This window comes from Arenibacter latericius DSM 15913 (assembly GCF_000424985.1).
In the GTDB taxonomy this organism is placed as follows: domain Bacteria; phylum Bacteroidota; class Bacteroidia; order Flavobacteriales; family Flavobacteriaceae; genus Arenibacter; species Arenibacter latericius.
Map to the genome: position 1 here is coordinate 115,344 of NZ_AUKX01000003.1, position 57,671 is coordinate 173,014.

A 57,671-nucleotide genomic window follows, 5' to 3' on the forward strand; every position below is an offset into this window, starting at 1 on the left:
TTACCCTATTGGTGATTCCCTTGGCAGTACAATGGTGGAGTTCTTGGTATCCAGGAGCAGAACCTGGTGGTGGTGGCTACATCGCTCAAAGGATGTTGGCCGCAAAAAATGAAAACCACGCAATAGGAGCTACCTTCTTTTTTAATATTATGCACTATGCTTTAAGACCATGGCCTTGGATTTTGGTGGCGTTGGCGTCTTTGGTGGTTTATCCAGATATTGCTAGTATTCACGAGGCATTCCCAAATGTAGCAGTAGATAAATTAGGACACGATTTAGCGTATTCTGCTATGTTGACCAAATTACCTAGTGGACTTTTAGGATTGGTATTGGCCTCTTTGATAGCAGCTTATATGAGTACCATTTCTACACAGTTGAACTGGGGATCATCATATATAGTGTATGACTTTTATAAACAACAGATTAATCCTAATGCCTCTGAAAAAAGATTGGTTGCTGTAGGTAGAATTTCTACTGTGATATTAATGGTTTGTAGTGCTGTATTGGCCTTATTGTTGCAAAATGCTTTACAATTGTTTGAGGTGTTATTAGTATTTGGTGCGGGAACAGGTCTTATTTTTATTTTAAGATGGTTCTGGTGGAGAATTAACGCATGGAGTGAAATTACTGCAATGTTTGCTTCTGGTATTATTTCTATAGTGCTAAAATTAACGGCTATTGGTCCATTTTTATTTGCTGCAGAAACTGGTGTTTTTCCAGCCTGGTCCGAATATATATTTGTGGTAGTATCTACAACTGCTATATGGTTAGCTGCTACCTTTATGACGCAACCAGAGTCTAAGCAGGTCTTACAGGATTTCTATAGAAAAATTCAGCCAGGAGGACCAGGATGGTCTAAAGTGGTAGACGAGGCAGAAGCGGAGAACGTAGAGATAGTTAACACTAAAGAGAAATGGAGTGTTCCAGCAGGGATTTCGGCTATGTTGCTAGGTTGTGTGCTAATATACTCTTGTATGTTCGCTACAGGATATTGGATCTACGGAAAGACTACCAGTGCAATGATTCTAACCGGTGTTGCACTTGTATCTGGAATATTATTGGCAAGAGCTTGGAATAAGATGAAAGATCATATTCTATAAATTTTGCACTTAAAAACGATATAAATATAAAGGCGCACCCATTGTGGTGCGCCTTTTATTTGTAAGACTATCCTTAAGGTAATTTAAACAGCGGGTTGTTTAATTATATAGCGCAATAATATATAAATCTACCAAAGCAAGGTGCTCTTATTGGGCTGTATTATATATGCTTAGAATCCGAAGTATTTGTGATGGGGTGTCATTTAAAAAGATAAGATGGTGAAAGTTTAGGCATTTTTTTTGTAGATTACATGCCCTTTCTTTTGTAAAATAGGAGAGTGGGTTTCGAATTTGTGTAGAATGTAACAGCACTTTAAAACAATAATTTTAAAGAAATAGTGTTAATTAAGTAAAGTTAGTGTGTGCTCTTAGGAGTGCAACGATAAAAAAACCCCTGAAAATGAAAAAAGTCTTAATAGTAGGAGCTTCAGGTCATGGAGGGGTGGTGTTAGACTGTATCTTAAAAAACAGGGAATATTCAGTTTTGGGGTTTTTGGATTCCTTTAAAGAGAAAGGATTAAAACACAATGGACATCAAATATTGGGATGCGAAAAGGAACTTCCTAATCTAATTAAAGCGCATAATATTTACGGGGTAGTTGTTGCAATTGGTAATAATTGGATCAGGAAAAATATGGTGAATAAGTTAATGAAACTTGTTCCAGGAATTAAATTTATATCAGTAATCCATCCGAATGCTGTTATTGGTAAAAGAGTGAAGATTGGTATGGGAGTGGTTATCATGCCTGGTGCTATAGTGAGTTCAAATTCTACAATTGGAGATTTTTGTATTCTAAACACAAATTCGTCCCTAGGGCATGAAGGTTTTATGGAAGATTATTCTAGTATCTCCTCTGGGGTCTGTGCTGGTTCTAATTTAAAGCTTGGTAAATTTTCGGCAATATCCTTAGGAGCAAATGTTATTGATAATATTACTATAGGTCACAATAGTATTGTGGGCGCCGGTTCTTTGGTGATGGATAATGTTATAAGGAATACTGTGGTATATGGGACGCCAGCTCGTTTTGTAAGGCTTAGGAACCCTGGAGATCCATATTTATACGGAGATAAACCCTCAAAAAATTCGGATAGATTAATTTTTAAAAAATAGGGGTTCTAAGAACTCTACTGTGAGCAAAAAAAGCGGTGCTGTAGCGTTTTATTTTTCCATTCTATTTTAATACTTCGGAACACTGCCATCGCAGAGTTAAAATTCAACACTTTTTTTATTCTCTAAGTGCTAACAATCGAGAAACATATTTACCAATTACATCAAATTCCAAATTAACTACTGTCCCTATTTTGTAAGAATTAAAAACGGTGTGTTCATAGGTGTATGGAATTATAGCGACGCTAAAACTATGCTTATCGGAGTTAAAAACAGTTAGGCTGGTGCCATCTATAGTTATGGAGCCTTTTTCAATGGTTACATTATTTAAACTGGCATCGTAGTTAAAGGTGAATATCCAGCTGCCATCCTGCTGTTGTATATTGCTGCAGACTCCAGTTTGGTCTACATGGCCCTGTACAATATGGCCGTCTAATCTTGCGCCTAATACCATAGCACGTTCTAAGTTTACATAATCGCCAACCTTCAGTTCTCCTAGATTGGTTTTTTGTAGTGTTTCGTCTATTGCGGTTACAGTATAAAAATCGTCTTCTATTTTTACAACTGTTAAGCATACCCCATTATGGGCAACGCTCTGATCTATCTTAAGTTCCTGGGTAATGGAAGATTTAATGGTGATATGAAGGTTGCTACCATTCTTTTCCAAATTTTTGATTTCTCCCAAAGTTTCAATTATCCCAGTAAACATGTGTCGTTTTAATTAGTTAGTTTTGTGGTGTAAATTTAATGGTTTATTTCATATTAAACGATAATACAGGATGCAGGAAAAAGGAAAAATTAAATTGGGTATTTCCATAGGTGATTTAAATGGTATTGGGTGCGAGGTGGTACTTAAAACATTTGAGGATGTCCGTATGCTCGATTTTTGTACTCCTATAATATTCGCGTCCAACAAAACTATGGCCTTCCAGAAATCGGCGCTGAATATAGATGTAAATTATAATGGGATTAAGGAACCCGGAATGGCTTTAGATGGAAAGGTGAATGTGGTTAATGTATGGCGAGAAACTCCTAAGGTACAATTTGGAACTCCTACATCAGAGAGCGGTAAATATGCTATTCAGTCCTTAAGGGCAGCAGTAGAAGCCTTAAAAAACGATGAGATAGACGTTTTGGTTACGGCTCCTATAAACAAGAATAATATACAGGCCGAGGATTTTAAATTTCCTGGTCATACCGATTTTTTAGCTCAGGAATTTGAAGGAGAGAGCCTTATGTTCATGGTTTCTGAAGGCTTAAGAATAGGCTTGCTTACAGATCATGTTGCGGTAAAGGATATAGCAGCAGCGATAACTCCCAAATTAATAAGGAGTAAGATTGCAACTATTGAAAACTCTCTAAAACAAGATTTTGGAATTAGGAAACCTAAAATTGCACTATTGGGAATTAATCCTCATAGCGGTGATAATGGGGTTATAGGGAAAGAAGATGATGAGGTTCTTAAGCCTGTAATTGCAGAATTGTCCGAAAAGGGACAGCTAGTTTTTGGACCTTATTCTGCCGATAGCTTTTTTGGATCTGATAATTTTATGCAGTTTGATGCTATTTTGGCGGCCTACCACGATCAAGGTCTAATTCCTTTTAAGACTTTGTCTTTTGGAAAGGGTGTAAATTACACCGCAGGCCTATCTAAAGTGAGAACATCTCCAGATCATGGTACTGCATATGAGATTGCAGGGAAGGGAGTTGCTGATAACAGTTCTTTTAAAGAAGCAGTTTTTGCAGCCCTAAGTATTTTTAAGAATAGACTGGAATATAAGGAGTTGACTAGCGATGTTTTGAAGAAGCAAAAGATTAAAAGGTAGAAAAAAAGTTTCTTTTTGATGGGCTATAGAGCTTGGGGCCACCGCTTTAAGGGGTTTTACAGCACTTTTATTTATTTCTTTTGATTTGTTGGGATTTTATAAAATAATAGTATCTTTGCACCCGCCTTTATTGTGGCGGGTACGTTAAAAACCAGTGTGAAATGATGAAGCATAAGGAGTTTAGTATTCCTTTTTCAGGGTTGAAACAGGGGAAACACGAGTTTGAATATACCATTGAAAATAAGTTCTTTGAGTCTTTTGAGTACAATGAGTTTAATGGGGCAGATATAGCTATAGCTGCTACATTAAATAAAATGAGTACTGTTATGGAGTTAGAGTTACATGCACAGGGAACAGTAAATGTTAATTGTGATGTCTCTAATGAGCCTTATGACCAAAAAATAAATGCTAATATGGAATTGGCAATTAAATTTGGTGATGAGTATAATGATGATAACGACGAGATTTTGATACTTCCGCACTCGGAACACCAAATTAACATTGCGCAATATATTTATGAAATGTTAGTTTTGGCCGTACCGATTAAAAAAATCCACCCAGGAGTTCTGGACGGTACTTTAGAATCGGAAGCATTAGAAAAGTTGGAGGAACTTCAGCCAAAAGAGTTAAAGATTGAAAAAGAAGAAGATATAGATCCCCGTTGGGACGCACTAAAAAAATTATTAACGGATAAATAAGTTTCATAATGGCACATCCTAAGAGAAAAATTTCCAAAACCAGAAGGGATAAGAGAAGAACGCATTACAAGGCCGTAGCTCCTACCGTTGCAAAAGACCCAACAACTGGGGAAATGCATCTATTTCATAGAGCCCACTGGCATGAAGGCAAATTATACTACCGTGGTGAGGTTTTAATTGACCAAACTGAAGAAGCTGTAGCATAAGTTGTATTCAAAGTTTACGATATAAACTCCCATTTTATATAAAGTGGGAGTTTTTTTTATCAAAGATTAAAATTCTAAGAAACAATATACAATTGGACTAAAAGTCGTATAAAATCATTAATTTTCAGAAATTTTCAGTTGTTTTTGAAGATTTATTGAGAAAAACTAATTTGGATGAGTAAAAAAACGGCGGCAATTACGGCTGTAGGGTCATATGTACCAGATTATATATTGACCAATGAAATCCTTGAAACTTTAGTAGATACTAATGACGAATGGATTACAACCAGAACCGGCATTAAAGAAAGAAGGATTTTAAAAGAGGAGGGACTAGGAACTTCCTATCTCGCTATTAAAGCGGCAGAACAGCTTCTGTCTAAACAAAACCTAGATCCAAAGGAAATTGACTTAGTTATTGTGGCTACAGCTACCCCAGATATGATGGTAGCGGCTACTGCTGCTTACGTAGCTACCGAAATTGGAGCTGTAAATGCTTTTGCATATGACTTGCATGCCGCCTGCTCTAGTTTTCTATATGGGATGTCTACTGCATCTAGTTATATAGAGTCTGGGAGATATAAAAAAGTACTGCTTATAGGAGCAGATAAAATGTCTTCTATAATAGACTATACTGATAGAACTACCTGTATTATTTTTGGTGACGGTGCCGGAGCGGTGTTGTTTGAACCTAATATGGAAGGACTTGGATTGCAAGACGAATATTTGCGTTCTGACGGGCAAGGTAGAAATTTCCTCAAAATGGATGCCGGGGGCTCTTTGCTTCCAGCATCAGAAGAAACTGTTAAAAATCGTCAACATTATATTTATCAGGACGGGAAATCAGTGTTTAAATTTGCGGTTACCAATATGGCAGATGCTGCAGCTAAGATAATGGAACGCAATGATTTATCACATACCGATGTAAATTGGTTAGTGCCTCATCAGGCCAATAAAAGAATTATAGATGCCACTTCTAATAGAATGGGCGTAGATGATTCCAAGGTTATGATGAATATTCAAAAATACGGAAACACTACATCAGCAACTTTACCTCTTTTGCTAAGCGACTACGAAAACCAATTAAAAAAAGGAGATAATTTGGTGTTTGCTGCATTTGGAGGCGGTTTTACTTGGGGTTCTATTTATTTGAAATGGGCCTATAATTCTTAATTTAGACGTAACCTAAAAAATTATAACGAACTATGGATATCAAAGAAATTCAAAGCTTAATTAAATTTGTTGCCAAATCTGGGGCAAGTGAAGTGAAATTGGAGATGGAAGATATAAAAATCACCATCCGTACCGGAAAGGGAGAAAGTTCACAAGAGCCTACTTTTGTTCAGCATATCCCTATGAATGCTCCTATGCCTCAACAAGCTATACAACAACAAGCTCAAGGAGAGCAGCCTTCTGTAGAAATTACTAAAAAGGCAGAAGCAGCAGAAGATGATAAGTATGTCACTATAAAGTCACCTATCATTGGAACCTTCTATAGAAAACCTGCGCCAGATAAGCCAGTGTTTGTAGAGGTTGGAAGTGTTATTAAGAAAGGGGATGTACTTTGTGTTATTGAGGCTATGAAGTTATTCAATGATATAGAATCAGAAGTTTCTGGAAAGATCGTAAAAGTACTTGTGGACGATAGTTCACCAGTAGAATTTGATCAGCCATTATTTTTGGTAGACCCCTCATAAGAAATTTTTAAATACTAAATGTGGATGAACTCGTTTAAATCGAGATCATACGTGTTTAAAAATTTGGAATACGAATTAAAATTTCAAGAGATGTTTAAAAAAATACTTATTGCAAATAGGGGAGAAATAGCGCTGCGTATTATTCGTACCTGTAAGGAAATGGGAATAAAGACAGTAGCGGTCTACTCCAAAGCAGATGAGGAAAGTCTTCACGTTCGTTTTGCGGATGAAGCGGTATGTATAGGGCCAGCGGCAAGTAGTGAATCGTATTTAAAAATACCAAATATCATAGCAGCTGCAGAAATAACCAATGCAGATGCCATTCATCCAGGATATGGTTTTCTTTCTGAAAATTCTAAGTTCTCAAAGATCTGTGCTGAGCACGATATTAAGTTTATTGGACCTTCTGGAGAGCACATCGATAGAATGGGTGATAAAGCTACCGCTAAAGAAACCATGAAAAAAGCGGGTGTCCCTACGATTCCAGGATCAGAAGGACTTTTAAAGGACTATGAAGATGCTAAAAAAGTAGCCAAGAAAATGGGCTACCCCGTAATGATAAAGGCTACCGCCGGTGGTGGTGGAAAGGGAATGCGAGCAGTCTTTAAAGAAGAAGACCTTCAGAAGCATTTTGAAGGAGCAGTACAAGAAGCTACTGCGGCTTTTGGTAATGGCGGTATGTATATGGAAAAGCTTATTGAGGAGCCACGACATATAGAAATCCAGGTTGTTGGAGACCAGTATGGAAAAGCATGTCACCTTTCTGAAAGAGATTGTTCTATACAACGTAGACACCAAAAGTTAACTGAAGAGACTCCTTCTCCTTTTATGACAGATAAGTTAAGGGATGCTATGGGGGAAGCAGCAGTAAAAGCGGCAGAATATATAAAATACGAAGGAGCTGGTACTATAGAATTTTTGGTAGATAAGCATAGGAATTTCTATTTCATGGAAATGAATACCAGAATCCAAGTAGAGCACCCTATTACCGAGCAGGTAATAGACTACGACCTAATTAGGGAACAGATTCTAGTTGCAGCAGGTGTGCCAATTTCTGGTAGAAATTACTATCCTAAACTACACTCTATTGAATGTAGGATTAATGCTGAAGATCCCTATAATAACTTTAGGCCTTCACCAGGAAAAATTACCACCCTACATACCCCAGGGGGTCACGGAATTAGATTAGATACCCATGTGTATAGTGGATATACTATTCCTTCTAACTATGACTCCATGATTGCAAAGTTGATCACAACTGCACAAACTAGAGAGGAAGCCATTAATAAAATGAAACGTGCGTTGGACGAATTTGTAATAGAGGGAGTTAAGACCACTATTCCTTTCCACAGACAATTAATGGACCATCCAGATTACCTAGCAGGAAATTATACTACAAAGTTTATGGAAGACTTTGAGATGGAACCAATGCCTGAAGAATAACATAGGCAGACATAATATATTATCTTTTATAGGCGAAGTATTCAGTTTCTCGGAACAGAATATTTCGCTTTTTTTATTGGAAAACCTCTTGTTCTTAATTAAGGCAGATTATAAGATGTGCCTCTTAGAAATATAGTTTTTATTCCATTCTTTTTCTTACTTTACCTTCTCTTAAAGCAGTGAGAAGATATGAATTTTAGTTATTGGGAGTATAATACATGGCTTGCTAACATAGACTTTACCGTTGTTGGTAGTGGTATTGTTGGACTTAATTGTGCTCTTCACCTTAAAAATCGATTTCCTAAGGCTAAAATTCTGGTTGTAGAAAAAGGAATATTGCCACAGGGAGCTAGTACAAAGAATGCGGGTTTTTCCTGTTTTGGTAGTATTTCCGAGGTTTTGTCTGACCTGGAGACCCATACAGAGGACGAGGTGGTAAAGCTGGTTCAAAAGCGCTGGGATGGTGTGCAGTTGTTGAGAAAGACTTTGGGCGATGCGCAATTAGATTATAGGAATTATGGTGGCCATGAGGTTTTTCTTAAAGAGCATCAAGAATTATATGAGCGCTGCTTAGAAGGGGTGGGGAAGGCAAATACCCTATTAAAATCGGTGTTTAAATCTGATTGTTTTAGGTTGCAAGCCAATACTTATCATTTTAAAAAGATTCAAGGTAATTATATCAGTTCTTCTTTTGAAGGACAAATAGACACGGGGATGATGATGGATGCGCTGCTTAGAAAAGTGCAGAAAGCCGGAATTAATATCCTTAATGGAATCCAGGTAACATCTTTTGAGGAATTTGATAATCACCTTGAAGTGCATACAAGTGAATTTGATTTTAAAACGCAGCACTTATTTGTTGCTACAAACGGTTTTGCGGCCCAATTGATTAAAGAAGATGTAAGACCAGCTAGAGCTCAAGTGATGATTACCAAGCCTATTAAAAACCTTTCTATTAAAGGGACGTTTCATCTAGAGGAGGGGTATTATTATTTTAGGAATGTTGGAGACAGAATTCTTTTGGGAGGGGGGAGAAATCTCGATTTTAAAGCGGAAGAAACAACTGCTTTTGGAGAAACTCCTATAGTACAAAATCGCTTGGAAGAAATAATGCGGACCATTATTTTACCAAATAATCCATTTCAAATACATCAAAGATGGAGTGGTATAATGGGAGTTGGGAGGCAGAAAAAACCTATTGTAAGACAATTATCAAATCGTGTGTATTGCGGTGTAAGAATGGGAGGTATGGGAATTGCTATTGGGAGTAGTATTGGTAAGGAATTGGCAGATCTTGCTTAGTAGAAAGGTAATGCAAAAGACAAGGTTAGGGTCAATAATTAATAGCTATTAGATATGAATATTACACCAAAAGAACAGCTCTATAGTAGCTGTAAGACTTATATTGAAGAACGATTGCTTAGAATACAAGGTGGAATAACTTCCTTAGAAGAGGCCTTAACCTCCGAAACCAAAAGTAGCGCCGGTGATAAACACGAAACTGGTAGAGCTATGATCCAATTAGAACGTGAGAAGTTGGGAAAGCAATTGGCAGAGGTGCAATTATTACAAGAACGTTTTAAAAAAGTTCCGTTGCAACGCAAGTCCAATCAGGTGATATTGGGAAGTGTGGTTTACACTAGTAAGCATCATTATTATATAGGGATTAGTGCAGGTAAAATTCTAGTAGACGGGGAAATCTATTATGCTATCGCTCCAGATACTCCTATGGGCAAAATATTGATGGGAAAATCTATTGGGGAAAAGATATTCTTTAATGGATCAGAATTTAAGATCAAAGAAATTGAATAGATCTAATCTAATTTTGGCTTCCCCCTGTTAGCCTTTTTTAGGGCAGACCTTTTCTTTTGTTTTAACCTTTTTTCAATGGAAGATCGGGTGGGTTTGGTTTTTCTTCTGACTTTAGGTACCCTTAAGCCGAATGCTATCGTTTCCAGAAATTTCTTTATTACTAAATCTTTATTCTTGTGCTGACTACGAGTTTCTTCGCTCCATAACAGTAAGACGTTATCTTTCGTTAGCTTATGAGATAATTTTTTTAGAATCCTACTTTTCTCGTTATCACTAAGTGCGTTGGACTCTTGAACGTTAAAGTATAATTCTACTTTAGAGGAAACTTTATTAACATGTTGGCCACCTGCACCGCTACTGCGAACTGCCTTAAATTGTAACTCCTGTATAAGCTGTTCTTTGTCCAAAATGAAGTTTATTATTGTTTTAGTCGTTGATTTATGGTCTCTATGGCAATATTTAAATATACTTTCTTTTTTGGTTTTATGGCTTTAGAGGAATGAAATCGGATTTTTTCATCTCCAGAGTGCCCTACTATTAGATAGTAGCTGCCCATAAAATAGCTTTTCTCTACAATAACTGGGATGCCCGATTTTTTAGAGGCTTTAAGCTCATGTGCATACACAATTATTTTACGCTTTGTATTGGCATAGGATTTTACAATTTCTATAGGAATGTGGTTAGCTTCACCAAATAGGCTGGCGGTGTAAATAGTTTTGGGGTTAAAATAAAGCGATTCCGTAGCTTCATCAGCTAATATTTCTTGATCTTTAAGTACAATAATTCGGTCTGCATAACCCAAAATATCCTGATGATCATGGGTTGCGGTAATGCAACTAATACCTTTCTTTTTTAGGTAGTTGAAGAGGTTTCTTCTTAAATCGTTCTTCCTAAAATTATCTATGTGAGCAAAGGGTTCGTCTAAAAGCAGTAATTCTGGCTCCTGTGCTAATACCCTCGCAAGGGCTACTCGTTGCTGTTGTCCTCCGCTTAGCTTTTCTACCATAACTTTGGCGTATTCCGTCATTTCTATCATTTCTAAAAGCTCTTGGGTTCGCTCCATTAACTCGTCTGGATAGAAAACAGATAAAAATTGACTTACATTTTCTTCTACGGTAGTATAGGCCATTAGTTGCAAGTCTTGCGCTAGGTATTTCATATAGGGCTCTCCAGGCACCAAATTAAAATTAGGTCCTAAGACTTTTTTGTCTTCCCAATATATTTCTCCTTCTGTGGGTTGTAATAATCCGTAAATAAGCTTTAGTAATGTGCTCTTTCCACAACCGCTTTGTCCAACAATAGATACATGCTCCCCTTTATCAACCTTAAAATCTAAATCGATTAAAGTTGGTTTTTTGTTATATGAAAATGAAAGGGAATTTACTTGTAACATGATGGTTAATGGCTATAACTGCTAATTATGGAATAAAAAAAGTCCATTTCAATAATGAAATGGACTTAACAAAAGTATTAATTTAATTGAAAACTAAGCTTTTATTTATTTTAAAACTGATGGGTTAGGAAGATCCTGGAAACCCATATTAAATAAGGTAAACCCAAAAATATCTGCAGTTTGCTCAATAGTTTTACTTATTGGGGTACCTGCACCATGTCCGGCGTTTATTTCTATTCTAATAAGAGTAGGGTTATTTCCAGTTTGTTTATCTTGTAGTTCCGCAGCAAATTTAAAGCTATGTGCAGGCACTACCCTATCATCATGGTCTCCTGTAGTTACAAGAGTTGCGGGGTAACTGACTCCCTTTTTAACGTTATGTACTGGTGAATAATTTTTTAGATATTGGAACATTTCCTCACTATCTTCTGCAGTTCCATAATCGTAGGCCCAACCAGCTCCCGCAGTAAAGGTATGGTAACGTAACATGTCTAATACACCCACAGCTGGAAGCGCTACCTTCATTAATTCTGGTCTTTGTGTCATAGTGGCTCCAACTAATAATCCGCCGTTAGAACCTCCTCTAATGGCTAAATAGTCGCTAGAAGTATAGTTGTTGTCAATTAAGTATTCAGCAGCAGCAATAAAATCGTCAAAAACGTTTTGCTTTTGTAATTGGGTACCTGCATCATGCCACTTTTTACCATATTCGCCACCACCCCTTAAATTAGGAACGGCATAAATTCCGCCTTGTTCCATCCATACTGCATTGATAATGCTAAAAGAAGGAGTTAGGCTGATGTTAAATCCACCATATCCATATAGGATAGTCGGATTTTTACCATTTAGTTCTAGCCCTTTTTTGTGGGTGATGATCATGGGGATCTTTGTGCCGTCTTTGGAGGTGTAAAACACCTGTTTAGACTCGTATCCTTCGGGATTAAAATCTATTTCTGGCTTCCAATACAATTCATATTCACCAGAATCTACATTGTATTTATAAGAAGAAGATGGTGTGTTATAATTGGTAAAGGAGAAATAGAATTCTTTATCCTCTTTTTTTCCGCCAAAACCACCAGCAGTACCTACACCAGGTAGTTTTACCTCACGTATTTTATTTCCCTCATAATCGTATTGGTACACTTTGGAGATGGCATCTACCATATAATTTGTAAAAATATAGCCTCCGCCTGTACCAGGGGTGAGTACGTTTTCTGTCTCTGGAATTAGATCTGTCCAATTTTCTGGTGCTGGATTAGCAGCATCTACGGTTACGATTCTTTTATTGGGGGCATCCAAATTGGTCACTAAATATAGTTTGGAACCTACATTGTCTAATATGGAAGTATCAGAATCGGTGTGATCTACTATGGGTATTAATTTGCTACCTGGCTTAGTAAGATCTTTAATAAATAGTTTGTTGCCCGATGTTGACACGGAAGCAGATACCAATAGGTATTTGTTGTCTTCTGTAACGCTACCACCTACGTAACGGTGTTTTTCGGAGGCGATTCCTCCAAAGATTATCTCGTCTTCCTTTTGAGAAGTACCTAATTTATGGTAGTATAGCTTGTGCTGATCTGTTTTTGCTGATAATTCACTGCCTTTAGGCTTATCATAACTAGAATAGAAGAAGCCTTCATTTCCTTTCCAAGAGATGCCACTAAATTTGATGTCTACTAAGGTGTCTTCAACAATTTTTCTAGTTTCTGTTTCTAATACGATTACCTTGCGCCAATCGCTACCTCCTTCAGATATGGAGTATGCAGCTATAGAGCCATCGTCAGAAAAGCTTAGGCCAGCTAAAGAAGTAGTTCCGTCTTCGGAGAAGGTGTTGGGATCTAAGAATACCTCCTCTTCACCATTTTCTTTGGTACGGTATATTACATACTGATTTTGGAGTCCGTCGTTTTTAGAAAAGTAAGTGTAATTACCTTCCTTAAAAGGAGAACCTAATTTTTCGTAATTCCATAATTTTTCCAAACGATTTTTTAAATCGGCTCTAAAAGGAATTTGATCTAGATAATCAAAAGTGGACTTATTTTGGTCTTTAACCCAAGCCTCTGTTTCTTTACTTCTATCATCTTCTAACCAGCGGTAGGGGTCCGGTACATCGGTTCCGAAATAGTGGTCTACCGTATCAACTTTTTTTGTGCTAGGATAATTCAAAACAATAGGGTCTTTTTTTTGATTTGTGCCACAAGCGAGTACAACGCTTGCCGCGATTGTGGATAATACTATTTTCTTCATTTATATTTAATCTATGTGATTGCCAAAAATACTACAAAAAATACCTTTGCGACAATAAGGTCACAAAGGTATTTTTATGTATTAATGTCCCCTTGGAGTTGGGGTTGTAAAGTTTTAGTCGCCTTTTCTTAGAAAGTGAGCTTATTGTTTGTTTATACTAAACTGTTTTCAACAAGATACTCTGCAATCTGTATAACATTAGTGGCGGCTCCTTTTCTTAGGTTGTCTGCAACAATCCACATATTTAAGGTGTTCGCCTGTGTTTCGTCTCTTCTTATTCTTCCAACAAAAACCTCATCCTTTTCATTGGCGTAAATAGGCATAGGATAGGTGTTGGTATCTGGGTTATCCTGTACTATAATCCCCTTGGTTTCGCTTAGCATTTTTCTTACTTCGGAAAGATCAAAGTCATTCTCAAACTCCACGTTTACAGATTCGGAATGTCCTCCAGAAGTAGGAATACGTACAGCAGTCGCAGTTACGGAGAAACTATTGTCGTTAAATATTTTTAAAGGTTCCTGAGCCAACTTCATTTCCTCCTTAGTGTAGCCGTTTTCTAAGAATACGTCACAATGTGGAAGTGCATTTTTTCCTATAGGATAAGGATAGGCCATTTCGCCTTGTACTCCAGCAATTTCATTTTCTAATTGTTGCACTGCCTTTACCCCAGTACCTGATACAGACTGGTAGGTAGAAACAACTACTCGTTTCATTTTATATTTCTTATGCAAAGGAGATAGTGCCAAAACCATCTGTATAGTAGAACAGTTTGGACTAGCTATTATTTTATCTTCCTTGGTAAGTTCATTTGCATTAATTTCTGGAACAATCAATTTCTTAGAAGGGTCCATTCGCCAAGCAGAGGAATTGTCGATTACCGTTATTCCTGCTGATGCAAATTTAGGTGCCCACTCTAGAGAGGTGTCCCCGCCTGCCGAAAATACAGCTATATCCGGCTTTGCTTCTAAGGCCGTTTGTAGGCCTATAAGGGTGTGCTCCTTCCCTTGGAACATTAATTTTTTACCTACAGATCTTTCTGAGGCTACCAATAACAATTCTGTTAATGGAAAGTTGCGTTCTGCTAATACTTTTAGCATTACTTCTCCAACCATTCCAGTTGCTCCAACTACAGCTACTTTCATTATTAATGTATTAAAATTGAGAAGGCAAAGGTACTCATTAATGCATTGAGAACAATGCGATTAATCTAATTTATTAAAAATATAACAAAAAGTTATAAATATCACTGAAGTATAAAAAAAACCGTCAGCCTTTTTGATATAAATGGGCTGACGGTTTAGGTTGGTCGGTAGTTGGTCTTAGTTTAGACCGGAACTTTAGTATTGAATTGATTATTTTTTCAACAAATCTCTGATTTGCATTAATAACTCCTCTTGCGTTGGTCCTTTTGGAGCTTCTTTTTTAGGAGCAGGTGGTGTTTTTGTTTTATTGTAAGCTTTTACAATCATGAAAAGCACAAAACCTACAATCACTAAATTAACGATAGAGTTTATCCATGCTCCATAACGGATAGCACTCTCCGGTTTGGTAACTGTTCCATCAGCAGCAACTATAGCTTCTGATAGTACAATCTGCATTTCTGAGAAATCCATGCCGCCTGCAAAATACCCTACAATTGGCATCATAATGTCATTTACAAAGCCATTAACTACTAAGCTGACAGCTCCAGCCAGAATTACCGCAACGGCTAAATCAATGACATTTCCTGTCATGATGAAATTTTTAAATTCTTTTAACATAGTTTAAGGGTTGGTTATTATCTACTGCAATGTAGTGAAAAAAATCATTCTTAACAAAATGCTAAAAAAATATTAATTATCTAAATAAACACGTCTTATACGTTGTGAAATTCCAGTAAGAAGCTCGTAAGATATAGAATTGCTATAAGAGGCCATTTTATCTGCGCTATGGTTTTTGCCAAAAACAATAACTTCATCACCTTCCTTACAATCTATCTCCGTAATATCTATCATTAGCATATCCATACAAACATTCCCTATAATGGGGGCAAGTTGTTCGTTAATCCATACGTGGCCTTTGTGATTTCCATAAACTCTGCCAATGCCATCGGCGTGTCCAATGGGCAGGGTTGCTGTTACCATGGGTGAATTGGAAATAAAACCTCTGTTGTAACCAACGCTTTCATTAGGGCCAATATGGTGAATCTGGGAAACAATTGTCTTTAAGGTAGCGACTGGGATTAATTTAGCATCTTCGGAAGCCTCATTACCATAACCATAAAGTCCAATTCCGCTTCTAACCATATTATATTGAGCTTCTGGATAATTAATTATTCCAGAGGTATTCAATATATGTTTTAATGGTTGATAGTCTAATTTGCTCGTTAATGTCTTGCTAATTCTTTCGAAGGTTGCTATTTGTGAAAGGGTAAACGCCTTTTCACTTAAATCTTCGGATGCAGCTAGATGTGATAATATGGAGGTTACTTTAATTTGTTGCGCTCCTTTCAATTGATCTGCTATGAAATCCACCTCATTTTCAGAAAAACCTATTCTATTAAGTCCGGTATTAAGTTTTAAATGAACAGGATAATTTGATTGTTTTAAGGCTTTAGCGGTCTGTAAAAAAGAGGTAAGCATTGTTGGGGAGTACAAGCTAGGCTCTAAGCAGCGCTCTATTAAAGTAGTATATTGTACCCTTTGGGGATGGAGTACTAGAATAGGCAGTTTTATGCCAGCATCTCTTAAAACAACGCCCTCATAGGTATAGGCAACTGCTAGGTAGTTAGCACCTAAGGCCTCTAGTTTTTTTGCAATAGCAACCGAGTCACTACCGTAGGCAAATGCTTTTACCACTCCCAAGAAAAGGGTGTCTTTATTAATTTTAGACCGTAGATAGTGGTAATTGTGCTCTAGTGCCTGTAGATCTATTTCCAGAACGGTTTCCTCAACCATGTTTATTTATATTTTTTTAGGGGATATTATTTCCTCAGAAGTAACTTTTATAGTGTTTACTTTCTCCTTCAGCATGGCTTTGTAGTAGGCAGCTCTACTTAGGGGCTCGTACTCTTCTACCTCGCCTAATAGAACTAGGTTTTCATTGTTGTTCTTTCTAAAGCTGTAGTTAGCTAAATTTCCGGTTCGGGTACAAACAGCGTGTACTTTTGTAACATATTCTGCAGTAGCCATAAGTGCAGGCATGGGGCCAAAAGGGTTACCCTTGAAATCCATATCTAGTCCTGCTACTACCACTCGAACTCCTTTATTTGCTAAGTCGTTACATACGGTTACGATTTCATCATCAAAGAATTGAGCTTCATCAATACCTACTACATCACAGCCATCAGCTAACAGGCGTATATTGGTAGCTGCAGGTACAGGAGTAGAACGTATTTCATTGGCATCATGGGAGATTACCATTTCTTCATGATATCTAGTGTCTATCATGGGTTTAAAGATCTCCACTTTTTGTTTTGCGAACTGAGCTCGCTTAAGACGTCGGATGAGTTCCTCGGTCTTTCCGGAGAACATGGAACCACAGATAACTTCTATCCATCCGAATTGTTCTTTAGGGTTAACAGTATTTTCGAGAAACATTTTGTAATTTTAGACGAAAGTTATTTGTTTTCCGTTAGTTTAATAGGAGGCATAAAATTATCAAAAAAATAATCCATGTGGCAGTAATGTTGGGAAAAGTTGAGTAAAGGTTCATTTTTTTATAGCCACACCTAATAGAACATTGTATAATTGTGAAATTGGAGCTCCCTTGGAGTCCAGCTTATAGTAAAAATCACTAAAAATGAAAAAGAGACTAAAAGAGGAATTAAGGATATTATCTACCGAAATTATAACTGCAAAAAATACGGGGGAAATTACTTCGCTATACGATGCGGCAAGGGAATTATATGAAAAGTTAGCGGTCCTAAAATATATTGAAGAGAAATTAAACGAAGTAGAGATAGACGTTTCTAAGAGTGCTATTGGTTCTAAATTTGAAACCATGGCTAATTCTGTGCTAAGTGCAAACTCATCTGTACCAGAAAGCAATCCGCATAAAGAAGACATTATTACTCCAGGGATAGATACAATTAAGGATATGGTTTCAGAAATGCCAAATCCTACTACTATAGATGAGGTTCTTTCTCAGTTTTCTTCCAACTCAGATTTAATCAATGATAAAGATCTTTTTACACCTAAGGTGGAGGCACATACAAGGCCAGTAACCAAGACAATCACGAACCACACGCATAGGAATATTAAGATAGATCTAAATGATAAGCTAGCTTTTGTTAAGCATCTATTTAATAATAGCATGGAAGATTATAATAGGGTGTTGTCTCAACTTAGCACAATAGATACTGAAGAACGGTCTATTTCTTTTATTGTTAATATGGTAAAACCAGATTATGATAATTGGATAGGTAAGGAAGAGTACGAAGCTCGATTTATGAATTTAATTTCCCGAAAGTTTTCCTAGGGTTAAGCTAAAAATATCACATAAAATTGATGTGCTTTTCTAAAGTTAGAAGGTGCTTCATATATTAATGATGTGATGTGGGGGATTTATTTGATTATTTTTGCCAGCTATCAAAACGTTTAATGGGGAAATTATATATTGTACCAACACCAATAGGTAATCTTGAAGATATTACTTTTAGGGCTATTCGAGTTCTAAAAGAGGTAGATTTAATTTTAGCCGAAGATACTAGGACCAGTGGTAAATTGCTACATCACTATGAGATAGGCACTAATATGCAGAGTCATCATATGCACAATGAGCATAAAATGGTGGATGGTATTATTAGGCGATTAGAGGCTGGAGAGAATATCGCTCTCATTTCTGATGCCGGTACCCCCGCTATTTCAGATCCCGGGTTTTTACTGACCCGTGCCTGTGTCCAAAATAATATAGAAGTAGAATGTCTTCCGGGAGCTACAGCATTTGTTCCAGCATTGGTAAACAGTGGGCTACCCAATGATAAATTTGTATTTGAAGGATTTTTACCTGTGAAGAAAGGAAGGCAAACAAGGCTAACACTACTTGCAGAGGAGTCTAGGACTATTATTTTCTATGAGTCGCCCCACAAACTAGTGAAAACCCTAGGTCAATTGGTTACATATTTTGGAGCGGATAGGCAAATCTCAGTGTCTAGGGAAATTTCCAAGATGTATGAGGAAACTATAAGAGGTACTGTAAGTGAAGTGTTGGATCATTTCACAGCAAATCCTCCTAAAGGTGAAATTGTGATGGTTTTGGCAGGTAAAAAATAATTAGCAAATAGTAGTGCGTTTTATTAGGTAATAATTAAACGTGCTTTCCTTGCTTCCACCCATATTTTTCTAGATATCGTTTTCCGGTTTTTATAGCGTCTTCTTCCATTGTGGTTCCCATGGTATCATTCCATCTATTTAAAAAGCCGAATAGAGAAATAACGCCAAGCATTTCTACGATCTCGCCTTCATCCCAATATTTATAAAGGGCATTTTTAATTTTTGGACTCATGGTATTGGGAACTTGGGAAGCTGCTAAACTAAAGTCCAGGGCAGCTCTTTCTGCTTCTGAAAAAGCAGCATGTGTTCTGTACTCCCATATATTATTTAATTTTTCAGCCTCGGCACCAAAGCGTTCAGCGGCAAGTATTGCATGAGCCTGACAATATCTGCATCCAGTGGCATTACTGCTAACCCATGCGATCATTCGCTTTAAAGCAGAGTCTACCCTTCCCTCATTAGTCATTACAGCCTTATTTAAATTTATAAAGGCCTTAGATATTTCGGGTCTGTGCTGCATAGTCAATACAGAATTGGGACAGAATCCCAAAGTTTCGTTGAAAAATTCTGCCAAAACTTTAGTTTCGGGGTCGTGGGTTGGATCTAATGGTTTAACGAGCGGCATGGTTATATATTTATACGTATTTTTGGCTCCTACAAGTAACAAAAATTTTATACTGATGACAAATCATATTACTACAAAATGGTTAGGCAACATGACCTTTGAAAGCAATAACCCTTCTGGGAATAACTTAATTATAGATATTGCGAAGGAAGATGGTGGAGGAGGACAAGGATATCGTCCTAAGGCTTTAATGTTAAGTAGCCTTGCTGGCTGCTCTGGTCTTGATGTAGCCTCCTTAATTAAAAAAATGAAATTGGAAGTAGAGGAGTTTAGAATAGAGACTATTGCCGATATTACTGAAGAACACCCAAAATATTATGATAAGGTAACTATAGAGTATCATTTTAAGGGTGCTAATTTGGAGGAGAAAAAATTACAACGAGCAGTAGATCTTTCCATTGAAAAGTATTGCGGTGTAATGGAAATGTTTAGAAAATTTGCCAAATTAGAAATCAAAACCATATTTCATAAGTAATTCTAAGAATCTCTAATTCTTCCCAATGATTAAAAGATATGTATCTATTCTGAGCGTCTTTTTTGGATTGCTCCACGGTTTGGTTGCACAACAAACCCAACACATTATTTCGCATAATAAAGAAACTATTGTTACCGACCCTTCCAAGGGCGCAAATAGCTATAAGCGGGAGGTAGTATTCCCAGGAAAAGAACGAGAAATTAGGCAGATAATGCTTAATTTAAAATTCGAATGTCCAGATGGGATGAGATGTGCAGATTGGGACTATGTAGATCATATTAAGGTGCAGCCCAAAAATGACTCTATCTCCTATGAGATTGCTAGGATGCTAACTCCCTATGGAGGGCGCTTTCAAGAGGATTGGGGTTTTAATTGGAAGGTAGATCTAACCGACTTCAGTCCTATTTTAAGGGATAGCGTAGTTGTAGATTATATCCATACCGGTTATGAGGACAATAAGACTAGAGGTTGGAAAGTAACCGTAGATTTCGAAATTATATATGGTAAACCCATTGTGGAAGCATTGGCCCTTCATAAAATTTACGATGGAAACTTTAGTTATGGTGATAAGAATGATCCTATAGAGAATCATTTGGTACCAGTAAACCTAAAGGCTAATAAGGAGTTTAATTTTGGTAAGGTTAAAGTTTTGCAGACCGGCCATGGAATGGATGCTAATGGATGTGGAGAATTCTGTGATAAATACCGTGAAATTCTACTTAATGGGCAGGTAATTCATTCTCAGCAATTGTGGATGAAATGTGGAGATAACCCGTTGTATCCACAGGCAGGTACTTGGATTTTTGATAGAGCTAATTGGTGCCCAGGATATTTGTTACAGCCAGATGAGGTGTCCTTTACACTAGATTCCAAAGAATCCTATACTATAGACCTTAATATGGAGCCGTATGAAACGGAGAATCCTAGCGCTAAAGAGTTATTGGTGGCCTATGTGTTGGAATATGGAAAAATTAACTCTGTAAATGATGTTTCATTGGTAGATATTATTACCCCATCTAATGAGGAAATTTACAGTAGGAAGAATGAAACTGGAGCCTTAGCGGTTATCAGAATAAAGAATAATGGCAAGGATAATTTAAAATCCGTGATGGTTCATTATAACTTGGAAGGCCATAAATCCAAAAAGTTTAAATGGGAAGGCGACCTTCCTTTTGGGGAAACCGCACTATTAACCTTGCCAGAAGAAATCTATACCGAAAAAGAGTCGGCTACATTTTATGTAGAATTAAAAAGACCTAACGGGAAAAGAGATGGGTTTACGGGAGATAATGCAAAACAATCAGTTTATACACGTCCCGATATTTTACCGGAAACAAGTGTTATCTACTTTAAGACTAATAATAAGCCAGGGCAGAATCAATATAAAGTAATGGATAGCTATGGGAAGGTACTATTTAAAAGAGATAGCGTAGAACTTGCACCAAATACTGTTTATAGAGATACCCTTCAACTGCCAAAGGGGAATTATACTTTTATGGTAGAAGATTCGGCAGGAGATGGATTGGAATTCTGGTATAAGGCCAAGGATGGTAGAGGGGATGTTAGGCTGCTAGATACACTAGGAAGAGCTATAAAACATTTTAACTCTGATTTTGGTAGCCATATTATTTATAACTTTAGGGTAGAACCTAATGCAACTTACCATTTAGACAATGAACCATCGGTTACCATGTTCCCTGCTAGAACTGATGGACCTGTTACCTTGGATTATTTTTCGAATGAGAAGAAACAGGTAGAGGTAATTATTACGCAACAAGAAGATGAATCTAAGATTGTGGAAACGCATTCTTACAGTGAGTTAGATAAGGGGACCTTTACCTATGATCTTTCATATCTACCAAAAATGCGTTACTATCTAAAGGTGGTGGTAGATGGTAAAGAAATATTTAAAAATAGGATTAGGTTAAAAGAGTAGTACCTATGCGGTGGACCATTAAGCCAAAACCGGAAGAAGAGCAGATTAGGGCCCTGGCTACTGCATTGGGTGTAGAAGACTTGGTCGCGCAGCTTTTATTGCAAAGAGGAATCACCACATTCGAAGAGGCCAAAAGTTTTTTTAGGCCTAAATTATCTCAGTTGCATGATCCGTTTTTAATGAAAGATATGGAAGTAGCTGTAGCCCGTATAGAAGAGGCAATAGCTAACGGAGAAAATATCTTGGTTTATGGGGATTATGATGTAGACGGCACTACTTCTGTAGCATTATTATCATCTTATTTGGAGTCGTACTATCCCAATGTGGCTACCTATATTCCAGACCGATATACTGAAGGATATGGAGTTTCTTTTAAAGGAGTAGATTTTGCGGAAGACAACGGTTTTACCTTAATCATTACCTTAGATTGTGGGGTGAAGGCCATTGATAAAGTGGAATATGCTAGGCAAAGGGGCATTGATTTTATCATTTGCGATCACCATAGACCTGGTAGTGAACTCCCTAAAGCAGTAGCGGTTTTAGATCCTAAAAGGGAAGATTGTCCCTACCCCTTTGATGAGCTTTGTGGTTGCGGGGTAGGTTTCAAACTTATTCAGGCTTTAGGGTCTAGGAGAGGGGAAACTATAGATGATCTTATTCCCTATTTAGATCTAGTAGCTACCGCTATTGGAGCAGATATAGTCCCTATTACTGGAGAGAACAGGATTCTTGCTTTCTGGGGGCTACAGGTAATTAACAAAGCTCCTAGGACTGGTTTTAAGGCAATTATCGATAACATTAAGAAAAGTGAACTTACCATAACCGATGTTGTTTTCATTATTGCACCTCGTATTAATGCCGCAGGACGAATGGAGCATGGTCAACATGCAGTAAATTTATTGCGAGAACAGGATTTAGAAAAGGCACAACAGTTTGCCAAAGAAATAGAGGTATATAATACGGATAGGAGGAATCTAGATCAGGAAATTGCCAGGGAGGCACTGCTGCAGATTTCGGAAAATAAGGAAGAAAAGGGGTTTACCTCTGTTGTCTACAAGGAAACTTGGCATAAAGGCGTTATAGGAATCGTGGCTTCCCGACTAATAGAGACCTATTATAGGCCTACCTTGGTCTTTACAAAAAGTGGAGATAAGTTAGCAGCCTCCGCACGCTCTGTTAAGGGTTTTGATGTGTATAGGGCGTTAGAGGAATGTGCAGATACTATTGAACAGTTTGGGGGACATAAATATGCTGCTGGACTTACGTTGTTGGAAGAGAATTACAAGGCTTTTAAAACTAAGTTTGAAGAAGTTGTAGCTCAAAACATTGATAAAAAGCTGTTGTCTCCAGAGATAATGGTAGATGCTATTATCTCATTAGATCAAATAAGTCCTAAGTTGATGCGTATTATAAATCAATTCGCTCCTTTTGGCCCCGGTAACTATGCCCCCATGTTTATGGCAGAAAATCTTATGGATACTGGATACGCCAAGGTGGTAGGTCAGGATGGAGGGCATTTAAAATGTCGACTTGCAGATGCTAATGTGGGTACTAAGGGAGGAAGTATTGATGCAATTGGATTTAATTTGGGAACAAAATTAGAACGAGTTAAAGAAAAGGGGTTTAGTGCCGTCTTTTCTTTGGATGAAAATGAATGGCAAGGAAATATTAGCCTTCAATTAAAGTTGAAGGATATTAAATAAGCCTTGTTAACATTTAGTGGGTATTAGAAATAGAGGGATAGGGAGGTGTGGTCTCTATTGATATATAGGGAGTTCTAACTTTCTATAGCCTCTTTATCATATTTTTCCAAGGAGAGCTTGTTGTCTTGGAAAACACCATAAGTAAAATAGGTGATCCAATCCCCAAGGTTTATATAGGTCGATTTTTCGTTCAGCTTAATTTCTAGAGGCAAATGGCGATGTCCAAATATAAAATAATCGTAATGTTGCTGTTCTAATTTTCGTCTGCAATAATGTACTAGCCATTCATTTTCCTCCCCTAGAAATTTTACATCCTCATCTCCAGAGATCATTTTGTTTTTTACGGATAAATATTGTGCCAATTTAACCCCCAAATCTGGGTGTAGCCAATTATACAGCCATTTTGAAAGGGGATTTGTAAATACCTTTTTCATCCGTTTATAGCCTATGTCACCAGGACCTAATCCGTCGCCATGCCCAATTAGGCAGACTTTGCCGTTTAAATTAAAGACTTGCGGTTCGTGGAAAACAGGGATGTTTAGTTCTTCTTCAAAATAGCCATTCATCCAAAGATCGTGGTTCCCTACAAAATAATATATCGGGATTCCGGAATCGGTGATTTCTGCTAGTTTTCCTAAGGTGCGAGTGAAACCTTTTGGTACCACAGTTTTATATTCGAACCAAAAATCGAACATATCCCCTAATAGAAAAATAGCTGCAGCATCCTCCTTAACCTCGTCTAACCACTTTACAAATTTCTTTTCCCTAGGGAAACTCAATTCTGGTGTGGGGGCTCCAAGGTGATGGTCGCTAGAGAAGTATATTTTTTTGCCTTCCGGAACTATAATGGACTTCATCTTAGGGCTTTAATTATCAGAAGCATACCATTCTGCAAAAGAAGAATCGGTCTCTTGTAGTCTAAGGGAGAATAGTTTAATGTTTTCTGGCAACCTTCTTTTTATTTTTTCGGCAAAGTGAATTACCATATTCTCACTTGTAGGTTGATAATCGGCTAAAATAACATTGTGTCCCCTATCGGTAAGTTCCTTAGCCAATTCTACGTGAGGGGTGTTTTTATTGAAGACAGTAGCATGATCATACTTGTCCACTATTTCTTCCTTCACTATTTTCTTTAGGTCTCCAAAATCGATAACCATACCTAACTTAACATGGTTGGTATCGGTAATGGGGGTTCCTATAACCGTTACGGAAAGCTTATAGCTGTGTCCATGTACGTTTCTACATTTGCCATCATACCCGAACAAGGCGTGTCCCGTTTCAAAATTAAACTGCTTGGTAATACGAATTTTACTCATAACTATAGTTTGCCTTGCAAAGGTAACCCATTCCGGCAAATTAATTAGAGATAAGTATAGGCTGTGTCCATGCTACCTCATATTTCATATTTTCTATGGGATTTTCCTGTTGTTTATTCGATGTGATTTTACAGCGCACAAAAAGAAGGTCTTTTGGGAATTTGTATTGTGCCTGGGAAGCATCCACGGATAAAAGTTCTTTTGTTTCAGTTGCCCCCTTAAGGCAACCTATAAAAGAAATAGTATACTTTACTCCAGGCTCTGCTGCTACGGCAACCGATATCCCTTCTGGTGTACACTCTAGGGAAGTTAGAGAAACCCCGGTAGAAGCGTAGAAATCTCCTTTTTCCATGGCATGAATCAAGGAGTGAGCAGATAAGGTGTCGGTTTGCACCACGACCCAACCCCTACCGGCATTGCTCCATTTGTGGCCTTTTTTATGGTAGTTGTGAGAATCGTCTGTAGCCAGTCCATACATCAGGGGCTTATTATCTTTTATATAGGATATATTGATCTGATCCCACATTTGTTCCGTGGAGATATGGGTAGAATCCCCTAAATTATGTACCATATGATGTCCGTTGTAGACTTCAAAGAATTGTTCTCCTTTTAGAGAAATCATATCCTCTAGGGTAATGCTATAAAAGAAATTGGGGTGGTTAATGTGTGGCATTATTGGGATTCCCGTTTCCCTGCGTTGTTTTAAAACTTCATCCAAATTGTTCTGCATGGTTTCTGCAACGCTATTACCACCTTGAGGATCAATTTTACGCTGTATATTGGTAGCGTTTATATGAACATGTTTATCCTTATATCTATCGGTGATTTCTTCGGAATGTAAGACAAGGAATTCTCCCGGTTTTTCTAAAAGCTGACTATATTCTGCGTAGGTTTTTAGCTTTACCATTATTTTTCCTGAGTCCCTTTTATATTCTACCCAATTTTCCCCATAGGTGTTTAGATAATTATTGAAGCTATTTTGAAAAAGGGAATCGCTACGCACTGGTATCCATTTCTCTTCCATAGAAATGGTATTGTGGTCTGATAAGGCTATGAATTGATAGTTGTTGGATTTATACCAGTCCAGAATAATTTCGGGAAACTCGTCCCCATCGCTCCAAAAAGAATGTGTGTGAAGATTGCCCTTGTACCACTTCTTCTTCTCTTTATTTTCTTTTTGAGCTAAACCGCTTATAGAAAATAGAAGTAAGATTATTACAAGGGAAGATAGTACGTTTTTCATGTGGAGCTTTTTACATATCAAAAGATAGTGAAAAAAGCTCCGAATTTCATGAAAATTACTGAGAATGATTGTCTTACGATAGGATGATGGCTTTTATATAGAGGTTAATCTGCCTATGTAGCTTAGGTGAAAATAACACTTTAGCATGCCCTTATTCCTATCATAAATTTAGCTTTAAAAGGAATTATTGTGCTGGCTGTTTATTTAAAAATAAATATCCACCTAAAGCTCCAATTATTGAGGCTATAAAAATTCCTATTTTGGCTTGTACCATATACACTTCGCTAGTAAAAGCTAGGGAAGTTATGAATAGCGACATGGTAAATCCGATAGAAGCTAAGAAGCCTATTCCAAATAAATTTTTAATACTCATGCCATGTGGTAGCGGCGCTACTTTTAGCTTTACGAGGAGCAAGGTTGCCCCGACTACTCCAACTAATTTACCAATTACAAGCCCTAGAGCTACGCCTAAAGCTACATTGGTGCTAAATAATTGTTCTGGGTCAATGGCAATGGAAACCCCAGCATTAGCTAATGCAAAAACAGGAATAATGAAAAAGGTAACAAAAGGGTGCATTCCGTGTTCTAGGCGTTGTAATGGCGGAATAATTTTTCTTGTGTCGAGCTTTATTTTATCTAAAATATGTATTTGCTCATTGGTTAAAGTTGGGATATTGTGGTTGGGATCAATATTTTGAAACTTCCCTAAGTAAGTCTGGATCTTTTTGATGTAAGTACTTTCCTTAATTCTCATATCTGCAGGAATCGTGAAGGCGGCAAGAACGGAAGCAATAGTTGCGTGTACCCCGGAAAGAAGGAAGGCCGTCCAAACACCTGCAATTCCTAATATAGCATAAAAGAATATATTTCGGATACCCATTTTATTTCCTATCAACATAATCACAACAAAGCCTAAACCAATAGAAAGACTTATTAATGAAATATCTGAGGTATAGAAAAATGCGATGACCATAACAGCGATTAAATCATCTATAATAGCTAAAGCCGTTAAAAATACTTTTAGTGATAAGGGGATTTTATCGCCTAGAAGATATAGGATACCTAAGGCAAAAGCAATGTCCGTAGCCATTGGGATTCCCCAACCGTTACTAGCTTCTCCAGTAGGGTTAAGTAGTATATAAATAATTGCAGGTACAATTACTCCCCCAATAGCAGCGCCAATAGGTAGTAATGCTTTCCTTGGATTGGAAAGTTCTCCTCCAACAATTTCTCTTTTCAATTCTAACCCTAGAACAAAAAAGAAAACTGCCATTAATCCATCGTTTATCCAATGAAGAAGGCTGTATTTTAGAAAAGGTTCTCCTTCGAATTGTAAACCTAGTTTCTGATTAAAAAAGCTGAAATAATATTCAGACAAAGATGAGTTTGCTAATATTAAAGCAATAACAACACTGATTACCAGTACGATTCCGCCTGATTTTTGTTGTTTCATGAATTTTTTTATTGGGCTGGTTACTTTGTCAATAGGATAACGCTTCTCTTCTGCCATAATTATCTAATCTTTTTGTGTAGCTTTACAAAACTACATTTTTAAAATTATCACCCGCATTTTTCACTAAATTTTTCGGGGCTTTCAAATTTCTGTAGCAATATATCTTAAATAATACTATAAAACATGGAGGGATAAAGAATACTTTATAGGTTTAATTACATTAAGTTTAATGCAGGGTATATTATAGAAGGGCAAAAGCCATATACGGGGAGGCAATAACTTTAAGAGAATATGTCCATGTCCGTAATGCAAATGGTTAAGTAGAAGTCTACGTTGTCTTAGAAGGAAATAATTTCTTAAACTTAGAGGGAAGTTCATCTTCAAAATAAAGTGCTTTTCCAGTAAAAGGATGTGTAAATTTTAGCGTATAAGCGTGTAGATATAAGCCTTTTCCCTTTAAAATTAATGGTTTAATTCCATAGTCTTTATCGCCAAGGATTGGGTGGTTAATGCTAGATAAATGCTTGCGTAACTGATGTCTTCTTCCGGTTATGGGGTTTAGTTCTACTAAGTTAAGATATCCAAATCTTTCCGAGGATATAGATTCAACCAACCTGTAATTAGACTGTGATTCTTTTCCATCAATATCAGAGGCAACTACACCATTCTTATCCATTTCACCAATAGTAACCGCATAATAGGTTTTTTCTACTTTTTTGTCTTCAAACATTTTATTTAAAGCGCGAATACTACTGCTGGTTTTTCCAGCTAGTAGAATACCTGTGGTGGCATAGTCTAACCGATGCACGGGTTGTGGAATGGTGGCATCTAACAGAGAACTGGGCTGAAGGTTTTGTGGTAAGACGTTTGCAATAGTTTTAAAACTATTACCACTGACTAAAATTCCAGCAGGCTTATGAATCACTGCCAAATAATCATCTTCAAATATTATTTTTAGAGGAAAAATCAGCTTCTTTCTAGAATCAACTTCTTTTGGAGGGAACAAGTTTACAGCATCGCCACTATGTATTAAAGTTGCAGTGGTAGCAATAACATCGTTAACAGTAACGCGGTTTTTCTTGATTGCTTTTTTTAAGGCTGATTTGGTTATAGCTGTGCTGAATATTCCAACACCATATTCTTGTAGTCGAATAGGTGAAGGTATAATGGGAACAATATGTTTCTCGGTTGGACTGATTGTATCTTATTTTCTTAATAGGGTTATGGAAAGTACAATTATCTTTTTCAGTCTTATCCTTCAGCGATTTAATTTTATGCTTAGGTATTAAATAAGCTGGGGGATTAGTCTACTGTCAGCACCCACTACCGCTTATACTTACGTTTGTTAATAACCCTATTTACGAAGAATATTACTAGAAGAATAAGGGCAAGTAGAGGAAAAACAAGGTCGCTATTTAGAAACGATATAATATCCATGTCACAAATTTTTAAATTATAAAACGAAAAAACGTACAGATTATTGTTTTTTCACAAAGAACGCTACAATAGCAGAGGTGATTACTCCCATAGTTAAGGCACCAAAAAAGGCTTGTAGCATATAACTCCCTATGCTAAAATAGTTTTCTGCACTTTCTCTACTAACTTTATTTACTTCTACCGAATAGTCGATTAAATTGTTAAAAAAATCCGGGGAGATTACGGTACTGGTGATATATGGGATGAGGGGACTAAATAGGGCAATAATTATACTTATGGTAACGCCAGAACTAAAGCCCTGCTTCCAATTCATTTTTCCGTCAAAATCGGTTTTTCTCTTATCCAACAATGCCAATACAAAGATGGTAACGGCAACAATTCCAAATAAGTTGGTGTAAAGGAGTTGTTTTCCTATATGTGCGTCATGCAGGCCAACATATTTTTCCAAAATCATCCATGCTAAATTAGCTAGTAGGAACCTTATGGCCCATTTAAACTCTAGTTGGACTTTGCTCATATTTTATTTTTTAAATTTTTCCAATACGGTTTTTGTGTATTTGGACAATGCCAATCTCCCAGTTATTTCTGCCCGTTCTACCAACAAACTTTCCCAATGGCTAGTTCCTTCCCATAATACTTTTCGCCATTCTTCTAATGCTTCGGGGTTGTATTTTGCTAAGTCTTCGGTTAATATTTCTATTTCCCGATCCATAGATTTTATGGTGTTGAATATTTTGGAGAATAAGCCTTTTTCCTGTGCCCAATAGGCATTTTTCCATTCGGTAGGTGCTAAGGAAAGCTCAGATAAGGCTGCAACCCCAATTTTACGTTGTACTGCTGGCGCAATTACTAAGGGGGCAATTCCAATAGTAAGTTCAGATAATCGTATGGATGCTGCCTCGGCCGCAAATACATAATCGCAGCTGGCAATTAGCCCTAATCCCCCTCCTACAGTTTTTCCTTGTATTCTACCTACTATAACCTTTTTACAAGTCCTCATTGCATTAATGATATTAGCAAATCCGCTAAAAAACACCTTGCCTTCCGCGGCATTACTTACCTGTGTAAGCTGGTCAAAAGAAGCGCCAGCGCAGAAGGTGCCATCCCCCTCCGATTTTAAAATAATTACCCTAACGTTAGGATCTTGGGATAACTCGTTAAAAGTATTGGTGAGACGATCCATAAGTTCCAACACAAAGGAGTTACTGGCAGGATGCCCGAATTCTACTGTTGCAATCCCGTTATCAATTTTGGTATATAAACTACCATTTTCTCTAGTTGTTCCCATAACCTGTTTATTAGATTGTAAAGTTCTTACGGTTAGACTGCTATGTGAATAACAGCTATATCGCTTCCAAAATTAAACGTTTTGAAGTAGGGGGCGAAACTTTCTGCGAAATTTCCAGACCAAAGCTCCACCACGTATAAGCATCCAAAGGGTAAAGGCGGCCCAAATACCATATATGCCCCAGCCTAAATACTTGCCAAGGAATAGCAAAGGAATAAAACCTATAAATGAGGCTATAAGCAATACATTTCTAAGATATTTCATTTCACCAAGCCCTTTAAATAACCCATCAAAAACAAAGGCTACCATGTTTAGTGGCATGGATAGTATCAGAATAAAAAATATGGAATAGAAGGTTTTCAGTACAGAGGTGTCATTGGAGAATATACGTCCTATAGGATAGTAAAATATAAAGCCTAGTACTACTAATCCCAAACTTACTATAAGTCCATATTTCATTATTTTTTTTGCTAATAACCATAAGCCATCGTAATTTCTGGCCCCTAAGAGTTTTCCGCCCATGATATTGCCCGCAGCAGCGTATCCATCAATGAAAAAAGCGGAGAATAGCCATAGATTTATGGCAATGGTATGGGCGCCAATAAACCTGTCTCCTAAGGCTGTTGCCTCCCTAACAGCAAGGATCATAGCGGCATTTAAGGCTAGTGCGCGTACAAACAAATTTAAGCTCATTATCACCAATCGTCCTAATTCTGGATGCATGGGAAATCTAAGTTTTAAACTGATGTCGGTCTTAGTAATTAAAAGTATAAAGGCCATTATAGCCATTACTCCTTGGGCAATAAGACTAGCCCATGCAGCGCCTTCCAAATATAGCGGGGAGATATAGCCTTCCACACCATACACCAATATTACATCTAGAATTATATTTAATACCGCCCCTGTAATGGCAATTAACATAGGGTAATAGGTGTTTTGTAGACCCCGAAAAATACCCATAACTGCAAATACAAAGAGGGTTAAGGGGAATCCCCATACCCGTATAGAATAATAAGAGATGCATAACTCTAAAACTTTCCCCGTAGCATTCATCAAAACGAAGATTTCTTCTACTATGAAAATAGTAGAGAGGAGAACAATAATACTTACAGAAATATTTAAGAAAATTGCTTGGGCAGGTAAGGACTGAATCTTATCTATCTTATTGGCGCCTACATATTGGGAAATAATAGCTGAAATGGCACTCCTAGTCTGTCCTAATATCCAAATTAACATAGATAGGAAAGACCCAACAATCCCAGCAGCAGCAAGAGATTCTAGACTGTATTCTGAAATATTTCCTACAATTGCGGTGTCGGTAATAGATAGCAAGGGTTCTGCTATTCCCGCAATAGTGGCAGGAATGGCAAGCTTATTAATAGATTTAAGATTTATATTGGAACTCAAAAGGAAAAACTTTTATAGAATTAATTCATAGCAAAGAAAGGGGTATTTACTCTGTTTTGGAAAAAAGACATGACCCACCTCTCGGTAACCCCTATGTTGATAAAAGATATTGTTGCGTTCGTTTTTGCTAAAAGTATCTAATCTCACAGATATGGCACTTTTATTACGTGCGTATTCCTCAGCATAATCCATTAGGAGTTTGCCATAGCCCTTCTTTTGAAAGTTTGGGTGTACTGCCAAACGATGGATGTAAAAATTATTATGATTTGGTGTGGACCAAGGAATTGAAAAATACTCCTGATCCATAAGAGTAGAAATCACGATAGTGCCCACTATATCGTTGTTTTCTATCAAAAGAAATAGTTCGCCCCTTTGTATATCGTTCTCAAACGCTTCTTGGGAAGGGTAGCTCTCGTTCCATTGGTATATGCCATTGTCTGCCATTGCTTTTGCACAGGCGGCAGTGAGTTTAAGAATTGTTGGAATATCAGATTCCTTAGCCAAACGAATCATGAGGGTTTCTTATTTAAATGGCAAATTTATGCTATTAACTTTAAGGAGCCATTTTTACGAGCTGAGATTTCCTATATGTTTTATAGGGTTGACAAAGCATAACCAAAAATTGGATTGATTTTTAGATGTTAAGTGGAATAGAAGAAGGAAGTCTAACTGCGAATAGGATTATAATTATAATAGAAGAGGTGTATTTTATGGAAAAAGAAGGTGCACTATAGTTTGTAGGCAGAATTTCTACCTATAAACAACTGTACTGCTGTTATTTGTTAAAAAGGACGAGATATATGTTAAATAGCTGAAATTGTATTTTGATAATGCAATAAAAAGTATTTCCTTTGCGTCGTTCTAGGGGGATTAGCTCAGCTGGCTAGAGCGCTTGCCTGGCAGGCAAGAGGTCACCGGTTCGACTCCGGTATTCTCCACCAAGTAACAAAAAAAAGGCTTCCAAGAAATTGGAAGCCTTTTTTTTGGTATTTGTGTCTAGATCTTAATAGGTAATTTTAAAAACAGTTCCATTGAGGTCTTCGGTTACGTAAAGCTCCCCATTTGGACCTTGTGCTAAGCCACACGGCCTGTATTGTACGGGACCGCTAGGGTTGGCCAAATCTATTCCGGCGAAATTGTCGGCGAATATCTCCCAGTCTCCCGACGGTTTCCCATCTTTAAAAGGTACAAAAGCCACTAAATAGCCTTTCTTTAGTTCTGGGGATTGCCCGTGGAAGGCTATAAATGCACCATTTCTGTACTTTTCAGGGAACATGGTTCCAGTATAGAATAAAAGGTCGTTGGGTGCCAAATGAGCTGGAAATGCCATAATGGGATCAATTGCATCTTCACCCGCCGTCTTCTCTCCGTCACCACCGTATTCCGGAGCTAGCATTTTTTGTTTCTTAAACTGATCATAGTAGATATAGGGCCAACCGGCATCATCGCCTTCCTGTAATTCATATAAGACTTCAGCAGGTAGTTCCGCGCTTTGCTTGGCGGTGTAATGCTCAGGGTAATAATCATGGAAAGCCCCACGACCATGTACCGCTGCAAATAAGGAATTGGTCTTATAGTTCCAATCAATTGCCACGGCATTTTTAATTCCTGTGGCATAACGTTTTCCATCGGCAAAGGTTTGGTTGAGCTTGTTGGCATTAAATTGCCAAATGCCCCCTGCTGAATCAAGGATGGTACATGGCATTATACCCTTTCCAGAACCTTGTTCGCGACAAGAATCGTTCCAAGACCCTATGGTGACATACATATTGGATTGGTCATCTATTACAAATGGTTTGGCATTGTCAATACCTTTGTCCGCCATGCCATCAACTATTTTTTCAGGATTATCAATATCAATAATTTCTTCGTTCTCGTTTAGTTTGTAGCGAAAAATGGCAGAATTAGAAGCGGTGTATAAATATCCGTTTTTTATTAATATTCCTGTTCCAGGAAAATCACTAAACAATTGTTGGTCATCAATGGTGCCATCTTGATTAGTATCTTTTAGAAGTACAATTCCCTTTCCATCCTTTAGGGTACCTCTGTTAACATAAATATCTCCGTTTTTGGAAACCGTCATATGTCTTAGATTTCCTAAATCCTTGGCGACTACTTCTATAGAGAATCCATCAGGAATGACGATTGCAGTTTCGTTAACTGGGGTTTGTGTCTTGTTTTTCGTATTCTGTTTGCATTGGATGTTTAATACTCCCAAGAATGCAATAAGAGGTAATAGTAGAAAGCGTTTGGTAATAATGTTTTTCATAAAATTGGTTTCAAAGATTTTAATCAGGGCTAAAGATAGGTTTAGAATTTTATTTAATAATTTAAAATTCAAATTTCTTAAGGCATTTATCACTAGTTGAGATCTGAATGCTTCGTTGCTTGCCCATTGCATTCTGGTTGGTGTCAAATTATTATCGTTATTTTACTTTCCGTACCCCAAGGGCTTGTCTTGAGGTAATTGTCTTTTGAAAAGGAATAGCGATAAAATAAATAGGTATATGTTACTGTAATTATAGAAATATAAGACCGTTATCATGAGCGATAACGGTCTTTTTATGATAGATAAAATGGTGAATTAAGATTACAAGTCTAGTGGAATATCGTACTCCACTTCTTTACGGCGGAAAAGGAACTCTCCATTACGTACAGATGCCAAAACATCTACTCTTTTACGAATAGCCTCATAAACAGAGCTTTCATTTAAAACGATGAAGTTTGCTTGCTTTCCTACCTCTAAACCATAACTGTCTTGGATGTTTAAACAGCGAGCGCCATTATAGGTGATTAGATCAAAATTTGTTTTTACTTCTTCTGGAGACATAATTTGCGCTAAGTGAATTCCGTTATCTAGAATATTCATCATATTTCCATTCCCCATTGGATACCAAGGATCGTTTATAGAATCTTGTGCAAAAGCAACGTTGATCCCTAAATCTAAGAACTCTTTCACTCTTGTTAATCCGCGACGCTTGGGGTAGGTGTCCTGGCGACCTTGCAGATAGGCGTTTTCAGTAGGGCAAGAGATAAAATTCATCTTGCTCTTCTGAAATAAGTCCATCATTCTAAAAGCGTAGGAGTTATCTGCAGAACCAAAGGAACAAGTGTGACTTGCAGTGGTTCTACTGCCATAGTCTTCCATCAGAACCAAGGCGTTTAATAACTCTACAAAACGTGAATGTGGATCATCGGTTTCATCGCAGTGAACATCTATAAGCTTATCGTGCTTTAAAGCGAGTTCTACTATATCATGAACGGATTTGTCACCAAACTCCCTGGCAGGTTCGTAATGTGGAATTCCTCCCACAGCATCAGCCCCCATTTTAAGAGCTTCTTCCACTAAATCACGTCCGCCCTTATACATGTACATTCCTTGTTGTGGGAAGGCTACGATTTGGATATCAACGATGTCCTTTAATTCCTCTTTCATTTCCAGCATTGCTTTAAGTGCTGTGAAATTTGGATCTGTAACATCTATATGTGTGCGGATATGCTGTACGCCTTGGGAGACCTCGTCTTTAATTCCCTTAAGAGCAAGCCTTTTTACACTTTCTATTGTTAGGGTTTCTTTGAACTTTGGCCATAATTCAATAGCCTCAAATAAGGTGCCCGATCCCGCTCCTTCTTGTCCCAGTTCGGATAAGGTATAAACATAGTCTAGATGCAAATGTGGATCTACATAAGGAGGTAGAACAAGTTTGCCTTGGAGATCTATTTCCTCATCGCATTTTGGTAAATCTTTTCCAATCTGAGTGATTTTTCCATTCTCTACAATCATTTCGCTTGCTGCATGGTTGCGATATATTTTCGCATTGAAAAACTTTTTTTTCATCATAGATTAATTTTTAATATTAATATATTCCATTGGGATATACCGATTACTCCAATATGGGTGTAACTTTAATCTTCTTAACTGTTTTATGCAATAAAGAGCCTAGAGGCTCTAAGTTATGCAGATTTAGGGGTTTTTTAGATCGTAATTATCCTGTAGAAGGAATGTTGAGGGTCTTGTTGATTGATGCACCTAGACCGCCCAATAGGTGTTTCTGATAAACGGAAGTAAAATTTACTGTTTGATACAAACATAGGGCAATGTTTGCGGTATTGGAAGGGTCTATGGCTTAATAATGAGAATATTAGCCAATATTTAACTAATTCCCTGTGAATTTTAAGAGACCTATTAGAGATTTAGAGGCTGCTGAAGGCTTAGATGATCTTAGTGATGGAGGGTGAGGGATAGTGGTGCAACCTGTCTAATGGAATAGTAACGCAAGAGTAGTCCTAGAATCTTACTTTTCGGACTAGTGTTTTGTTTTATTAGGAAGTCACTTGCGCTACACTTCATAACATTTGAAAAACAACTTAAAAGTATATGCTTCAATTATTCATGTGATTTCCCATTATTTATCATGATCCAAATAGATGGGAAATAGGGGGTTGAAGTTAAAGTCATAAATTAACGAAGTCTCCACGCTCTTTACATAATCTTTAGTCACGTGGTCCATAATTAAATCTCTTAGATGGTCTTTGTCTCTAGCAGCTATATAAAGTAAGAAGTCGCTGTAGCCTGCCATGTGGTAGATGCTTACTACCTCTGGTAATTGTTTCATTGAGCTCTTAAAGTCCTCCATCACCTCTTTGGTGAATTTCGTTAATTTTATGGAAACCATCGCTTCAATATTGGTACCCAATTTAGAAGAATCAATAAAAGCATGAAACCCAAAAAACATTTTATTTCGTTCCAATTTCCGCAATCTTTCAGAGCAGGTAGATTCAGCAATTCCAGCTTCAGCGGCAATTTGCTTATTAGACAGCCTAGCGTTCTTCTGCAAAAGCTTAATAATTATCTCGTCTGTTTCATCTAATTCGGCAAAACTACCTTTTTTTCGAATACTATTCATTGTAAGTGGGTGTATGTTGCTTTTCTTTACCTTGCGCGGCTATATTACGAATTTAAATTCAATTCAATAAGATATGGTGAACAATATTAGGAGAAGAATTAAGGAGTTAAAAGAAATTAGTTGGAATTATGATGCTGATATAATTAATTCATTAACAATAAATGTTTCAGATTCAGACTCAAAGCATATTCTGTTACAGTATGCTAATGAGTTAGAGTTGGCCAACTCCTTATGGGATTCCTTTATTAGTGAGGTACAAGAAGCCGATATTGCAAGGTACTTATCAGAGTTATCACATCTATCGGTAAATACCGTAGAAGAATCTAGGCTAATCTTAATTTTAAGGTCTGCACTGGCTATAAAAAGAGGTCAATTAGATACAGTTCCCAATGAGCTTATTGTGCGCGGAGTAATGGATTTGTTGCGAGCGAATGGAAAGCGAAAAAAAGTGTTTTATTTTTCTGATACCATAAAGGATGGAGATATAGCAAAATCCAAAATTCGAGATCACTATGAAATAATTAATGAAAAATACGGGGCGTTTGTTCAGGTAGTAGATTACATTGGTTCTACACCGGGTAGAAGTCTTCAAACTGGTAGTCAGATTCTTGATTTATTAGGTAGTAGGGCAGAATTAGAGTCAGATTATCACGAAAATACTATATTTCGTTCAGTAAATATTTTTGTAAATAACGCAAGTAGGGCTAAGTTTGCAGGCGAGGATGAATCTAAAGGGTCAAATTGCCTATGGGCAAGGGTTAGAGATCCCAAGACCAATGCCTTACACAACATTATAGGTGTAGATAACGAGGCATTCATGCCCTTTAGGGAGTACATTGAAGAATTGTATATCATAAACGGAGTTCCAGATCATAATAAATTAAGTGATTTAAGTAAAGGCACGCAATTTAGGTCGTTAAAACATTTTATCATACCACAATCGCTATCTGCCATTACAAGAGGAGGATGCCCTCCTGGATTTGCAGTAACAAAGGTTGATGTTAACGACCAAATACCTGCTTTAGAAATTGGACCGGATGAAGTGATTATGGTAAATCCAGACCATTATTTTAATGGGAAATCGCTTTCTAAATATGCTAATGGTATTATCGGTATAGCGGAGTATTTAGGTGTGGAATTAGATTCTGAAGTTAAAGCAGTGTTTTTCCATCCAGATACAAATGAGATTATGGATACTAGAACACTAATTATAACAGACCACCTGGGAAAACATGGTGGAAGGGACACTATAATAAATGGTTCTAGTAGGGGGTTGAACGGTTTTATTCTTCCAGAAATTGGGAGGTCATGGGATAAATCCAGCTTTAATGATTATGCATACTATATTAAAGAGATGCCAATAGGTACAAGAGTTAAGATATCAAGATTATAATACTGTTCACGCTAAAACGAATACTTATTTAAATTAATATAAATGAAGCAGTTCCTATTATTGTTAACCATGAGTTTTGCGCTATCTATGTCTGCCCAAAACATTTTTTCCGGAAAAATAGTAGATTCGGATAACCATCCTTTAGGCGGAGTAAATATTGTTATTGAGGGAACCACCATCGGCACCACTTCGGATTTTGATGGGATGTTTTCCATTACGTCCGATTTGGTTAATCCTACATTGATATTTTCCACTTTGGGGTATACAACTCAAAAGCTAACAGCTAAGGCTAATATGAATATTATTATGCAGGAAGGAGCCGAGGCACTTTCCGAGGTAATATTAGTCGGAAGTAGAAACCCTAGACAAACAAAACTATCTACCCCGGTGGCGGTTGATGTGGTTGACGTTGCCAATATAAAGCTTACCACTGCTCAAACTACGGCAAATGACCTGCTTACCAACATTGTTCCTTCCTTCAACTCAAACAGGCAGTCTTCTTCTGATGGATCCGAACATGTAGATCCAGCTTCCCTAAGGGGATTAGGTCCAGATCAGGTACTGGTACTGATTAATGGTAAAAGAAGGCATACTACTTCATTGCTAAATAATCAAGGAACGGTAGGGAATGGTACAGTAGGTACAGACTTGTCTTCTATTCCTTCTTCAGCAATAGATAGGATAGAGGTGCTTAGAGACGGTGCCGCAGCGCAATATGGTTCGGATGCTATAGCTGGTGTGATTAATATTATTCTTAAAAAAAATAGTGGTGTAGAAGTAGGAGCAACCTATGGAATTACCTCTGAAGGTGATGGGGAAACTTACAATTTCAACTTTAATTATGGAGCTGAAATTGGAGATAAAGGGGGCTTTATTAATCTTACCGCTGAATATAACGATAGGGGAAAAACTACAAGAACACAGAATCATGATCTAATTATATATGATCAATCGGATTTAGGCAATTATTTCGCCTACTTCGGGAGTGATGAAGCCAGAAAAAGAGATGATGAGTTGATTGCTGCTGCAGGTTTAACAAGGGACGACTTTAATTTCCAGATTGGTGATGCTGCTATATCAAATTCACAGTTCTTTTTAAACCTAGAATTGCCTACAGGGGATTATGGAAAATTTTATGCGGCAGGAGGTGCTAATTTTAGAACGGGTCAGGGATTTGGTTTTAGAAGACTACCGTCTGAAGGCCATGTATTAGAAATATTCCCCAATGGGTTTCAACCGGAGTTGGGAACTAGTGTTACGGATCATTCTATGATAACAGGTTTTAAAACACAATTAGGCACTTGGAACTTTGACTTGAGTAATACAGTAGGTATAAACGAATTTAATTATACGGTTTCTAATACCGTTAATGATTTGCTTGGGGCCGATAGTCCAACGTCTTTTAGAGCTGGTGGACATTCTTTTCTTCAGAACACAAGTAATCTAGATTTCTCTAAGTTTAATGAAGACATTATGAGTGGTTTGGGGATGGCTTTCGGAGCAGAATTTAGATATGAAAACTATCAGATTAATGCAGGGGAAGAAAATTCTTATATAGGTGATGGCGCCAATTCTTTTCCTGGATTTGCTCCTGATAATGAAGTTAACGAGGGGAGAACCTCTGTTGGTCTGTATGCTGACCTAGAAGCTAATTTTACTGATAAATTTTTAATGGCAGTTGCAGGTAGGTTCGAAGATTATAGCGATTTTGGAAATACTATAAATGGTAAGGTAGCCGCTAGATATAAACTTTCAGATGATTTTGCGCTTAGGGGTGCGTTTGGTACAGGTTTCCGTGCGCCATCCTTACACCAGCAGTATTTTAATAATATTACCGTTGATATTGTAGATGGTAATTTAATTAAAAGAGGTACATTCAGAAATGATAGTAGTGTTGCTGAATCTTTAGGTATCCCTGAGTTGAAGGAAGAAACGTCTACGAGTATTAGTGTCGGTTTTACAGCTAGGGTAACCAATAACTTTCAGATCACCTTAGACGCTTATAAAGTAGACATCGATGATAGGATTATTTATACTGGCGATTTAGGAAATGATCCTTTTGGTGATCCTGTTCCAGCGTTACAAGCAATCTTTAAACCGTTTAATGTGTCATCTGCAAGGTTTTTCACCAATGCAGTAAATACTAAAACTACAGGGGTGGACTTAGTGATGAACTATAGAGTGCCATTAGGAGTAAATAGCCTGAACTTCTCCCTTCTGTACAACCATAATGAAAATGAAGTGGAGGATGGGATAAAAAACATACCAACTACTTTTATTGGTCAGGAAGAGGTGTATTTTGGTGCTAAAGAAAGAAGTCTTATTGAGACTAATAACCCCAAGGATAAAGGGATATTTACTATCGACTTTTCCGGTGACAAGCTAGGTTTAATGTTACGAAATACCTATTGGGGAGAAGTTATCCGTAATGAAGCCCCTTTTGGAGGTGATCAAGTGCATGATGCAAAAATAACCACTGATTTAAGTGCCACTTATAATTTAAATGATAAGCTTTCTTTGGTTGCAGGGGTAAATAATTTGTTAGATGTTTATCCTGATAAACAAATAATGGAGAATAGTTATTTTGGGGTGTTTAAATACGCACCTGTACAAATGGGAACCACAGGAGCATTTTATTTCGCGAGATTAAATTATAAGTTATAGATAACTGATAAGGTTTAATAACGATTGATGGAAAATAGCCTAAAACAGCGTCCCTCTATTTTTTGTTTAATAAGGTTTTTGAGTAAATGAAGATAAAACATAAAATAGGGTGGAAAACAGCTGCAGCTTTGGTTATTTCCAATATGATTGGAACCGGAGTCTTTACCAGTTTAGGATACCAGCTTGCGGATATTCAGAATACGTGGAGTATTGTGTTGATTTGGGTGTTGGGTGGTGTCTTTGCCTTAATAGGAGCATTTACCTATGCAGAGCTAGGGACTAATTTTGATGATTCTGGTGGGGATTATATCTTTCTTTCCAAACTTATGCATCCATTGGTTGGGTACGTATATGCTTGGATATCCTTAACGGTAGGTTTTACAGCTCCCATTGCCATTTCTGTAATGGCAATGAAGAGCTATCTTAATCCAATAAATCCATCCATATTCAATGATTGGTTTGGGGTAATGGTAATTTTGATTTTGACCGCGGTTCACTCTATAAGCGTAGGGCAAAGTGGGAAATTTCAAAATTTTACTACCCTTATTAAGTTGGGGTTTGTTTTGATTCTGATAATTCTTGGATTTAGCTATGTGCCAGTTCAAGAAACGGCAATAGATTTAAGTAATACATGGCAAGGCGAGATATTGCTTCCCGGTTTTGCTGTTTCCTTATTATATGTTACTTATGCCTATACGGGTTGGAACTCAGCAGCCTATATCGTAGATGAAATTAATGACCCTAGGCGAAATCTGCCTAAGGCCTTGATCATTGGGACTGCCTTAGTAACCGTTCTCTATGTATTGATGCAGATTGTATTCTTAAAGCATGCATCCGTTGATCAGATGTCTGGCAAAGTAGAAATTGCGTTTATTGCTTTTAAGAACTTATTTGGGACTCAAGGTGGCAATTGGGTGAGTTATTTAATCGCAATTCAGCTGATAGCTACAGTAAGTGGCTATTTGTGGATAGGTTCAAGAATTACTTATGCCATGTCTAAAGACCATTCTTTATGGACAAAATTGGCGGTGAAAAATAAGAGTGGAATTCCCGTTAGGGCTTTATGGTTACAAGCCGCAATAAGTATCGTACTCACATTAACAGGTACTTTTGAACAGGTCTTGTTGTATGCAAGTTTTGTATTACAACTCATGGGAACATTAACGGTTGCATCTATATTTTGGATTAAGGGTAGGGAAGGTGCTTTTAAGAGCCCCTTTAAACCTTTTCTTCAAATTGCATTTGTGCTTTTTAGTATCTGGATATTGGGGTATATGCTATTTGAAAAACCAAAGGAAAGTGCCATCGGTTTGCTATTTGTTGTGTCTGGGGTAATAACGTATTACATGTCTAAAACGAGGAAATCATTTAAATAAAATAGTTACTGTGCTATTCTAATTTTGGCTCTGTTTTAAATATTTCAACCTAAAGTTGGGTCATACCAATATTGAATCCACAATCTAATTATGACCTGCTCTTAGCAGGTTTTCTCAACTGTTTTATTTTATAGCTTTAAAAAGAAAACCAATATACGTAGTGGTTGGGTTGATGGTTATTTTAGTATTGGTTCAATAAATATAAATTCAGTGATTACTGAACTATGCCGAATTAAAAATGCAAAGAAATAATTATTGGTTTTCTAAAATAAAGTAGACTAAATAGTGTGAATGCGAATTCTTGATTGTTTTGGTGACTATTTAATATTTTAAAAAGTATTGAATAGATTATAGTTTTTCTTGTTATCGCGTTATTGGTTAGAGGTAGCTACCATAAATATCATAGCTATAACAAAAGGTAGGAAAAGTCTTATAAATATAGCGTAAAAATTAGTTTTATGATTTTATAATTAAATTATACCTTATAACTTTACCTAGATAATAAATTTGATGGCTCTTTCGATTACCTTCATTTAATTTAATATAAGTTAAGCGTTACTGCTGTTAAATTATAAGCTATGTAATTCATTGTAATTCAGGCAATTAATTTTTTTATATCCGTTGATGATATAAATAATATGTAACTTCTAACAAATAAAACTTATTTCATAATATTTTTATAAATTTTGATTTATTTCATATTCTAATTTGTTTATATTAGTCGATTGGTAAATAAGTGAAATAATAAATCTTAATTCGTAAGTGATTGTTAGTCATGAACGGATTTACATGTAGGAGGTAATGTAGGAATGATGCAATCTTATCAAAAGGTTATATCATTTCTGTCTATAGCTGGTTTTTCATATTAATGGTAAGTTGAAGGTTTGGCTCTAAATTGATTCGAGAAGTTTTCTGCGATTTAATTTTAATGAGTAAATGTATACATGTGTGAAAATTAAATAATTAAAATCTCATTAATTTTTAATACAATAAAATTACTATGGGAGTGAGATATTTAATAACTAAAAAGATAAATATATGAAGTGAAACTGATATAAATGAATGTCCAGAACATAAGATCGGAATAATGTTTAAGGAAAGTACTCCGATTTAAATATTGTAAGTGAAGAAAATATTTTTGAAACAATTTAAACTAACCAAACTATGAACAATCTTTTTCAGAGGGTTTTTCTATATCGTAAAATCCCAATGATTGATTTAAATCTTAAACTAACCTCATTGCTGTGGTTTATTTTTATGTTGGGAGCTCAGGCTAATAGCATCCCTGGAATAACTGATAATATGTTGAATGCAAGGAACACAGCAAAAAGTGACAATTTTTATGCCCAATTCCAGATATCGGGAGTTATTACGGACGCTGATGGAAATCCATTGCCTGGCGCCAGTGTGGTAGAAAAAGGTACTACTAATGGCACCCAATCCGATTTTGATGGAAATTTTGTTTTAGAAATACAAAATTCCGAAGGAATTCTAGTAATATCGTATTTAGGCTTTGCAACACAGGAAATAACACTTACAGGCCAATCAACTATTGCTATACAAATGGCTGAAGATGCTGCGGGCCTAGACGAGGTAGTAGTGGTTGGTTATGGAGTTCAGAAAAAAGCGAATATAACAGGAGCAATTACCACTGTTAAAGTAGAGGAGATAAACAATATCTCAAATGCAAATCTTTCTAATTCTTTGGCAGGAAGAGCTCCGGGAGTTGTTATAGCCGGTACTTCTGGGTTAACGGGTGCTAGTTCCGATATTCGTATAAGAGGAGCTTTTGGAGAACCACTCTATGTAATCGATGGAATCGTTAGGGATAAGGAGGCATTTGATGCCTTAAATTCCAGTGAAGTTGATCAGCTGAGCTTCCTTAAAGATGCAGCTTCCGCATCTATTTATGGAAGTAGAGCAGGAAATGGAGTAGTGTTGGTTACAACAAAACAAGGTGTTAAGCAACGACCCACTTTTAGTTATCAAGGGTCTTTTACTACATCATCCCCAACGCAAGAGCTATTGTCAGATCAAACTACAGCAATTGATGAGCTGATATACCAAAATCGAGTAGCAGAATATATGGGGACTCCAATTCCGAACGGCCCTGAGGAATTTGATTATTTCAAGGATCTTAGCTATAACGTGAATGATTTTATTTGGACAAAGCCACAAAGCAATAAACACTCTTTAAGCGTTAGTGGTGGAAACGAAAAAATCACCTATTATTCTCTTGCGAGTTATCATGGTGAGAAAGGGTCGTATAAGAATTTGGAGTACGATAAAGTGAATTTGCGGTCCAACGTCACGGCACAAATTACTGATGATATTAAATTAAATCTTAATGTATCTGCCAACCAACGTAATCACAGTCGTTTTTATTGGCCGTTTTCCCCAGATGATGACTATGATGTGTCTGATTTATATCGGGTAACATTCAATTGGCCAAAGGTCTATCCTTTTTACACCACTGCCGATGGAACACCAGCTGATTATGTAACTGATTATCCAGTGCAAACCCCAATGGGGAGCTGGTTGGCATGGAGTGTTATTGATCAAGTAGTTGGAGATCGATATATAAAGACAAGGAAAAGAGAGGTGAATTCTATCCTTTCTATAGATGTTGATTTAGGAAAGCTGGTTCCAGGACTCTCTACCAAAATTTCAGGAAACTATTTAGGGTCTGATTATATGAGAAAAAAGTACTTAACCTTCCAGAAGAACTATGTATTTAATCAGGCTGATCCTGATGGCAATAGGTTTATTCCAGCAGCACCAGACCCAGATAAGACGAATACGTTTACATTTTCACAAAATCAAGAGTTTCTGAGCTATGATATAAATACACTATGGAGTTATCAGTTAAACTGGCAAATAAATTATTTAAAGTCGTTCGGTAAGAATGATGTGAGTGGTATGCTGGTATTGGAACAAGGTGAAAATGGAGGTTATGGAGCATTTGCCAAGGCAGAGGATCCTGTTACCAATTATGATCAGATGTTTGTATATTCTACGGATTCTGAACGAAGGTATGGTGATGGCTGGGAACAAATAGGTGCGAGGCAGTCAGCAATTGGTCGATTCAATTATAACTACGATCAGCGTTATATTGCGGAATTTTCTTTTCGATATGATGGAAACACCTTGTTTCCAAAGAACAAACGGTGGGGGTTTTTCCCATCCATGTCTTTGGCTTGGCGCCTGAATAATGAAAATTTTATGAGTAAATATGACAGTTGGTTGGATGACCTGAAAATAAGGATGTCCTATGGAACTACTGGGAACGATTTGGACGTAAATAATAGGAATATACGTGCATTTGGATATAGGCAGGTTTATCAGAATGCTGGCTCATATATTTTCGGCAATAATTTATATAGAAGTATTGCGCCAGGTGTAACGCCAAACCCTTATCTAACTTGGGCTACCTCCACCACCTATAATTCTGGTTTTGATATTGCTGTCCTGAGAAATCGGTTGGTTGGTATATTCGATATTTTTTATAAAAAAGAGGAAGATATTTTAGGGTCACGACTCGTAACACTTCCAGACAATTATGGACAGGATCTTGCACCCGAGAATTATGCTGCGAGATCGTGGAAAGGTGCAGAATTTTCTGTTATTTGGCGTGATGTGCTCCTAGAAAACGAGTTGTCATATTCTATTAATGCCAATATAGGGTATGCAAAGGATAAGTGGGACATATTGGATGAAGGTGCCTCTTTCCAAGAAGGGGGATCACGTGCCTGGGAAAGCAAAATTGGACAGCCTTCCAATAGAATAATTGGATTGAAGCATGTGGGAATGGTTAGGACTCAAGAAGAACTAGATGGGTTATTGGCTTCTGGATTTAAACAATATGGTAGAGATCCTTATCTGGGAGGTCTACTGTTTGAGGATATTCGTGGTGACGGATACTCGGAGGGGCCTGATGGTAAAATAGATGGTAATGATATGCAAGTACTCTCCGATAATGCCGCGCCACGTATCAATTACGGGTTTGGTTTTAATCTTGAGTATAAAGGCTTTGTTGTAAACACACACTTTCAAGGTGTGGGTATGTACGATAGGATTGTTTCCAATAAAGAAGGGCCTGGAATGCGTCAACATGGTGGTTCTATTAGGCCATATTATCCAATCTGGGCAAAAGATGTTTGGACTCCGGATAATCCAGATGCAAAATATCCTCGTCCTATTGGAAAAAACTGGTATGAATCTGGAACAGGTGCATCCTCATTCTGGATTAGAAATGGTGCATATTTAAGATTGAAAAATCTTAATGTAGGTTACAATTTACCTAAAGCGTGGACTTCACTTATTAATATTAACCATGCCCAAGTGTTTTTCAATGGAACCAACCTTTTTGCAATATCAGAGTTGAAGGAATTCCATGATCCTGAACAGAAGGAGTATGATTCTTACCCGTTGATGAAATCATTTACGCTTGGACTTAATTTAAACTTTTAAATAAGATTAAGATATGAAGATTAAACAGATGAAATCTAAAATAAGTTTCATAGCCTCTTTGGTTATGCTAATGATAAGCTCATTCTATTTTGTTAGTTGTGAGGATGTTCTAGATATTGAAGATATTAATAATTACGATCCCGAGCAAATATGGAATGATGAGAATTTGGCTAATGCGTATATGGCCAATCTTTATCCTATATTCGGTAATTGGAGTATTGGTCAGGATAGTTATTCCCAGCAATTAACGGGAATAAGGTTTTATCCGGATATGATTACAGTTACCAATGGTAATTTCAAGAACTGGGATTATGATCGTATTAGATTAATAAATCAAGCAATAGTTGATGTTCAAGAAGGGACTTTACCTCAAGATATGAAAGATCAAATTTTGGGACAGGCCTATTTTATGAGAGCTTATATTTATTTCGATATGATTAAATATCACGGTGGGATTCCATATATCAAAGTACCTCAGGATAGATATAACGACGATCTCCATGTGGCGAGAAATTCAACAAAGGAAAGTTTTCAATATTTAGTTGAAGATTTAGATAGGGCAATTGCATTACTACCTGAACGTATTGGTCCGAATTCAAATGAGTATGGGAAAATAGATGGAAATTTTGCATTAGCATTTAAGGCTAAAGTAGCGTTATACAAAGCATCTCCACAGTTTAACCCTAGCAATCCATGGTCCAACAGTTATTGGGAAGATGCTTATACAATAAATAAACAGGCATATGACCAATTATCTTACCAAGGGTATGCCTTAACAGATGATTATAGTGATATTTTTCTGGAAGAAAGAGGACCAGAGGTAGTTTTTGCAGTTATTAATACCTACCCTAACAAAACAGCCAATTGGGATGTAGGTGCACGTCCTGGTTCGGAGAGCCGTGGACCGGCATCGGTAACCCCTACATGGGAGTTTGTAAAGGAATTTCCAATGTTGGATGGGAAAATGTATAATGATCCTAGCAGTAGTTACTTTAAAACAGATGAAGAGTTTTTAATGGATTATTGGTCTGATAGGGATCCTAGATTTGATAAATCAATTGTTTGGAACGGAAAATTATATGAAGTTTCGGGCAAATCGGGTAAACGCCAGTATACTGCCTTGGGAATAGCCCACGAGCTAGATGACTTTGGAGTTAATCCCCAAGCTGCAGTAAACTCTACAAACCTTGATCGATATAGTGGGTTTTTTGTGTTGAAAGCATCAAAACTCAGTTATACTCAGGCTGAAGTTGAGCAATACGATGTTGATTACGTTTTAATGCGCTTTGCTGAGGTCATGATTAATTACGCCGAAACAGCAAACGAAACAGGAAGATTAAACGAGGCAATGGAAATTCTTAAAGTTATAAGGAAGCGTGCTGGAATTGAACCTGGAGTAGATGGGAATTATGGGATTAGTGCAACTAATCAGGAGGAGATGAGAGAGGCTATATTGCACGAGCGAAATATCGAATTCAGTTTTGAAGGACATCGCTTTTGGGATTTACGTAGACTTAGAATGTTAGATCGTTTAGATAATACGACTAAATCAGGTGTGGAAGCCATTGCAATTAAACCGGATGGGACTGAAATGCCTATAGGGGAGGCCCGTAATAAAGCGGACAATTATGAATTGGTAGAATCTGATTTTAAATATAGCGTGCTTCAAGTGCCTTTCAGTGGAGTTAAAGTAAACTCTGTTCCTGAGACTTATTATTTCTTTCCAATACAACAAGAAATTTTAGATCGAAATAATAAACTTGAACAAAATATTGGATGGGGCGGAACTTTTAATCCTACTTTAGAAAATTAATCCGATTATTTAGAAATTTTAAATTAATGAAAAAAAGGGTGTTTATATTTTATAGGCACCCTTTTTTATAATTAGATTTTTGGTACGCTCATTCAAAATCATTTAAAACAATCGTATTTATTTATTGTTTAGGTTAACCTTAAGAATGTGATGTCTATGCCAGTGAGAACTACTGAATGCTAATTTTGATATTCACAGATATTCTTGTGGTGTCCGTAACTGGTAAAATAATAAATAGAATCTTATAGCCTGCTATTGAGGTGTAATGTTAGGCTTGGAACAGGTAGAGCATAAATTTATATTGCAGATTAGTTTAAGTGCCAATATTATATAACAAAAAACTAGCAGAGAAGTTATCTCCACTAGTTTTTCGATTAACAAACTAACAAAAAATAAATTATTTAGAAAATTTTATGTCCGCCAAAACAGGTCTGTGGTCCGAGGAATAGGAATCGATAATAACGTCGGAATTTTCTATTGTTATGTTGGTATTATTGGCTTTATAAACTATATAATCTATTATTTTGGTAGGCTCGGTAGCCGGAAATGTTGGCTTACACTCTCCACAGGTATTAGTGAAGTTAGCTTCGGCAATTTTAATCACCTCAGAATCTGGAGTAGCATTAAAATCTCCGGCTACAATAACATCCATATCTTTTACCTCATTCGTTATATTCACAATCTCTTTCATCTGAAGAATTCTGTTTTCTGATGATTTAGATGAATTTAAATGCGTGTTTCCAAATAGAATATAGGTGTCTGGGGCAATCTCTATTTTAGCAGTTGCCAATACCCGATCCTCTTCATTTCCTTTAGTAGGTAATTCATGAACTGTCGTTTCTAGTAGGGGAAATTTAGATAAGATTGCTACCCCGTACTCTCCGCCACCATAATCTATTGCTTTGGCAAAGAAGTAATGCATATCCAATTTTTTAGCGATCATTTCCGCTTGATTACCTTTCCCTGAACGCTCTGTATCTACATCTACCTCTTGCAAGGCTACTATATCTGGATTTTGTGCTTCTATTGTTTTTACAATGGCATCCATGTCTATGGTGTCCTTTAAACTAGGCGGGTTACAATGATGAATATTGTAGGATATGGCCCTAATGGTAGTATTAACTGTTGTGTTTGGTAATTTTCCATCTTCATTACTTTCATCTCCTTTCTTTTCGGAATTACATCCTACCAATAAGATTAATATAAGGGTAAGGGATAATAAAACCGGACTTATACTTTTTGTCATGAAGGTTTAATTTTAAATGGTTAATCCATCTATTAATCTACCAGATATATAAGATAAAATAATATCATCTACTTGTCTGTTGATTAAAAATGGGTTTGTCTAATTTGATATATTAATTACTAAAAAAGGGAGTGGATTTAACCACTCCCTTAAATCCAGCAGATTAGTAGCCTGGATTTTGCTTTATTCCAGGGTTTACCCTTAACGTGTTCTCATGAAATGGCCAAAGGTAGTTATTGGGTTTAAACGATCTATCTTCTATTTTAATCGATTGAAGTTCTCCGTTTACTTCCATTGTATGGCCAAGCGCAGGTTTATTCAATACTTTATCCGCAATTTCCCAGCGAATAATATCATCGTATCTTAAACCTTCTCCAGCCAATTCCACTCTTCGTTCATTTCTAATAAGTTCTATCCATTGCTCATTGGTATATGCCCCATAGCTTGGTAGGGTGACATCCGCATAATCCATATCTAAACCAGCCCTTCTTCTAACATCATTTATAGCTGATTTCGCTAAACCATCAACCTCATTAAGCATAATTTTGGCTTCGGCGTAAGTAAGGAGAACTTCTGCATAGCGTAATAATCCATACTCCATATTACCACTACCTTTAAAAGCATCAGCTTCGTCAACGAATTTTTTAAACCAATATCCTGAGGAGCTTGCCCTCTCTTTTTCGTAGTACATTGGATTATTTTCATTGAAAATATCAATTTCCTCACCATAAAATATATCGCCGTGTCCCATAATACTTGCTGCATAACGAGGATCTCTATTTAGACTGGGATTTAATTCGTATTCCCTCTTAGAATGTAGGGTGCTGTTTTCTATTGTTTCTCCTTGTAAGGTCCAATAGGAATCTACCAAGGATTTTAAGGGCACTACATAAGATTGTCCGTTTCCAGTTCTAAAGTGGGGTCCTAAGTCTCTAAAAGTATATGTGCTTCCGTTATAACTCTCTCTATTATAATGCATTATAAACTCGTTATTATTAGAGGAAGCATTATAGTTAAATAAATCGGCGTACACTGGATGAAGTTCATAGTTTTGACTATCCATTATCTCCTTAGCCAATTTTGCTGCCAAAGCATACCTTTTGTTATATAGCGCGTAACGCATTACCAAAGCCTTAAAGGAATAGTGATTAAACATATACTTATCTGTAGCATATTCTTGCTTTGGCAATCTGTCAGCTATGTTCTCATAGTTTGAAAACAGATAATCTAGAATTTCTTCTTTTGGCGTGGCTGGTTGTCTTGCTGTATCTAAATCGGCAGGTTCTAATGTGAATGGGACATCTCCCCATCTAAAGGTTAATTCAAAATAGTGCCAGAAACGCAAGGCTTCTAAGATACTTTTATAGCGTTGCCTAACAGATTCATCTTCCACGTAAGGAACATCAACATTAGCGATAAAGGTGTTTAAACGCCCAAGATGTTTCATATGTAGTTCATAATAAAATAGGAAATCCCTACTTGAACTGTTGAAGTTCCCATTCCCAACATTTTGGTGATAATGACTTTGAATTCGACTATAGGCATTATCCGATTTCCCATCTTTAAGGTAGAAATTGGTTTGATGGCTACCATTATTGGTGAAAACATCTCTATAGCTACTGTATACTACCCTGCTTAAATCACCTTCATCGTTAAAAAACTCTACAAAGGTAGTAGCATTGGGGTCTGTCTTATCTAGATAATCTTCACAGGAAAACAAGGTGAAGAGCACGATAACATATATTATATTTTTCATTTGATTCATATTCAATAATTAAAATATAGTTAATTTGGCACCTAAAGTATAGGTCGCCATTTTAGGATAATTCCCATTACCTCCATTTCTTTCTGGCTCTAGGCCTTCCCACTTGGTGAAGGTAATAGCATCTTGTGCATTTACATATATTCTTATATTTCGAATACTATTACCCAATTTTGGAATGGTATACCCCAATTGAATAGATTTAAATCTAAAAAATGCAGCATTGCTTAGCCAAACATCACTTAATACGGCATTTGGGCTAGAACCGGTCCATACGCGTGGAAATCTGCTATTGGGAGTTTCTGGTGTCCAGCGGTTATCCATATACTCCTGTCTTGGGGTTCCTAGGCTATTGCTTGAACCGTCTACCAACACTGGATATCCTTCCATTCCGTTCAACCTCCCCAATCGTTTACCTACGCCTTGACCTAACATGGAAAAGTCCCAATTCTTATATCTCATGTTTATATTGATAGAATAATTCATGTGTGGGAAAGGATCGCCTAGATTAATCTTATCTTCGTCATTGATAATTCCATCACCATTTTGATCCACATATTTTATATCACCAGGTAAGGTGTTAGGTAGCTTAGCCTCTGTGGCATCCACTTCTGCTTGTGTTTGATAATACCCATCACTTTGGTAGCCATAGTAATTGTCAACCGCAATCCCCCGGTACCAAATCTTATCGTTATTCCCTTTAAAAATTAAGGTGTCATTTTGGGTATAACCTGCTTTTAGTACTTTATTTTTGTTGTCAAACACCATTCCTTCTACACTATAGGAAAAATCCCCAATTTTATCGGACCACTTAGCTGATGCTTCCCATCCTTTGTTTTGAACCTCCCCAATGTTTACTGAAGATTCTAAAGAATGAGAACCAGTTAGTGGAGGCACTGGAAAATTGGAATAAATTAAATCGTACGAATCTTTCTTATAAGTGTCGAAGGAGATATCTAATCTGTTGTCCATTAAGGTAAGATCAAATCCTAAATTGATCTGCTTTTGTTTTTCCCAGGTAAAAGAAAGGTTAGGAACCCTCATGGTCCAACCCCATCTATTAACAATTTCTTCCCATAAGTAGGGGCTAACATTTTCATTTCCGATTTTACCATAAGAAGCACGAAGCTTTAAGTTATTTACTATTCCTTGGTTTTTTAAGGAAGACATAAACTGTTCGTTATGCATATTCCATCCAATTGATCCGGAAGGAAATACACCCCATCTGTTTCCGGGTGCAAACTTACTACTACCATCTGCTCTAATAGTACCTTCCAAAAGGTATTTATTTTCGATGGAGTAGTTTAATTTTGTAAAGAATGAAGATTTAGATATTTCCCTATAATCTGAATAGGTGTAGTTCATTGCTTCAGTTCCAAGAACCAAATAGATTTGATCCTTATTGTTTCTTAATTGAGTCTCATAATTTAGAAGTGCACGCGCAGTAATCTGACTTTCACTAACACCTTGTGAAGAACCTACGGTATGTCCCCATGTTTCTACAGGTATTCCGTCACCATCATAAAACTTAAAGGTTTCACGCTTGTGCTTTCCTGCAGATTTGTTCATCATATAAGATACATTGGCTGCGATATGTAATTTATCATTGATGTAATAACGTGGTCTTAGGTTAATGGTGCTCCTATCATGAAGGTTGTTTCTTAGTCCTCCTTCCATTATACGGGCTAAAGGGTTCATGTTATTATTATGCAACATATAATGGTCTTTTAATTCTGACTCGTAAAACACATCCTGTGTAGGATTCATCCACCAGGCTCTTTGGTACAATCCATGACCGTCATCGTTCATATATAGACGGTCTACTTGCAATCTGTGAGCATAAAAATCGGCCAATAAGACAAATTTATCACCCATGTTAATGTTGGTGTTGAATCTAGCGCTAAACTTTTCAGTACCTTCATTTACATTTAATCCATTTTCTTTAATATGCCCTAGCATAAGATTAAAAGTACCTACACCTCCACCTCCAGAAATATTTGCAGAGGTATTATAGGAGTGTGCTCGTTGTCTCATTACTACATCAAACCAATTTACGTTTGGCAATTCTCCATTCTGAGATCTCATTATATCATCATCTGTATACAATAAAGATTGACCCTGCATCTGTCTAGCTTCATTGTTTAAACGCATATAGTCAGCTGAACTTACCAAATTGGGAGTATCTATAGGGTCTTGAGCAGAAAGCCATGTGTGTACTTCTGCCCTAAATTCGCCTGTGGCACCGCGATTGGTTTCTATTATAATTACCCCATTAGCACCTCTTGAACCATACATTGAGGCTGCTGCAGCATCTTTTAAAACGCTAATGCTTTCTACTTGATTAGGATCAATATCGGTTAACGATTGCTCCATACCATCCACTATTACTAATGGTGACGCATTTTGTAACGTACTTAATCCTCTAATGGATATCTCACTTCCAGAGCTTCCAGGTAAATTATTTCCTTGCATACGAGTTACTCCAGGTATAGTTCCGCTAAAAGCTTCATTTAGCTTAACAATAGGTCTAGAGCTAATTTTGTCCATGTCCATCACAGCAATAGAGGATGCAAGATGTTTTCTTTCTATAGCGTTGTATCCAACCGAGACAACAACTTCATCTAAGGTCTCTACATCGTCCTCTAAAATGACATCTACGGTATCTTTGCCCTTTATTTGTACTTCCTTTTCTTTATACCCCATACTGCTAAAAATAAGTGTAGCATCATCTTGGGCCATTATTTCATAGTAACCAAATTCATTGGTAACTGTTCCTACTGTAGAACTTTTAACCAATACATTGGCAAAAGCAATAGGTTCTCCTTTACTGTCGGTCACCGTACCCGAAACTTTGGATTGTATTGGCTGATCTTTTATATTAATATCATCTGTTAAGTTTAATGTTAAAACTATAGGACGAGAAAACGAATTTGCTTGAATTTGAAAGATAATAGAAAGCAATACCAAAATTGAAAGCTTTCTTTTGTGTTTAAATCGCAAGGGAATCCCTATACGATTTACATAATCATTATAATTTTTCATACATTAAAATATAGTTCTTGTTATTTATTTTTTAACTAATCTGATTTCACTAGAAAATGTTTCTGGCATTTGCTAGCTTTTTTGTGGTTTTTTATCCTAGAAATTACTTTATCTCATTTGTATTATAATTTTATTGGTTAATAGATTCTTATGATGATGTTTTAAATATTCTAGATTGGAAATTTTAATTAATGTTAATTGTTATATCTCTTTTATTTTTTTTACTCATGTTTTAAAATTGCTAGAATGCAATGCAATTTTTAAACCTATAAATTTTAATATTGTTTTTCCTGCTAATATCTTGGTAAATTGATATTTACCTGTAATTAAATTATTACATTTATTCTGTAAGCATTAAATAATGTATAAGAAAAAGCTTTCTTTTAACCTTTTACATTAGTTTATTATATCAAAATCCGATGATTTATTTAAGCTAATCCTCCATCTATTTAGGACCACTCCTAACAGGTCCTACTAAAAAGCCCTGTTTATCTTCTTGTTTTGCAGTTGAAATAAAATGTACATAACTAAGACCGTGGATACTTTCTCGGTTTAGGGGTAAGGATGCTATTTCCTTTCCATTTTCATCCGTTACAACGCAGTTTTTATTCTCATTGCCAAGGTCGTACTTGAAATAGAGGATGTGCCATTTATTTTCTTGCAATCCGTCTAATGGATAGTTGTACATGGCAAATTTATAGGCTGTAGTGTCAGAAGCATTAAACCAGCGGTCACTAAGACTTATCCTTCCTCCTTGACTTCCTTCGGGGATATAGACCGATGTGCTGAACCGTCCTTTTTGCAAAGCTGGAAAATTCCATACTGCACCTTGGTTTGCTATTTCTAGGTCTTCGCTATCCTTTCTCACAATTTTAAGCACTTGCTTGCTAGTTTCTGTTGGATCTTCTACCAACAGGGCTCCTTCCTCTCTATTATAGGCACAATGCCCAATGATTCCTTTTTGATAAAGAAAGGTGGTCCAGTTATCCAATCCGTTGGTAAAATCGTCTTCTCGTGTAGTTTCTTTTAACCACTCCGGATCAAATATCAACATCTTTCTATGGTCTCGGTGTTGTCCTAGGGAAACTAGTGCTTTACCACCCGGTAATTCCACAGATTGATTTTGGTGTACACTCATATCCAAGCTTAAACTTTGATCGGCTACCCCAAAATTAGGGTCGTTCCTATTTGGATTGAGGAAAAGCTCACGGAAACCCGTCCACGTCTTACCGTCATCTTCAGAGATGGCAGCATGCAGTACATCGCGATTGGTAAAAACGTCTTCCCAAACGCCATTAACACCTTCTTTTTCGGGTAAGGGGGTAGTGTTGTTCCAGATAAAAAGCAATTGACCATCCTTCAATCGTTTCATAGTGGGCATGGTGATGGTACCATAAAATGAGGATGGTTTTAATGGGCTCCACGTCTCCCCTCCGTCTTCGGAAAAACTCTCGTAATGTTGGTCTTGAGCAGTACGGGCCAACATCCATATTCTACCGTCATTTAATTCAATGACTGTGGGTTCCACGGCACCATGGTTCCATCGCTGTCCTTTGTGAACGCCTCCAGCCTGGTGTGGGGGCGATTGTACAAATTGGGAGCGTTTCCAACTTAATCCATCGTCATCAGAATAAAAGACACCACACCCGAAACGAGCCGTGCTATGGGCACCTACCAAAATTCGTTTGCCTTGCCGGATAAACACGGGGGGCTTCAACATAATATAGCTACCTTCCTCTTCTTTAGCTTCATAAACCTGGGTTTTTGTCCAATCCCCATCGATGCCTCCATTAGAGCGAAGTGCCAACACACCATTTTCACCTGTTTCTAAGCGGACGTATTCTCCGGTTAATGGGCTTTTAACATCGGCACCTATCCACTTGTTTTCTACCTGTACGGTATCCCATGTAAATCCATTGTCTTGACTTCGGATGTAAAATGATTTGCCCTCTTTATTACCTTCGCCATAGTTGTAATGACGAATCTCACCATTGTCTAAACGGGTCAGTCCAATAAATGCATTGTAAGGAGGAGTGCCTACAACAGTAGGTTCTTGTATTTTATCTAACTGACTTCCACAGCTCGCAAGAAATAGAATAACAATAATGGGAATCCCTATACTTTTAAGAAAACTACACTTGGTCATATGGTGAGGCTAAGATTCTCTAACTATTAATGGTTTTTATATAAAAATATCTTATGAATTTAAGTTTTGGTACGCTTATAAGAAGCTGTTATTTTTTATTAAGGACATTAAAAAGAAGTTCAGGTTCGTCAGTAGTGATAAAATCTACCTTTTGCTCTAAAAAGTATTTCATATCCTCTTCCTTATTTACGGTCCATACGTTAACCTTTAAACCTAATTCCTGGGCTTCTTTTATCCAAGTGGGATTGTTTTTATACACCTTGTGATTGTAGTCGATACCTGTATAGCCTACTTCTTTAATTTCCGCCGGAGTTTTATCTCCATTTAAGTAGGCTATCTCTGCTTTAGGGTCTAATTGGCTTACCAATTTACCCGCATCGTAATCAAAGCAGATATATTCTACCATTGACTGCCCATTTAATTCATGCACCATCTCTACCGCCAATTCCGCTAGCTTTAGGGTTTTTTCTTTTCCTGAAGGGGCCGATTTAATTTCTAAGATTAATTTGGTATTCTTTTGCTTTAAGCCTTCTTCTAGGTAAGCTTTTAAAGTCGGAATTTTTTCTCCATTTGGTAGCTCTTTAGCTAAAAGCTCCTCATAGGTAGAAGTTTCAATGTCGATTCCTAAAAAGTCCCTATCGTGGTTTACTACCGGAACATTGTCTTTGGTAATATGAACATCGAATTCGGTACCAAAACAATTTAGTGATATAGCCTCTTTTAAGGAAGCAATAGAGTTCTGCGGGAGCTCTTGGGTTTTCCATGCACCTCTATGAGCAATAACAGGATTTTGATTTTTTTGTTCCTTTTCTGAACAACTGCTAAACAGAAGTGCAAAAACTAAAAATAAGCCGTAGCCATTTATCTTTTTATTGGTTGAAAATAGTGTTGTCATCTCTTGTAATAATTATTTTTTGGGAAATTAAGGATTCGTTTCCATATTGATTTTTAGAAGCGAATCCATTTTGGTTTTTAATTTATGGCTTTATTATTAGCTCATATCTAATGAAAACGCTTTTGGACGAACCATGGTTTCTGTATACACATTACCAAAGCGGTCAGTAACCTTAATTTCTAGAGTAGAGTCTGGTGCCGATGCCGTTACCTTAAACAAATGTGCTGTGTCGTTAGTGACAAAGGCTCCGGTTGGGGTAGCGCCTACATTAAGACGTAATGCGTCATAGGAT

General features: G+C 37.0%; 47 protein-coding genes and 1 tRNA gene (2 of these 48 cut by a window edge). 21 read left to right on the forward strand and 27 right to left on the reverse strand.

What is annotated here, in order from left to right:
• Positions 1–1,100 carry the 3' portion of a sodium:solute symporter family protein gene (locus H344_RS0102180; RefSeq protein ID WP_026808783.1) on the forward strand. It extends 712 nt beyond the left edge of the window, so the window shows 1,100 of its 1,812 coding nt (coding positions 713–1,812); the start codon falls outside the window, past its left edge; it ends in the stop codon at positions 1,098–1,100.
• Positions 1,101–1,500: 400 nt separating this feature from the next.
• The gene (locus H344_RS0102185) at positions 1,501–2,211 is read left to right on the forward strand and encodes an acetyltransferase (RefSeq protein WP_026808784.1); all 711 of its coding nucleotides are present in this window, start codon (positions 1,501–1,503) and stop codon (positions 2,209–2,211) included.
• Between the two features lie 115 nt (positions 2,212–2,326).
• Here the strand turns inward: H344_RS0102185 and H344_RS0102190 are convergent, their stop codons facing one another.
• Positions 2,327–2,917 carry a riboflavin synthase gene (locus H344_RS0102190; RefSeq protein ID WP_026808785.1) on the reverse strand — a complete coding sequence of 197 codons (591 nt, stop codon included), beginning with the start codon at positions 2,915–2,917 and terminating at the stop codon, positions 2,327–2,329.
• A gap of 70 nt (positions 2,918–2,987) precedes the next feature.
• Here H344_RS0102190 and pdxA point away from each other — a divergent pair, with 70 nt between their 5' ends.
• The 8 genes from pdxA to H344_RS0102230 all read left to right on the forward strand — a co-directional run bounded on the left by pdxA (position 2,988) and on the right by H344_RS0102230 (position 9,887).
• Positions 2,988–4,034, forward strand: coding sequence for a 4-hydroxythreonine-4-phosphate dehydrogenase PdxA (gene pdxA / locus H344_RS0102195; protein ID WP_026808786.1), 1,047 nt, complete (start codon positions 2,988–2,990; stop codon positions 4,032–4,034).
• Between the two features lie 161 nt (positions 4,035–4,195).
• Positions 4,196–4,732, forward strand: coding sequence for a YceD family protein (locus tag H344_RS0102200; protein WP_026808787.1), 537 nt, complete (start codon positions 4,196–4,198; stop codon positions 4,730–4,732).
• 8 nt (positions 4,733–4,740) lie between these two features.
• Positions 4,741–4,938: a 50S ribosomal protein L32 gene (rpmF, locus tag H344_RS0102205; protein WP_026808788.1), complete on the forward strand. Its 198-nt coding sequence runs from the start codon at positions 4,741–4,743 to the stop codon at positions 4,936–4,938.
• A gap of 174 nt (positions 4,939–5,112) precedes the next feature.
• On the forward strand, positions 5,113–6,108 hold the full coding sequence (locus H344_RS0102210; protein WP_026808789.1) for a beta-ketoacyl-ACP synthase III: 996 nt from the start codon (positions 5,113–5,115) through the stop codon (positions 6,106–6,108).
• A 32-nt stretch (positions 6,109–6,140) separates the two neighbouring features.
• The gene (accB, locus tag H344_RS0102215) at positions 6,141–6,632 is read left to right on the forward strand and encodes an acetyl-CoA carboxylase biotin carboxyl carrier protein (protein ID WP_026808790.1); all 492 of its coding nucleotides are present in this window, start codon (positions 6,141–6,143) and stop codon (positions 6,630–6,632) included.
• Between the two features lie 90 nt (positions 6,633–6,722).
• Complete coding sequence (gene accC / locus H344_RS0102220; protein WP_026808791.1) at positions 6,723–8,075, forward strand: acetyl-CoA carboxylase biotin carboxylase subunit; 1,353 nt, start codon at positions 6,723–6,725, stop codon at positions 8,073–8,075.
• A gap of 189 nt (positions 8,076–8,264) precedes the next feature.
• Positions 8,265–9,377: an NAD(P)/FAD-dependent oxidoreductase gene (locus H344_RS0102225; RefSeq protein WP_026808792.1), complete on the forward strand. Its 1,113-nt coding sequence runs from the start codon at positions 8,265–8,267 to the stop codon at positions 9,375–9,377.
• A gap of 54 nt (positions 9,378–9,431) precedes the next feature.
• Entirely contained in the window at positions 9,432–9,887 is a 456-nt protein-coding gene (locus H344_RS0102230) for a 3-oxoacyl-ACP synthase (RefSeq protein WP_026808793.1), read from the forward strand.
• A 2-nt stretch (positions 9,888–9,889) separates the two neighbouring features.
• On the opposite strand, the gene arfB is transcribed toward H344_RS0102230, so the two are convergent.
• The 7 genes from arfB to H344_RS0102265 form a co-directional block, all read right to left on the reverse strand.
• Complete coding sequence (gene arfB, locus H344_RS0102235) at positions 9,890–10,294, reverse strand: alternative ribosome rescue aminoacyl-tRNA hydrolase ArfB (protein WP_026808794.1); 405 nt, start codon at positions 10,292–10,294, stop codon at positions 9,890–9,892.
• Between the two features lie 11 nt (positions 10,295–10,305).
• Positions 10,306–11,280: an ABC transporter ATP-binding protein gene (locus tag H344_RS0102240; protein ID WP_026808795.1), complete on the reverse strand. Its 975-nt coding sequence runs from the start codon at positions 11,278–11,280 to the stop codon at positions 10,306–10,308.
• A gap of 105 nt (positions 11,281–11,385) precedes the next feature.
• Positions 11,386–13,530, reverse strand: a complete 2,145-nt coding sequence (locus H344_RS0102245; protein ID WP_026808796.1) for a prolyl oligopeptidase family serine peptidase — start codon at positions 13,528–13,530, stop codon at positions 11,386–11,388.
• Positions 13,531–13,682: 152 nt separating this feature from the next.
• A complete protein-coding gene (locus H344_RS0102250; RefSeq protein WP_026808797.1) occupies positions 13,683–14,672 on the reverse strand; it encodes an aspartate-semialdehyde dehydrogenase in 990 nt (329 codons plus the stop codon).
• A 210-nt stretch (positions 14,673–14,882) separates the two neighbouring features.
• A complete protein-coding gene (gene mscL, locus H344_RS0102255; protein ID WP_026808798.1) occupies positions 14,883–15,290 on the reverse strand; it encodes a large conductance mechanosensitive channel protein MscL in 408 nt (135 codons plus the stop codon).
• Between the two features lie 72 nt (positions 15,291–15,362).
• Entirely contained in the window at positions 15,363–16,472 is a 1,110-nt protein-coding gene (alr, locus tag H344_RS0102260) for an alanine racemase (RefSeq protein WP_026808799.1), read from the reverse strand.
• Positions 16,473–17,108 carry a thymidine kinase gene (locus H344_RS0102265; RefSeq protein ID WP_026808800.1) on the reverse strand — a complete coding sequence of 212 codons (636 nt, stop codon included), beginning with the start codon at positions 17,106–17,108 and terminating at the stop codon, positions 16,473–16,475.
• Positions 17,109–17,310: 202 nt separating this feature from the next.
• On the opposite strand from H344_RS0102265, the gene H344_RS0102270 reads away from it, so the two are divergent.
• Together H344_RS0102270 and rsmI are read left to right on the forward strand one after the other, a co-directional pair.
• Complete coding sequence (locus H344_RS0102270) at positions 17,311–17,988, forward strand: hypothetical protein (RefSeq protein WP_026808801.1); 678 nt, start codon at positions 17,311–17,313, stop codon at positions 17,986–17,988.
• A gap of 122 nt (positions 17,989–18,110) precedes the next feature.
• Positions 18,111–18,782, forward strand: coding sequence for a 16S rRNA (cytidine(1402)-2'-O)-methyltransferase (rsmI, locus tag H344_RS0102275; RefSeq protein ID WP_026808802.1), 672 nt, complete (start codon positions 18,111–18,113; stop codon positions 18,780–18,782).
• Between the two features lie 34 nt (positions 18,783–18,816).
• Here rsmI and H344_RS0102280 read toward each other — a convergent pair whose 3' ends face one another.
• On the reverse strand, positions 18,817–19,407 hold the full coding sequence (locus H344_RS0102280; protein ID WP_026808803.1) for a carboxymuconolactone decarboxylase family protein: 591 nt from the start codon (positions 19,405–19,407) through the stop codon (positions 18,817–18,819).
• A gap of 55 nt (positions 19,408–19,462) precedes the next feature.
• Here H344_RS0102280 and H344_RS0102285 point away from each other — a divergent pair, with 55 nt between their 5' ends.
• From H344_RS0102285 to recJ, 3 genes are read left to right on the forward strand one after another with little or no spacing between them, the layout of a single operon-like run.
• Positions 19,463–19,882, forward strand: a complete 420-nt coding sequence (locus H344_RS0102285) for an OsmC family protein (protein WP_026808804.1) — start codon at positions 19,463–19,465, stop codon at positions 19,880–19,882.
• Positions 19,883–19,907: 25 nt separating this feature from the next.
• Positions 19,908–21,818, forward strand: a complete 1,911-nt coding sequence (locus H344_RS0102290) for a peptide-N-glycosidase F-related protein (protein ID WP_026808805.1) — start codon at positions 19,908–19,910, stop codon at positions 21,816–21,818.
• 5 nt (positions 21,819–21,823) lie between these two features.
• A complete protein-coding gene (recJ, locus tag H344_RS0102295; protein ID WP_026808806.1) occupies positions 21,824–23,521 on the forward strand; it encodes a single-stranded-DNA-specific exonuclease RecJ in 1,698 nt (565 codons plus the stop codon).
• Between the two features lie 74 nt (positions 23,522–23,595).
• Here recJ and H344_RS0102300 read toward each other — a convergent pair whose 3' ends face one another.
• From H344_RS0102300 to H344_RS0102340, 9 genes are all read right to left on the reverse strand, one after another.
• On the reverse strand, positions 23,596–24,369 hold the full coding sequence (locus H344_RS0102300) for a UDP-2,3-diacylglucosamine diphosphatase (protein ID WP_026808807.1): 774 nt from the start codon (positions 24,367–24,369) through the stop codon (positions 23,596–23,598).
• A gap of 18 nt (positions 24,370–24,387) precedes the next feature.
• A complete protein-coding gene (gene queD / locus H344_RS0102305) occupies positions 24,388–24,837 on the reverse strand; it encodes a 6-carboxytetrahydropterin synthase QueD (protein WP_026808808.1) in 450 nt (149 codons plus the stop codon).
• A gap of 40 nt (positions 24,838–24,877) precedes the next feature.
• Positions 24,878–26,080, reverse strand: coding sequence for a PHP domain-containing protein (locus H344_RS0102310; protein ID WP_026808809.1), 1,203 nt, complete (start codon positions 26,078–26,080; stop codon positions 24,878–24,880).
• A gap of 184 nt (positions 26,081–26,264) precedes the next feature.
• Complete coding sequence (gene nhaA, locus H344_RS0102315) at positions 26,265–27,590, reverse strand: Na+/H+ antiporter NhaA (RefSeq protein ID WP_026808810.1); 1,326 nt, start codon at positions 27,588–27,590, stop codon at positions 26,265–26,267.
• Between the two features lie 271 nt (positions 27,591–27,861).
• Positions 27,862–28,731, reverse strand: coding sequence for an RluA family pseudouridine synthase (locus H344_RS0102320; protein ID WP_026808811.1), 870 nt, complete (start codon positions 28,729–28,731; stop codon positions 27,862–27,864).
• A 279-nt stretch (positions 28,732–29,010) separates the two neighbouring features.
• Positions 29,011–29,487, reverse strand: a complete 477-nt coding sequence (locus tag H344_RS0102325) for a DUF4199 domain-containing protein (protein ID WP_026808812.1) — start codon at positions 29,485–29,487, stop codon at positions 29,011–29,013.
• A gap of 3 nt (positions 29,488–29,490) precedes the next feature.
• Positions 29,491–30,258 carry an enoyl-CoA hydratase/isomerase family protein gene (locus tag H344_RS0102330; RefSeq protein WP_026808813.1) on the reverse strand — a complete coding sequence of 256 codons (768 nt, stop codon included), beginning with the start codon at positions 30,256–30,258 and terminating at the stop codon, positions 29,491–29,493.
• Positions 30,259–30,330: 72 nt separating this feature from the next.
• Positions 30,331–31,665: an MATE family efflux transporter gene (locus H344_RS0102335; protein ID WP_026808814.1), complete on the reverse strand. Its 1,335-nt coding sequence runs from the start codon at positions 31,663–31,665 to the stop codon at positions 30,331–30,333.
• Between the two features lie 12 nt (positions 31,666–31,677).
• Positions 31,678–32,178, reverse strand: coding sequence for a GNAT family N-acetyltransferase (locus H344_RS0102340; RefSeq protein WP_026808815.1), 501 nt, complete (start codon positions 32,176–32,178; stop codon positions 31,678–31,680).
• Positions 32,179–32,529: 351 nt separating this feature from the next.
• Here H344_RS0102340 and H344_RS0102350 point away from each other — a divergent pair.
• A tRNA-Ala gene (locus tag H344_RS0102350) sits at positions 32,530–32,606 on the forward strand.
• 62 nt (positions 32,607–32,668) lie between these two features.
• Here H344_RS0102350 and H344_RS19590 read toward each other — a convergent pair.
• The 3 genes from H344_RS19590 to H344_RS0102365 form a co-directional block, all read right to left on the reverse strand.
• Positions 32,669–33,934 (reverse strand): PQQ-dependent sugar dehydrogenase, encoded by a 1,266-nt coding sequence (locus H344_RS19590; protein WP_034256050.1) that lies wholly within the window; start codon positions 33,932–33,934, stop codon positions 32,669–32,671.
• Positions 33,935–34,255: 321 nt separating this feature from the next.
• Complete coding sequence (locus H344_RS0102360) at positions 34,256–35,506, reverse strand: amidohydrolase family protein (protein WP_240484934.1); 1,251 nt, start codon at positions 35,504–35,506, stop codon at positions 34,256–34,258.
• Positions 35,507–36,071: 565 nt separating this feature from the next.
• Positions 36,072–36,572, reverse strand: a complete 501-nt coding sequence (locus tag H344_RS0102365; RefSeq protein WP_034256036.1) for an Lrp/AsnC family transcriptional regulator — start codon at positions 36,570–36,572, stop codon at positions 36,072–36,074.
• 73 nt (positions 36,573–36,645) lie between these two features.
• On the opposite strand from H344_RS0102365, the gene H344_RS0102370 reads away from it, so the two are divergent.
• The 5 genes from H344_RS0102370 (at position 36,646) to H344_RS0102390 (ending at position 48,288) form a co-directional block, all read left to right on the forward strand.
• Entirely contained in the window at positions 36,646–37,965 is a 1,320-nt protein-coding gene (locus H344_RS0102370) for a hypothetical protein (protein WP_026808818.1), read from the forward strand.
• A 42-nt stretch (positions 37,966–38,007) separates the two neighbouring features.
• Positions 38,008–40,629, forward strand: a complete 2,622-nt coding sequence (locus H344_RS0102375; RefSeq protein ID WP_026808819.1) for a TonB-dependent receptor — start codon at positions 38,008–38,010, stop codon at positions 40,627–40,629.
• 86 nt (positions 40,630–40,715) lie between these two features.
• Positions 40,716–42,005 carry an APC family permease gene (locus H344_RS0102380; RefSeq protein WP_026808820.1) on the forward strand — a complete coding sequence of 430 codons (1,290 nt, stop codon included), beginning with the start codon at positions 40,716–40,718 and terminating at the stop codon, positions 42,003–42,005.
• 1,164 nt (positions 42,006–43,169) lie between these two features.
• Positions 43,170–46,475 (forward strand): SusC/RagA family TonB-linked outer membrane protein, encoded by a 3,306-nt coding sequence (locus tag H344_RS0102385; RefSeq protein WP_205667107.1) that lies wholly within the window; start codon positions 43,170–43,172, stop codon positions 46,473–46,475.
• Between the two features lie 13 nt (positions 46,476–46,488).
• On the forward strand, positions 46,489–48,288 hold the full coding sequence (locus H344_RS0102390; protein ID WP_026808822.1) for a RagB/SusD family nutrient uptake outer membrane protein: 1,800 nt from the start codon (positions 46,489–46,491) through the stop codon (positions 48,286–48,288).
• A 397-nt stretch (positions 48,289–48,685) separates the two neighbouring features.
• Here H344_RS0102390 and H344_RS19595 read toward each other — a convergent pair whose 3' ends face one another.
• From H344_RS19595 to H344_RS0102420, 6 genes are all read right to left on the reverse strand, one after another.
• A complete protein-coding gene (locus H344_RS19595) occupies positions 48,686–49,534 on the reverse strand; it encodes an endonuclease/exonuclease/phosphatase family protein (protein WP_051254027.1) in 849 nt (282 codons plus the stop codon).
• Positions 49,535–49,697: 163 nt separating this feature from the next.
• A complete protein-coding gene (locus H344_RS0102400) occupies positions 49,698–51,290 on the reverse strand; it encodes a RagB/SusD family nutrient uptake outer membrane protein (protein WP_026808823.1) in 1,593 nt (530 codons plus the stop codon).
• Between the two features lie 18 nt (positions 51,291–51,308).
• The gene (locus H344_RS0102405; protein WP_084148721.1) at positions 51,309–54,338 is read right to left on the reverse strand and encodes a SusC/RagA family TonB-linked outer membrane protein; all 3,030 of its coding nucleotides are present in this window, start codon (positions 54,336–54,338) and stop codon (positions 51,309–51,311) included.
• Positions 54,339–54,783: 445 nt separating this feature from the next.
• Positions 54,784–56,484, reverse strand: a complete 1,701-nt coding sequence (locus tag H344_RS0102410; protein WP_051254030.1) for a sialidase family protein — start codon at positions 56,482–56,484, stop codon at positions 54,784–54,786.
• Between the two features lie 88 nt (positions 56,485–56,572).
• The gene (locus H344_RS0102415) at positions 56,573–57,379 is read right to left on the reverse strand and encodes a glycerophosphodiester phosphodiesterase (RefSeq protein ID WP_051254034.1); all 807 of its coding nucleotides are present in this window, start codon (positions 57,377–57,379) and stop codon (positions 56,573–56,575) included.
• A 96-nt stretch (positions 57,380–57,475) separates the two neighbouring features.
• Positions 57,476–57,671: the 3' portion of a calcineurin-like phosphoesterase C-terminal domain-containing protein gene (locus H344_RS0102420; RefSeq protein ID WP_026808827.1), read on the reverse strand. Its footprint extends 1,790 nt past the window's final position; 196 of the gene's 1,986 nt are visible here — the last part of the coding sequence; its start codon lies beyond the right edge, outside the window — the gene reads right to left on this strand; its stop codon occupies positions 57,476–57,478.

What these genes read in the sequence shown, in the direction of transcription:
- H344_RS0102265 (WP_026808800.1), bottom strand. Translation starts at nt 17,108, where the DNA reads ATGTTTCTCGAAAATACTGTTAACCCTAAAGAACAATTCGGATGGATA.
- queD (WP_026808808.1), bottom strand. Translation starts at nt 24,837, where the DNA reads ATGAGTAAAATTCGTATTACCAAGCAGTTTAATTTTGAAACGGGACAC.
- H344_RS0102365 (WP_034256036.1), bottom strand. Translation starts at nt 36,572, where the DNA reads ATGAATAGTATTCGAAAAAAAGGTAGTTTTGCCGAATTAGATGAAACA.
- H344_RS0102415 (WP_051254034.1), bottom strand. Translation starts at nt 57,379, where the DNA reads ATGACAACACTATTTTCAACCAATAAAAAGATAAATGGCTACGGCTTA.
- rpmF (WP_026808788.1), top strand. Translation starts at nt 4,741, where the DNA reads ATGGCACATCCTAAGAGAAAAATTTCCAAAACCAGAAGGGATAAGAGA.
- H344_RS0102270 (WP_026808801.1), top strand. Translation starts at nt 17,311, where the DNA reads ATGAAAAAGAGACTAAAAGAGGAATTAAGGATATTATCTACCGAAATT.
- H344_RS0102370 (WP_026808818.1), top strand. Translation starts at nt 36,646, where the DNA reads ATGGTGAACAATATTAGGAGAAGAATTAAGGAGTTAAAAGAAATTAGT.
- H344_RS0102380 (WP_026808820.1), top strand. Translation starts at nt 40,716, where the DNA reads ATGAAGATAAAACATAAAATAGGGTGGAAAACAGCTGCAGCTTTGGTT.
- accB (WP_026808790.1), top strand. Translation starts at nt 6,141, where the DNA reads ATGGATATCAAAGAAATTCAAAGCTTAATTAAATTTGTTGCCAAATCT.
- H344_RS0102285 (WP_026808804.1), top strand. Translation starts at nt 19,463, where the DNA reads ATGACAAATCATATTACTACAAAATGGTTAGGCAACATGACCTTTGAA.
- H344_RS0102230 (WP_026808793.1), top strand. Translation starts at nt 9,432, where the DNA reads ATGAATATTACACCAAAAGAACAGCTCTATAGTAGCTGTAAGACTTAT.
- H344_RS0102200 (WP_026808787.1), top strand. Translation starts at nt 4,196, where the DNA reads ATGATGAAGCATAAGGAGTTTAGTATTCCTTTTTCAGGGTTGAAACAG.
- H344_RS0102400 (WP_026808823.1), bottom strand. Translation starts at nt 51,290, where the DNA reads ATGAAAAATATAATATATGTTATCGTGCTCTTCACCTTGTTTTCCTGT.
- recJ (WP_026808806.1), top strand. Translation starts at nt 21,824, where the DNA reads ATGCGGTGGACCATTAAGCCAAAACCGGAAGAAGAGCAGATTAGGGCC.
- H344_RS19595 (WP_051254027.1), bottom strand. Translation starts at nt 49,534, where the DNA reads ATGACAAAAAGTATAAGTCCGGTTTTATTATCCCTTACCCTTATATTA.
- H344_RS0102225 (WP_026808792.1), top strand. Translation starts at nt 8,265, where the DNA reads ATGAATTTTAGTTATTGGGAGTATAATACATGGCTTGCTAACATAGAC.
- H344_RS0102290 (WP_026808805.1), top strand. Translation starts at nt 19,908, where the DNA reads ATGATTAAAAGATATGTATCTATTCTGAGCGTCTTTTTTGGATTGCTC.
- H344_RS0102210 (WP_026808789.1), top strand. Translation starts at nt 5,113, where the DNA reads ATGAGTAAAAAAACGGCGGCAATTACGGCTGTAGGGTCATATGTACCA.
- H344_RS0102250 (WP_026808797.1), bottom strand. Translation starts at nt 14,672, where the DNA reads ATGAAAGTAGCTGTAGTTGGAGCAACTGGAATGGTTGGAGAAGTAATG.
- mscL (WP_026808798.1), bottom strand. Translation starts at nt 15,290, where the DNA reads ATGTTAAAAGAATTTAAAAATTTCATCATGACAGGAAATGTCATTGAT.
- H344_RS0102330 (WP_026808813.1), bottom strand. Translation starts at nt 30,258, where the DNA reads ATGGGAACAACTAGAGAAAATGGTAGTTTATATACCAAAATTGATAAC.
- pdxA (WP_026808786.1), top strand. Translation starts at nt 2,988, where the DNA reads ATGCAGGAAAAAGGAAAAATTAAATTGGGTATTTCCATAGGTGATTTA.
- H344_RS0102410 (WP_051254030.1), bottom strand. Translation starts at nt 56,484, where the DNA reads ATGACCAAGTGTAGTTTTCTTAAAAGTATAGGGATTCCCATTATTGTT.
- H344_RS0102310 (WP_026808809.1), bottom strand. Translation starts at nt 26,080, where the DNA reads ATGAAAAACGTACTATCTTCCCTTGTAATAATCTTACTTCTATTTTCT.
- rsmI (WP_026808802.1), top strand. Translation starts at nt 18,111, where the DNA reads ATGGGGAAATTATATATTGTACCAACACCAATAGGTAATCTTGAAGAT.
- H344_RS0102190 (WP_026808785.1), bottom strand. Translation starts at nt 2,917, where the DNA reads ATGTTTACTGGGATAATTGAAACTTTGGGAGAAATCAAAAATTTGGAA.
- H344_RS19590 (WP_034256050.1), bottom strand. Translation starts at nt 33,934, where the DNA reads ATGAAAAACATTATTACCAAACGCTTTCTACTATTACCTCTTATTGCA.
- H344_RS0102185 (WP_026808784.1), top strand. Translation starts at nt 1,501, where the DNA reads ATGAAAAAAGTCTTAATAGTAGGAGCTTCAGGTCATGGAGGGGTGGTG.
- H344_RS0102325 (WP_026808812.1), bottom strand. Translation starts at nt 29,487, where the DNA reads ATGAGCAAAGTCCAACTAGAGTTTAAATGGGCCATAAGGTTCCTACTA.
- H344_RS0102390 (WP_026808822.1), top strand. Translation starts at nt 46,489, where the DNA reads ATGAAGATTAAACAGATGAAATCTAAAATAAGTTTCATAGCCTCTTTG.
- H344_RS0102340 (WP_026808815.1), bottom strand. Translation starts at nt 32,178, where the DNA reads ATGATTCGTTTGGCTAAGGAATCTGATATTCCAACAATTCTTAAACTC.
- H344_RS0102245 (WP_026808796.1), bottom strand. Translation starts at nt 13,530, where the DNA reads ATGAAGAAAATAGTATTATCCACAATCGCGGCAAGCGTTGTACTCGCT.
- H344_RS0102240 (WP_026808795.1), bottom strand. Translation starts at nt 11,280, where the DNA reads ATGTTACAAGTAAATTCCCTTTCATTTTCATATAACAAAAAACCAACT.
- H344_RS0102280 (WP_026808803.1), bottom strand. Translation starts at nt 19,407, where the DNA reads ATGCCGCTCGTTAAACCATTAGATCCAACCCACGACCCCGAAACTAAA.
- accC (WP_026808791.1), top strand. Translation starts at nt 6,723, where the DNA reads ATGTTTAAAAAAATACTTATTGCAAATAGGGGAGAAATAGCGCTGCGT.
- H344_RS0102375 (WP_026808819.1), top strand. Translation starts at nt 38,008, where the DNA reads ATGAAGCAGTTCCTATTATTGTTAACCATGAGTTTTGCGCTATCTATG.
- nhaA (WP_026808810.1), bottom strand. Translation starts at nt 27,590, where the DNA reads ATGGCAGAAGAGAAGCGTTATCCTATTGACAAAGTAACCAGCCCAATA.
- H344_RS0102360 (WP_240484934.1), bottom strand. Translation starts at nt 35,506, where the DNA reads ATGATGAAAAAAAAGTTTTTCAATGCGAAAATATATCGCAACCATGCA.
- H344_RS0102385 (WP_205667107.1), top strand. Translation starts at nt 43,170, where the DNA reads ATGAACAATCTTTTTCAGAGGGTTTTTCTATATCGTAAAATCCCAATG.
- H344_RS0102405 (WP_084148721.1), bottom strand. Translation starts at nt 54,338, where the DNA reads ATGAAAAATTATAATGATTATGTAAATCGTATAGGGATTCCCTTGCGA.